Raw genomic sequence first — 57,671 nt, 5'->3', positions numbered from 1 at the left:
GGGAAACCGTTGCCGATACCTTTGGCTACGGTGATGATGTCCGGGCAAATGCCCTGGTATTGGTGAGCGAAGAATTTGCCACTACGTCCGTAGCCGCTTTGTATCTCGTCGAGGATAAGCACGGTGTCCGTCTCCGTACAAGCCCGGCGGAGGGCGTGCATGAACTTGTCAGTGGGGAGCTGGATGCCGCCTACGCCTTGGATGCCTTCGAGAATGACGGCGCAGACATCACCCTTAACCAGCTCAGCCTGCATGGCAGCCGTGTCGTTAAGCGGCAGGTAGGTGACGTGTCCGTTATCGTTGATGGGGGCGATGATCTTGGAGTTGTTAGTCACCTCGACGGCCAGCGATGTGCGGCCGTGAAAGGCTTTGACGAAGGACACCACCCGTGTGCGTCCGTTATGAAAGGAGGCCAGCTTTAGGGCGTTCTCGTTGGCTTCGGCACCGCTGTTGATGAGGAAGAGTGAGTAATCTTCGTAACTGCTGGCCTTGCCTAAGCGTTCGGCTAACTGTTGCTGGAGCTTGTTGATAACAGAGTTGGAGTAGAATCCCAGGGTAGCTACCTGCTGGCTGATCATCTCCACATAGTGCGGGTGGGCATGGCCGATGGAGATGACGGCATGGCCTCCGTAGAGGTCGAGGTACTCTGTACCGTTCTCGTCCCACACGTGACAGCCTTTCCCTTTGACAATGTTGATGTCAAAGAGGGGATATACGTCGAAAAGTTTCATAATCGTTCTCTTTCTTAGTTGCACTCATTCTGTCATTCCTCAACTATGCTTGGGAATGACAGAATGTATTCTTCATTAAAAAGCACTCGGTTTCAGCCTTAATCCTATCGTCTCCTCAAGGTTGAACATCAGGTTCATGTTGTGGACGGCCTGACCGCTGGCACCTTTCAACAAGTTGTCGATACATGAAATGATGAGCAGTTTGTCACCGTGCTTCTCCAGGTGGATGAGACACTTGTTGGTGTTGACTACCTGCTTCAGGTCGATGTTCTTGTCAACGATGTGCGTGAAGGAGTCTTTGGCATAGTATTCTTCGTACATGCGGCGGATTTCCTCAAAGGGTACCTTGGTTTTTATGACAATAGTGGCGAAGATGCCGCGGGCGAAGTCGCCACGATAAGGGATGAAGTCGATTTCCGAGTTGAAGCTGTTCTGGAGCTGGCGGAGCGACTGCTTGATTTCGGGCACGTGCTGGTGTTCGAAAGCCTTGTAGACACTCAGGTTGTTGTTGCGCCAGCTGAAGTGGCTCGTGGCGCCAGGCTTGACGCCCGCACCGGTACTGCCCGTGATGGCGTTCACCATAATGTCTTCGTTCAACATTAGGTTTTTGGCCAGCGGAAGCAGGCCCAGCTGGATGCAAGTGGCAAAGCAGCCGGGGTTGGCTACATGCTTGGCTTTGCAGGTGGCTCGTCGGTTCAATTCGGGCAGGCCGTAGATGAAATCGTGATCATCGCTCTTGATGCGGTAATCCATCGAGAGGTCAATAATCTTCAGGTCTTCGGGCACGTTATGGCTCTCCATAAACCTACGTGTGTCGCCGTGGGCAGTGCAGAAGAAAAGCACATCAATTTCGTCCAACGGAAGCTGGTCGGTGAAGGTCAGTTCGGTTTCGCCATAGAGACCTTCGTGCACGTCGGTTATCTTGTTGCCGGCATTGCTCGAACTGTTGACAAAGACGATTTCCGCCTCTGGATGGTTCAGGAGCAAGCGGATGAGTTCGCCTGCCGTATAGCCTGCTCCGCCGATAATTCCTACTTTAATCATATTCGTGTTTGTCTAATTTCATTTCTGCGAGCAACGGTTCTCCTCTTCGGGGATAATCAGCATCAGCAGAAGGTAGATGATGACTCCCGAGAAGGCCGTAAATATGGTTACAAGCGTGTAAACAATACGGATGACGGTGGGATCGAGCACAAAATAGTTTGCAATACCGGCACATACACCGGCCAGCATGCGTCCGGTACGCGGGCGTCTGAGTCTCTTTTTTTCTTCCATAACGTAAAAATTATATATTATTCAGTTCGTTCTTGTGTGTAGCATAGTAGGCGCGGAGCGGAGTGGACGATACCTTGATGAAACCCTTGGCGTCTTCGGCTGTCCAACCCTTCTGCATCTCACCATATTCGCCGAATTTGTTCTCCACCAGATCGTCTTGGCTCTCTACGCCCACGGTGTGGAAGCCCAGCGGGCGGAGTTCGAGGATAGCGGTACCGTTCACGTTGCGCTGGCTTTCGGTCAGCATGGCTTCGATGTCGCGCATTACGGGTTCCAGATATTGGCTTTCATGGAGGAACATGCCATACCAGTTGGCTACCTGGTCCTTCCAATACTGCTGCCATTTGCTCAGGGTGTATTTCTCAAGGAAGCGGTGGGCACCGATGATCAGCATGGGAGCAGCGGCTTCGAAACCTACGCGCCCCTTGATACCGATGATGGTATCGCCCACGTGCATGTCGCGTCCGATGCCGTAGGCCGCACCGATTTCTTCTACCTTCTGGATGGCCTTGATGGGGTCGCCGAAGCGTTCGCCGTTCACGGCTTTCAGTTCACCTTTCTCGAAAGTGAGGCGAAGCTGTTCGGAGCCTTTCTTGGTGCAGTGCTTCAGGTAGGCGCTTTCCGGAAGACCCTGTGCCGAGTCGAGGATTTCGCCTCCGCAAATGCTCGTGCCCCAGATTCCTACATTATAGGAATATTTTAGTTTGGCAAAGTCGGCGGCAAAGCCGTGCTTGTTCAGGTAGGAGATTTCCTCCTGGCGGCTTAGAGCCATGTCGCGGGTTAGGGTGATGATTTCCACACTCGGAGCCATGACGAGGAAGGTCATGTCGAAGCGTACTTGGTCGTTGCCGGCACCTGTCGAACCGTGGGCGATGGCATCTGCGCCGATTTCGTTGGCGTAGCGGGCAATGGCCAGTGCCTGGAAAATACGCTCGGAGCTGACGGAGATGGGGTATGTACCGTTGCGCAACACGTTGCCGTAGACCATGTACTTCAGGCTCTTTTCGTAATATTCCTGTGTTACGTCGAGGGTGACGTACTTCACGGCTCCCAGCTTGTAAGCATTTTCTTCGTTGGCTTTCAACTGCCCAGCGCTGAAGCCGCCCGTGTTGGCACACGCTGCATATACTTCATAACCTTTCTCCCTGGTCAGATACATCACAGTGAACGATGTATCCAATCCGCCGCTGAAAGCGACCACTACTTTTTTCTTCTTTGCTTCCATTGTTCAATATGTGTTTATTTATTCATTTTCCCTTAGATGTTGTCATCCTCGTGCAGGGCGGGGTCGTAGAGCATGGCCGTGCAGATGCAGAACTTACGGCCCTTAGCCACCAGGATGTCGTGGTTAATACAACCTTCGCATCCTTTCCAGAAGGCCTCGTCGTCGGTCAGCTCGTTGAAGGTGACGGGCACATAGCCCAGTTCGGTATTCATCTTCATCACCGCCGCACCGCTGGTAAGGCTGAATATCTTGGCCCATGGCCACCGAAGACGTGCCAGGCGGAAAGAGGCCTGTTTGATACGCTTGGCCAGTCCGATGCCCTGGTATTTGGGGTGTACAATCAGACCTGAAGTGGCTACGTACTGCTTGTTGCCCCAGCTTTCGATATAGGTGAAACCTGCAAACTCGTTGCCACAGAGGGCGATAATGGCTTTCCCCTCTTTCATTTTGGTGGCTACATATTCGTGTGTGCGCTCGGCAATTCCTGTACCGCGTTTCTTGGCGGCTTCCCTTATGGTATCGAGAATTGTATCCACGTAAACTTCATGTGAGGCATCTGCCACCATCACATCAATTTGTTTGGAATCCATTTCTATATTATTTTTATTTAAATATTCGGTATGATTTCGGAGAGGAAAGTGCGTACATCGTTTTGTGAGGCCCGTTCGGCCAGTACCAGCATAATGGTATCGTCACCGGCGATGGTACCGAGAATGTGGGAACATTTACGGTTGTCGATGTCGTAAGCGATGCTGCTGGCATAGCCGGGGCGGGTACGGATAACGGCAACGTTGTGCGAGAATTGCAATGACACGAAGCCGCTGAACATAAGCATCTCGCTGGCGCTTTGATGATTGTGCCGCTTATACATGATGTCATTGGGGAGTACGTATATATATTTCCCGTTTGTGCTGGCCGCTTTGGCCACTTTCAGCTGCTTCAAGTCGCGCGAAAGGGTGGCCTGTGTCAGTTCAAATCCTTCCTGCCCCAAAGCCTGGAGCAGTTCTTCTTGAGAACCGATCTCCTTACTCGAAATAATCATCTTGATGGCATCTAACCGATTGGCTTTCTTCTTCATTTTTGCATGTTTATTCTAACCGACTGCAAAATTAGCGAATATATTTGGAAGAATATGCAAAAACAGGTATTTTTTAGGTTTTTATTCTTCATAGATACTTTAAAAGATTGCTTGGCATTGTTAAGTGACAAAATCAATAAGATTACAGCCAAAATATAAAGGATAGTTTTGAAAAAAGTGCGTAATTTTGCCATACAGAAATTATTTACCAATACAAAACCTGTGAATATTATGAATAAACGATTGATGACATGTGTACTGGCTTTGGGTGCATGTGGATTGTTGGGTGCTCAAGACATCGCATGGCCGGAAATTTCGGTCGAGGCTAAGCCGGGTGCTCGTTGGTGGTGGATGGGAAGTGCCGTCGATAAGGTAAATCTTACCCGCAATCTGGAGGAATATGCTGCCGCCGGTATGGGCACAATGGAAATAACCCCCATTTATGGTGTCAAAGGGAACGAGGCACGCGACATTTCTTTTCTTTCTCCTCAGTGGATGGAAATGTTGGGACACGCAGAAAGTGAAGCCGTTAGATTGGGCATGCAGATAGATATGAATACGGGTACGGGTTGGCCGTTTGGAGGGCCGGAAGTGACTATTGAGGATGCCGCCTGCCTCTTGCTAATTGAAGAATATCATTTAAAGAAAGGCGAACGCCTAAGGCAGAAGGTGGAAATTACGGATGCTAAGCAGAAGCCCTATGCGGTTCTGGAGAGGCTGATGGCCTTTTCAGAAGATGGAAAATGTCTGGATCTGACCAATAAAGTGCATGAAGGCCGGTTGGATTGGAAAGCTCCTAAGGGAAACTGGCGGCTGATTGCCGCATTTTGTGGCAAAACATTCCAAAAGGTGAAACGGGCTGCTCCTGGCGGGGAGGGATATGTGATGAATCATTTTTCGCATGAAGCCGTTGAACGATATTTAGACCGTTTTGAGAAAGCTTTTGGAAATATGCAGGGGAGAACTCTTTATCCTCATACTTTCTTTAATGATTCTTATGAAGTTTATGGAGCTGATTGGACGAAAGGATTATTCGGCGAATTTTTGTCGCGGCGTGGCTATAAATTGGAAGAACATCTGCCAGAATTTCTGTCGGAGGAAGACCGAACGGATGTGGCACGTCGTATCGTCTCCGACTATCGTGAAACATTGGGTGAAATGCTCCAGGAAAACTTTACGCACCAATGGACGGAGTGGGCTCATCGGCATGGAGCCAAGACGCGCAACCAGGCACATGGCTCTCCTGGCAACTTGATTGATCTGTATGCGACGGTTGATATTCCTGAGTGTGAAGGTTTTGGTCTTTCTGATTTTGGCATTAAAGGTCTGCGTAAGGACTCGCTGACCCGTCCGAACGACTCGGATTTGTCCATGCTGAAATATGCTTCTTCGGCGGCCCATATTGCGGGAAAGCCTTATACTTCTTCTGAAACATTTACGTGGTTGACGGAACATTTTCGTACCTCTTTATCCCAGTGTAAACCGGATATTGACCTGATGTTTGTTTCGGGTGTCAATCATGCTTATTTTCATGGCACCACATATTCTCCTGCCGATGCCGCCTGGCCGGGATGGAAATTCTATGCGACGGTCGACATGAGTCCGACGAATAGTATCTGGCGTGATGCTCCTGCTTTTTTTCAATACATTACACGTTGCCAGAGTTTCTTGCAGATGGGTAAACCGGACAACGATTTCTTAGTATATCTACCTGTATATGACATGTGGCAGGAACAGAACGGACGTCTCTTGATGTTCGATATTCATAAAATGGCCGAAAGAGCTCCTTGGTTTATCGAAGCAGTGCACCGCATCAATGATGCCGGCTACGATATGGACTATATATCGGACGCATTTGTGCGAACCTTGTGTGTCCGTGATGGCAAATTGGAAACGTCGGGAGGTGCTAAGTACAAGGCTTTAGTAGTACCTGGCGTTCGCCTGATGCCGGCGGATGTGCTTGAGAAACTTTGCCGGCTGGCTGGCGAAGGAGCTACTATCGTTTTCTTGGATCAATATCCTGAGGATGTGCCTGGATTTGGAGATTTGGAAACTCGCAGAGATGAATTTAAAGCCGTTTGGGCGAAAATGCAATCAATGCAAGCGGGTAGTGCCCATATATTGTTTGGCAAGGATTATGCACAGACTTTGGCGCAGACCTCTGCTGTTCCTGAACTGATGAAAACCCAATATGGATTGAGCTGTATTCGCAGGAGTCATGCCGAGGGCTATCATTATTTTATCGCTGCCTTGACAGATCGGGATACGGAAGCCTGGATGCCTTTGGCAGTAGAGGCTCGGTCGGCGATTATCTATAATCCGATGGATGGTACTTCGGGAAAGGCTCGCTTGCGTCAAAAGGATGGAAGAACGGAAGTGTTCATGCAGATACGGTCGGGTGAGTCGCTGATATTGAAGACATTTACGAAAGATGATGTACAAGTGGAGGCATGGAAGTATGCTACTCCGATGCAGGATGAAGTCCGTTTGGATGGTGAATGGAAATTCCGTTTTGTGCAGAGCACGCCGGCGGTAACGGATGTGCCCGATGCTGTGGCGTTAGGTTCTTGGACAGACTTGGCTTTTGAAGGTGCATGTACAACGATGGGCACTGCCTGCTATACTAAAAGCTTCAAGCTGGATGCACCTGAGAAAGCTGCTGGCTGGATACTTTCGTTGGGAGATGTCCGCGAGAGTGCCCGTATTCGTATCAATGGCGTCGAAGTGGCGGTGTTATGGGCTGTGCCCTACCGTTGTGAGGTGGGCAAATACCTGCGTGCAGGTGAGAATGTGCTGGAAATTGAAGTGACGAACTTGCCTGCCAACCGTATAGCCGATATGGATAAACGGGGAGTGGAATGGCGCATCTTCAAGGATATCAACATTGCAGCATTGGGCTATAAGGAAGGCAATTATGCTGGTTGGGATCCTATGTCGAGCGGTTTGTTGGGGCCTGTCTCATTGGTACCGATGAAAGATCTGGAAGAGTGAATTGAGTAGATGTTTTGTTTATCCTTCATTCGAAATAAAGACGGTGCTTGTCAAATATGACAGATTTAGTGTCAAAATAGATATCATTTGTTGAAGGATAAATGGCTATTTTTGTATCATCAATAAAAAATATATAACTAATAACCATGAAACAATGCTTTTTCGCGGTTGATTTGGGAGCAACCAGCGGTCGTACTATTTTGGGAAGTTTCACTTCGAAAGGTTTGGAAATGGAAGACGTTAATCGTTTCCCTAACCATCTGATTGAAGTAAACGGACATTTCTATTGGGATATTTATGAACTCTATCGCAATATCATTGAGGGCCTGAAATTGGCTTCTCGCAAGGAAGATGTGGAAATCGTTTCTATCGGTATTGATACGTGGGGAGTTGATTTTGTGTGTGTAGGTAAGGACGGGCATCTTTTGCGCCAACCTTATTCCTATCGCGACCCGCATACGGAAGGCGCACCGGAAGCTTTCTTCTCGTGCGTACCTCGGAAGCATGTCTATAAATTGACGGGCATTCAGGTGATGAACTTCAATTCACTTTTCCAACTGGATGCGATGCGTCGTGCGAATGACAGTGCATTGGCCGCTGCCGACAAGATACTTTTTATTCCCGATGCCTTAAGTTATTTATTGACGGGTGAGATGGTGACTGAATATACTATTGCTACTACCGCTCAACTGGTCAATGCCTCCACACGCAAACTTGAAAGCGAATTGTTGCAGGCCGTAGGTCTTACGGAGTCTCATTTTGGGCGCTTTGTCTATCCGGGCGAAAAGGTGGGCGAACTTTCGGCTGAAGTACAGCGCATGACAGGTTTGGGTGCCGTTCCAGTGATTGCCGTAGCCGGACATGACACGGCTTCTGCTGTTGCCGCTGTCCCCGCACAGAGCCGTCACTTCGCTTATTTGAGTAGCGGTACCTGGTCTTTGATGGGTATAGAGGCCGATACTCCAATCATAACTCCTGAAACTGAAACATTGAATTATACCAACGAAGGCGGTGTGGAAGGTACCATCCGTTTCCTGAAGAATATTTGCGGCATGTGGCTGCTCGAACGTTGCCGCCTGCAATGGGGCGAGACTTCCTATCCCGAACTGATAGCGGAAGCGAATGCTTGCGAAGCTTTCCGCAGCTTGATCTATCCAGACGATGCTTCGTTTGCCAATCCATCGGATATGGAACAGGCGATTAAGGATTATTGTAAGGCTACAGGCCAGCCGGTACCTGAGGCACGCGGACAAATTGTACGTTGTATTTTCGAGAGTCTTTCATTGCGTTATCGTCAGGTTCTCGATGATTTACGCGCCTTATTCCCCCACCCGATAGACACGTTGCATGTGATAGGCGGAGGAAGCCGCAACGATTTGTTGAACCAATGGACGGCCAATGCCGTAGGTATTCCTGTGGTAGCAGGCCCGTCGGAGGCTACCGCCATCGGGAATATCATGTTGCAGGCCATTTCGGCAGGCAAGGCTCAGGATATTCCTTCCATGCGCAAGCTGGTAGCGGCGTCCATTCCTTTAAGGACTTTCCAGCCTCAAGACGCTGCCGTGTGGAGTGAAGCTTATGCCCAATTCAAACGTATTGTACGATAATCATTATCATAACCATAACATAATAAATGAAGAAAAACCATGAAAGAAGAACTGATTGTAAAAGCGTATGAAGTGGCCAAAGAACGTTATGCGGCCATCGGTATGGATACAGACAAGGCAATGGAAGCCTTGCAAAAGGTACAACTCTCCCTGCACTGCTGGCAGGCTGACGATGTAACGGGTTTCGAGTCGACGGGCGAATTGACAGGCGGTATTCAGGCTACAGGCAACTATCCAGGCAAAGCACGCAACATTGAAGAACTGCGTCAGGATGTATTGAAGGCCGCCAGCTATATTCCTGGTAACCATCGTTTGAATTTGCATGAAATCTATGGCGACTTTGGCGGCCAGTTTGTAGATCGTAATCAGGTAGAGCCCAAACATTTTGAAAGCTGGATGCAATGGGCCGCTGAGCATAATATGAAGCTCGATTTCAATTCGACTTCCTTCTCACACCCGAAAAGCGGCAGTTTGACTCTCTCAAACCCGGACAAGTCTATCCGTGACTTCTGGATTGAGCACACCAAGCGTTGCCGTGCCATTGCCGAAGAGATGGGTAAGCGTCAGGGCGATCCTTGTATCATGAACCTGTGGGTACACGATGGCAGCAAGGACATCACCGTCAACCGCATGAAATATCGTGAAATCCTGAAGAATGCCTTGGATGAAATTTTTGCCACTGAGTACAAGAATATGAAGGATTGTGTAGAATCTAAAGTATTTGGTATTGGTTTGGAAAGCTATACAGTGGGTTCAAGCGACTTCTATACGGCCTATGGAGCAAGCCACAACAAGATTGTGACATTGGATACCGGCCACTTCCATCCGACGGAAAGTGTAGCCGACAAGCTGTCTTCTTTGCTTCTGTTCACCCCCGAAGTGATGCTCCACGTCAGCCGTCCTGTACGTTGGGACAGCGACCACGTAACCATTATGAACGATGATACGCTGGACTTGTGCAAAGAAATCGTGCGCTGCAATGCTTTGAATCGTGTACACATCGGTCTGGATTACTTCGATGCAAGCATCAACCGCATCGGTGCTTATGTCATCGGTAGCCGTGCCACGCAAAAGTGCATGCTTCAAGCACTGTTGGAACCGCTGGATACGTTGCGCAAGTATGAAGCGAACGACCAGGGATTTGAACGTCTGGCTTTGTTGGAAGAAGCCAAATCGTTGCCTTGGAATGCCGTTTGGGATATGTTCTGCTTGAAGAACAATGTGCCTGTGGGCGAGGAGTTCATCGCAGAAGTTGAGAAATATGAAGCGGAGGTTACTTCCAAACGTAATTAATATACATCGTAGGACGGGACAAGTGTCGGAAGGCGCTTGTCCCTTTCTGCTGTGTATGCAAAAGAAAAAATAGCATGAATACACTGATAGGATTGTTGGTTATAGCGATTGGCAGCTTCGGACAGAGCAGTTCGTATGTGCCCATCAATAAAGTGAAGAAGTGGTCTTGGGAAAGCTTCTGGCTGGTTCAGGGCGTTTTTGCCTGGTTGGTTTTCCCCTTGTTAGGGGCTTTCTTGGGCATACCCGACGGAGGAAACTTGTTCGAATTGTGGAGTTCGGGTGGTGCACTCCCGGCCATTGTCTATGGAATACTTTGGGGCGTGGGCGGATTGACGTTTGGATTGAGCATGCGTTACTTAGGTGTCGCTTTGGGACAAAGCATTTCATTGGGCACCTGTGCGGCTTTTGGCACATTGTTTCCTGCCCTGTTTGCCGGGAAAGACTTTCTGCATGGCGATGGTCTGATGCTGCTTATTGGGGTGTGCATCACGCTGGCAGGCATTGCCACTATCGGCTATGCAGGCAGCCTCCGTTCGAAAAACATGACGGAAGAAGAGAAGAAGGCTGCGGTCAAGGATTTTGCATTGACTAAAGGCCTGCTGGTAGCCTTGCTGGCCGGCGTGATGAGCGCTTGTTTTGCCTTGGGCCTCGATGCTGGTACGCCTATCAAAGAAGCGGCTTTGGCTGGTGGAGTAGAGCCTTTGTATGCAGGCTTGCCTGTCATTTTCCTGGTGACTTTGGGAGGCTTCTGCACCAATGCTGCTTATTGTATTCAGCAAAATAGAAAGAACAAGACCGGCAAGGACTATTTTTCAGTGGGGAGCAGTACCTTTGTAAACAACCTGTTGTTCTGCGCCTTGGCAGGTGTTTTGTGGTATTCGCAATTCTTCGGCTTGGAGATGGGAAAGAGTTTCCTGACCGAAAGTCCTGTCCTGCTTGCTTTCTCATGGAGTATCCTGATGTCGTTGAACGTCACATTCAGTAACGTATGGGGTATCTTGTTGAAAGAATGGAAAGGATGCGGGGCGCGTACCATATCGGTGCTCGTCATAGGCTTGGTCGTATTGGTCGCTTCCATTATAGTAGTGGCTATGGCGCAGTCTTGATTTAGTGTAAAATGTAATTTAGAAAAAGTATTTATGAAATCAATTTTAAACAATCGTCCGGCTCTGGCAGCCGAAGTAGACAAGGTCGCCGAAGTGGCTGGCTATTTGTGGCAAAAAGGTTGGGCCGAACGTAATGGCGGTAACATTACAGTGAATGTGACCGAACATGTGGACGACGCCATCAAGGCGATGCCTGCCATTAGCGAAGTAAAACAGATTGGAACCGTGCTCCCTCACCTGAAAGGATGCTATTTCTATTGCAAGGGTACCCAGAAGCGTATGCGTGATTTGGCCCGTCGACCGATGGAAAACGGATCCATCATCCGCATCCTCGATGATTGCGCCAGCTATGTAATCATTGCGGACAACCCCGTGATGCCCACTTCCGAACTGCCCTCTCATTTGAGCGTGCACAATTATCTGATTTCAAAAGGGGTTCCCTATAAGGCATCTGTCCATACACATCCCATTGAGCTGGTGGCCATGTCGCACAACAAGAAGTTCTTGGAGAAAGACGTTGCCAGCAATTTGTTGTGGAGCATGATCCCTGAAACAAAGGCTTTCTGTCCGCGTGGTTTGGGCATCATCCCTTACAAATTGCCCAGCTCGGTAGAATTGGCCGAAGCAACGATCCGCGAATTGGATGACTACGACGTGGTTATGTGGGAGAAACACGGCGTGTTTGCGGTCGATGTCGACGTCATGGCCGCTTTCGACCAAGTCGATGTGCTGAACAAATCCGCCCTGATATACATCGCCGCCAAGAACATGGGCTTCGAGCCCGACGGCATGAGCCGGGAGCAGATGAAGGAGATGTCTGTAGCGTTTAACTTACCTAAATAAATTACGTGTATGTATAGAATGATATTGAACGAGACATCTTATTTCGGTGCAGGATGTCGTGAGAACATTGCCGTTGAGGCTTCCCGCAGAGGTTTCAAGAAAGCCTTCTTCGTAACCGATAAGGATCTGATCCGTTTCCATGTAGCCGACAAGGTGATCGAAGTGTTCGAAAAGAATAAAATCCCTTATGAATTGTTCAGCGACGTGAAGGCTAACCCGACCATTGCCAACGTACAGCATGGCGTAGAGGCTTTCAAAGTATCGGGAGCCGATTTCATCGTGGCTTTGGGAGGCGGCTCTTCCATCGACACGGCCAAAGGAATCGGTATCGTGGTGAACAATCCTGATTTTGCCGATGTGAAGTCGTTGGAAGGCGTGGCCGACACCCGTCGGAAGGCAGTGCCTACCTTTGCCCTGCCTACCACCGCCGGTACGGCGGCCGAGGTGACTATCAACTACGTCATCATCGACGAAGATGCCAGGAAGAAGATGGTTTGTGTCGATCCGAACGACATTCCTTCAGTAGCCATCGTCGACCCCGAACTGATGTACTCCATGCCGAAAGGCCTGACCGCCGCTACGGGTATGGATGCCCTGACCCATGCGATTGAAAGTTTCATCACTCCGGGTGCTTGGGTAATGTCCGACATGTTCGAACTGAAAGCCATCGAAATGATTGCGGCCAACCTGAAGGCTGCCGTTGACAACGGAAACGATACCGTTGCCCGCGAGGCCATGTCGCAGGCCCAGTACATCGCCGGTATGGGCTTCAGCAACGTAGGATTGGGCATCGTACACTCGATGGCCCACCCGTTGGGTGCCCACTATGATACGCCGCACGGTGTGGCCAATGCCCTCCTGCTCCCCTATGTCATGGAGTATAACGCCAATTCTCCGGCAGCTCCCAAGTATTGTCAGATAGCCAAGGCCATGGGGGTCGATACGGAAGGTATGAGCGAGGCTGAAGGGGTGCGTGCGGCTGTGGATGCCGTTCGCCGGTTGTCGTTGAGCATCGGCATTCCTCAGAAGTTGCACGAGATTGGAGTTCGCGAGGAAGACCTTCATCAGCTGGCTATCGACGCCTTCAACGATGTTTGTACGGGCGGCAATCCTCGTCCTACTTCCGTCGAAGATATTGAAGCTCTTTATCATCAGGCTTATTAATAATTAGCATGCGTTGCCTCCATTTCAGGGGTATTGGAGCGATGCAATGGCTGTACTTCCTTCTTGGCAATGTTGTAGAGATAGGGAGTACGGCCTTTTCTTTTTCAGGGAAAAGGATGTTTTCCTGTCCGTATCTCTATGCTTTAAAGGTGTTATAAGTATCATTTATTATTCAGATTTATACAATGAAAAAGTTTTTTTATTCAATTCTAATATGCGCATTGGCGGCTTGCGGTGTCGAAAAGCAGGAGCCTATCGACCGCGAGGCCTTGGTGACACGAAACAATCCGCAGGTCTCTGCATTCGATTCATTGGCCTCATTGTCCGTAGGAAATGGGGAGTTTGCTTTTACGGTAGACGTGACGGGGTTGCAGACTTTTCCTGAACGTTATTCCGAAGGTGTGCCTTTGGGGACGCAAAGCCAGTGGGGATGGCATCGCTTTCCCAATCCCCAAAACTATCGGCCGGAAGATGTGTGGAAAGAGTTTGATTTCGGTCGGGGGCACAAGGAGCTGTATGCCTGCCAGTTCAAGGAACCCGGCCGCCGGCAGGATGCCTCCGACTGGCTGCGGATAAATCCGCATCGTCTGCATTTAGGCGTCGTAGGCTTAGAGTTGGGCGATAGTGTGAAGGTGGAAGATTTGGCCAATGTGCAGCAAAGCCTCGACATGTGGAAGGGGACGATAAGCAGCCGTTTTACCCTGAACTGCATCGACTACGAGGTACAGACCGTGTGCCATCCCACTTTGGATATGATTTCGGCAAGGATTGCAGACACCGCTCATTCGGGTGTCAATCTTCGTTTTCCGTATCCCACCGGACGGCATTCGGACGATGCCTGCGATTGGACGGCTGACGTCAAACATACAACGGAAGTCGTAAGCCGGAATGCCCAATGTGCGGTTTTGAAGCGAACGCTGGACGAAACGTCTTACTACGTGGCCCTTTCGTGGGAGGGAAAAGCCCGCTTGTCGGAGAAGGCAAGGAACTATTTCGTATTGATACCCGAAGCCGACACGCTGGCTTTCTCCTGCCGTTTTACCTCCGTGTTTCCTGCAACTATGCTCAAAGAAGACTCCGAGAGGCCTGTGTTGGAAGCGTTGCCGACTTTTGAAGAGACGTCTCTCGCAAGTGCCGCCCATTGGAAGAAGTTTTGGACAGACGGTGCCGCCGTCGATTTTTCCCGGTGTACCGCTCCGGGAGCCAAGGAATTGGAGCGTCGTGTGGTGCTGTCCCAATACCTTTTGGCCATTCAGTCGGCCGGCAGCTTTCCGCCGCAGGAAACGGGTTTGACCTATAATTCGTGGTTCGGGAAATTCCATCTGGAGATGATCTGGTGGCATCAGTCCTGGCTTGCTTTGTGGGGGCATGCGGATTTGTTGGAGCGCACGTTGGATTGGTATGAAACTGTAGAGCCCGTTGCCCGTGAGATTGCCCGTCGTCAGGGTTTCGAAGGTGTGCGTTGGATGAAGATGACGGATCCCGACGGAATGGAAGCCCCTTCGAATGTAGGTTCTTTCCTGATATGGCAGCAACCTCATTTCATTTATTTGGCCGAATTGGTTTATCGGGCCCATCCTTCTGAAGAAGTCATCCGCCGCTATAATCGGTTGGTGCAGGAGACGGCAGCTTTTATGTATTCGTTTGCTACGTATGACGAAATGGGGGTCCGTTTCCTTTTGAAAGGATGCATTCCTGCCCAGGAAACCCTTCGTGCCGCTACGACCGTCAACCCGCCTTTCGAGCTTTCCTACTGGCACTATGCCATGCAGGTGGCGCAGACGTGGCGCGAACGGGCCGGCATGCAGCGCAATCTGGCATGGGACGAACTGATAGATAAACTCTCTCCGCTGGCCTACAATGAAGAAGGCTTGTATCTGGCTTCGGAGGATGCGGTGGATACCTATAAGGATATACGTTTCACGAGCGACCACATGGCCGTGTTGGGAGCCGTAGGAATCCTGCCGATGAATGCTTTGATTCGGGAAGACTACATGAAAAACACGCTCCATTGGGTGTGGGACAACTGGAATTGGGGAAAGACCTGGGGATGGGATTATCCGATGACCGCCATGAATGCCGCCCGCATGGGCGAACCTGAGAAGGCTGTAGGCGCCTTGCTGATGGAGAAACGCACCAATACCTACTTGCCGAACGGACACAACTATCAGGATGGACGTCTGCGTTGCTACCTGCCCGGTAACGGCGGCCTCTTGACGGCCATAGCCATGATGTGTGCCGGATGGGACGGATGCGGGGTGGCTAATCCCGGTTTCCCTAAAGACGGAGCGTGGGATGTGCGTTGGGAAGGATTGAAACCCATGCCTTGAAGGAAGCGATATAAAAAAGAGTAAGGCTCTTTTGTAGTTAAATAGTGTTAATGTTGTAAAGATAAGCATGCGTAATTGACGAAATATTTGTTTATTTGCATGCCAATAGATTTAAAAAGGGACAAAAGTATATTAAATTAAAGAAATTCACAACATCGTTTTTAAAGTTTTCCATCTTGTGGGGAGAGAATTTTAGGAACAGGCTGAAGGACGACAAGCGGATTTCTTTTATGAAATAGATGGATGCCCCTGCTTTAAATTGAAATAAAGTTGGCAAGCGATAGTTAATTAACCTTTGTTTAATCAATGCAACATTTTAACATGAAACTAAGGAATGTTTGTACACAATGTCGTTTTACGTGCAAAGCACTGGCGGCATTCTTGTCTTTCACCCTCGTTGCTCCCCTCACGGTTCCTGTGCAGGTAAGGGCGGAAGACTCAACGCAGGAAGTCCAGCAAAAAGTCAAGACTCTTACCGGTACGGTTGTGGATAGCGCAGGCGAACCCATTATCGGTGCCACTGTACAGCAGAAAGGCTCTACGCTGGGAACCATTACCGATGTTGACGGAAAGTTCTCCATCAATGTAGGAAGTAATAAGGGAATTCTGAGCATTTCCTATATCGGAATGAAAACGCAGGAAATTCCCTTTGATAACTCCACGAAAGCCTTGAAGGTGACTATGGAGGAAGACAGCGAGACGCTGGAAGAAGTCGTTGTGGTAGGTGCAGGTACCCAGAAAAAAGTGAGTGTGACGGGTGCTATCACCAGCGTGAAGGGCGCCGCCTTGAAGGTTCCTTCCACCGCACTCTCCAACTCGTTTGCCGGACGTATCGCCGGTGTGGTTGCCAAGCAGACCAGTGGTGAGCCCGGTTCAGGATCCGAATTCTACATTCGTGGTATCGGTACGTTTGGAGGACGTGCCACGCCTCTTATCCTTTTGGACGAAGTGGAGATTTCGGCTTCCGACCTTAACTTTGTGCCGGCCGAAAACATCGAGAGCTTCTCCATTCTGAAAGATGCTTCCGCTACGGCCATCTACGGTAGCCGAGGTGCCAACGGTGTAATGATTGTGACCACCAAGACAGGTGAATACAACAGCAAGGCAAAGATCAATGTGACGGCGGAGAACTCCTTCAATTACCTTAACAACTTCCCCGAATTTGTAGACGGCCCCCGCTATATGCAGTTATATAACGAGGCTTCTGTTGCTCGTGGAGGCAGTCCCCGCTATACGCAGGAAGACATTGAGCGCACGGCGAGCGGTTTCAATCCGCTGCTTTATCCCAATGTGGACTGGAGCGAGGTGATCTTCAAGGACATGGCCATGCGCCAGCGTGCCAACATCAATGTGTCCGGCGGTGGTACCAAAGCCAAGTACTACATGAGTTTGGAAGCGTCGCACGAAGACGGTTTGCTCAATACCAAGAAGGTATATTCCTGGAACAACAACATCAATGTCATGAACTACACGTTCCAGAACAACATTACCTACAAGCTGACGCCCACCACCACCATCCAGTTGAACATGAACGCTCAGATCAGGAAGACAAAAAGCCCGAATGTATCTTCTACCAGCCTGTTCCAGAATATCCTGACCACGACGCCCATCCTGTTCCCCGTGACCTATCCGCAGCAGGAAGGCGTAGAACATATCATGTTCGGTAATGCCTACATATCGGGAACAACCCTGTATCCGAACCCCTATTCACAGATGTTGACTTCCTTCTTTGAACAAAATCAGAATACCCTGAATACGGTATTGAAGATTGATCAGGATCTGGACTTCATCGTCAAGGGGCTGAAGTTCAACGGATGGATTAACTTCAAGAACTGGGCATCGTCGTATTTTAGCCGCAGTATCAATCCGCATTTTTACGGCATGGTGGCAGGAAGCTATGATCCTGACGACCCCAACACGACTTACGAGTTGGAGCTGCTGAACACCAACGGTACCGAATTCATCAGTCAGAGTGATGTGGCGAAGTCCATGGACCAAACGTTTGAATTGCAAGGTGCGTTGAACTACTCGACCCAGATTGATTTGCACAATATCACCGCCATGCTGCTCTACAAACAAAGAGAGTATCGAGGCGACGGTGCGGCTTTGCCCAATCGTAACCAGGGTGTGTCGGGACGTGTCACATGGGACTATGATCATAAATATCTGGCTGAATTCAACTTTGGTTACAACGGTACCGAACGTTTGGCCAAGTCAGACCGATTTGGCTTCTTCCCCGCCGTTTCATTAGGCTGGGTGGTAAGCAATGAGAAATTCTTCGAGCCTATGACGCGCGTCATCAGCCACTTTAAGCTGAGAGGATCCTACGGATTGGTTGGTAGCGACGATTTGGCGGCACCGGGCGGCAGCCACTACCTTTACATCGACAAGATCGCGAACAACCAATTGAATTATCTGCAATATACTTTCGGTGAAACCGGTGGTACCAGTACTAAGGGAGGCCCGATGTTGACCTACTATGCCCAGAAAGGCTTGGGATGGGAGAAGGTGAAGAAGTTGGACATCGGATTCGATATGACCTTGTTTGACGACTGGACTCTGACCTTTGACTATTTCAAGGACAAACGCTTCGATATCTTCCTGCATCGTGAGGCATGGCCGCAGTCCTTGGCTTACCACGAAGCCAAGCCATGGAGTAACGTGGGAAAGATGAACAATGAAGGTGTGGAGTTCAGCCTGAACTATAACAAGAACATCAACAAGGATCTCAACGTCAGTGTGATGGCTAACTTCACCTACAATGCGAACAAGATTATCTATCAGGACGAGCCTAACTATCCTTCCGTATGGCAGATGGCAGTAGGCAAGCCTTACGGATATACCAAAGGCTACATTGCCGACGGCCTGTTCAGAAGCCAGGAGGAAATTGACAACAGCCCGCAGCAGAATTTGGGTTCCACACCGCGTGTGGGTGACATCAAATACCGCGATATCAACGGTGACGGTATCATCAGCGATACGGACCAGTGTATGATTTCCAAATACAATACCACTCCCCGCATTCAGTATGGCTTCGGTGCGACCGTAAATTACAAGAAGTTCGATTTCGGTATCTTCTTCAATGGTTCAGGAATGCGTACCATCATGACGCAAGGCATGGATCCCTTCTGCCAAGGTATCGGAGTCGGAAACCGCAATGTGATCGACTACATAGCCGAAAACTACTTTTCCGAAGAGAAACAAAACTTCGATGCCGCCTATCCGAGGTTAGGTCTGCTCACTACCGACATCGCGAACAACCGTGTAGCCAGCACCTACTGGATGAGAAACGGCTCTTTCATGAGGTTGAAAAATCTGGAGGTGGGATACCGTTTCCCCTACGGACGTGTTTATGTAAGCGCAGCCAATCTGCTTACATTCAGCCCGTTTGACCAGTGGGATCCTGAACTTAGCGGCTGGAACAGCTACCCGTTGCAGCGTACATTCAATGTCGGATTCCAATTGAACTTTTAACCAATCTAAAAACAGAAATAAGATCATGAAATATTTAGATTATATTAAAAAATGGGGAACAGCGGCCGTTGTTGCCGTATGTCTCTGCACATCTTGTGACTATCTGGATGTAGTTCCTCCCGAGCAGGCCAACCTGCAACACGCTACTTCTACGGAGGATCGTGCATTGGGCTTTCTGTACTCATGCTATAGGGGCATAACCGCCACCGATCCCACATGGACCAACTATCTGAATGAAGTAATATCTTCTACGGACGAAACAGTGTTGCCCTATTCATGGAGTGCCGACGGAATGTGGGACGAGTATGCTTTCAATACCGCCACCGCGATGAACCAGAACTGGATTTGGGGTACTACGTATCAGTATGTCGGTCAGTGCCTGCTATTCCTGCAGGAGATTGAGAAAATGGATCCGAACTTAGTAGCCCCTGAGACTGTAACAATATGGAAGGCGGAGGCCAAGGCGCTGATTGCCTACTACCATTTCTGCACCTTGCGCCGTTACGGCCCCATCCCCATTACGGACTATTACATAGCGATGGATGCTCCTCAGTCGGAATACAGAGGACGCTACCACTTTGATTATTGTGTAGACTGGATTGCAAACCAGCTGGACGAGGCCGAGCAAGACCTGCCCACCGTCCGTGAGAAGTCCGATGAATGGGGACGCATGACCAAGGTGATTACCAAATGTATCAAAGCCCGGTTGTTACTGTATGCAGCCTCGCCGTTGTGGAACGGAGAGTTCCCTTATCCGCAGTGGACGAACAAGAATTTCGAGACTCCGGGCTATGGCTACGAATTGGTGAGCCATACCTACGATGCCTCCAAATGGGACCGTGCATTGAAGGCATGCCAGGAAGCCATTTCCTTGGCGGAAAGCGCAGGATACGAACTCTATGACAATGAAGATTTCTATGCGACCAAACAGCTTCCCCTTCCCTACGTTCCGGGCGTGACCGACGGTGACATCACGGACGAAGCAGCGAAGGAAAAATTCCTGAAGACCGTGATGAAGATGCGTTACGTCGTGGCAACCCGTTCTGTAGACGGAAACAAGGAAATCATCTGGGGCAACTGGAATCATGACATGAATGGCTCTTACGCCCGTTTGCCGTTGCGTATAATCCGGTACACGGGAGGCAGTTGGTGGAGCGGTTACAGCGGTGTAGCCCCGACACTGAACTCCGTGGAGGCTTTCTATACCAAGAACGGCAAGCTGCCTGCCCGCGACCCTGAGTACACGCCGCAAGCCGACTGGCTGAAAGAGTCAGGAATAAGACATACATTTACAAACGCTGAAAATCAATCCGTAACGGTTAACATCGCAAATCTGCACGTGGGCCGCGAACCCCGTTTTTACGCATGGATAGCCTTTGACGGAGGAGAATTTGCTCCCAAGCTTATGGACGGAAAACCGCTTAATCTGGATATGCGTAATGGAGCCATTCACGGCTATGACCCTACGAGCTTCAACCGTGACCATTCTGTTACCGGTTACCTGACCCAGAAGTTCATCAGCCCGTCCATAGAGTTCAACACTTCGGGTTCGGGCACGTGGGGCGATGATGCTCCGAGCATCCAGATCCGTTTGGCCGAACTTTACCTGAATATTGCAGAATGTTATGCCGCCAAAGGGGATGTGGCGAACGCGTTGAATTACCTGAACCGTATCCGCCGGCGTGCTGACGTGCCTGAGTTGACGACCGGAGACGTGACTTCGGACATGCCGATTATGGAGTGGGTTCGCAACGAGCGCTTTATCGAATTGTGGGGTGAAGGACACCGTTTCTACGATGTACGACGCTGGGCTTTAGGAGCCAAGTACTTCGGTGAAGGCGTGCGTCGCGGACTGAATGCCGCTTCTGTCACGAATCCGCCTCGCGACACCTTCTACCAGGATATACCAGTTCCTTCTCCATACGTATGGAGCAACCGAATGTATTTGAATCCGGTATTTTACAACGAAGTGTATAAGAATCCTCAGATGGTACAAGCCCCTGAATATTAATAGTAGAATTTTATATGAAAAAGTCAATTTATATCTTAGGAATTTGCGCATTCTCTCTGATGCAGACAGGATGCGATAACTATGACGATCTTATTCCGCAAGAGTACAACACGATTCTTTCCCTTAAAGAAGAAGGGGAACAGGAAGTGGTGTTGTACCGCACGGGAAGCGATACGGAATTTGATGTGACCGCCATGAAGACCGGAAGCGTACCCACCAGCGAAGCGCATGCAACGTTGGCCGCCATGAGCGAGGCTTATTTTGAAAGGTACATACAGCTGACCGGAAAGAGATACAAACGCTTGCCGGACGATTGCTTCACCATTACGGGTGGCACGATGGACTATGGCAGCACCGACGGTTGGAAGACTGCCAAGGTGATTGTCAACTTTGAAAAGGCTGCCAGCCTGGTAGAAGCCGAGCCGGGGAACTATGTAATTCCCATTTTGCTGTCCAGCGAGACGGATTCCGTGCTCTCCACGAAATGCGAACTGCTGTACAAAATGACCGGTGTGGTAACTCCCAAGGTCTCATTTGCAGGAAGTACATCCTTTGAATTGCCCAGGGAAGGCGGAACGATAGACATTCCCCTGAACCTTCAGATCGAAAACCAATGGGATTTCACTGTTAAAGTGGCGTTAGACGCGGAGGAAACCACCCTTCCGGGAGTCACATTAGCCAACGATGGCAACGTCACATTCACTTCGGGCGACAATGGTACGTTGACGGTGAATGTTCCTCCGTTCTCCAGTGAGGCAATAGGAGATATTGCCTTGAGATTAGAGGGTATAGAAGGAATTGAGTTCGAAATGCAGGAAGACGGACATACGGTTTCCGCGGCTCTGGAAAGATACCCGCTGGCGGTGAGCATGTTATCTACTAATGCGCAGGAGCCGAGCGAAGGTTCGCTTGCGAACTTATTGGACAACGACCCCAATTCATACTTCCATTCTGCCTGGTCCGTGGATATATCGGATATGCACTATGTACAAGTGACCCTGCCCGAGGCCGTGCAAACCTTCAGTTTCGGATACCAGAACCGAGTTCCCAATGCCAATGCGGCTATTTGTGAGTTGATGCTCTATGGCGGAAGCAGCGAGAACGACCTGGAACAGATCCGCTTCTTCCCATACGAGGAGCTGCCTTGGAATATTCCGGCCGGCATCTTCGAGTCTCCTACATTGAAATTGGAAAAACCTGTCAAGGTACTCCGTTTCGAGAATTACGATCAACGATATGCAAATTCACACTTCTTTGTATGGAGCGAATTCTGGATGCGTGTAGTGAACTAAATGCGTATGACGACACGATCCTTTGAACCTTAAATTAAAATCTCTGATACCAAGGGGAAAGTTTCACCGTCCGTTCGACGTGCGGTGGGCTTTCCCCCTTTTTTTGTCCGTTTGTTCATTTCCTTTTCCCTGCCAGCGGTTTTGCGCGGAAGCCTCTTCTTTCGGTCTTCACACAAAAAAAGAAGACGGCTAAGAATGGCTTCTTAACCGTCTTCTCTTCTGTCGGAATGAGGCGACTCGAACGCCCGACCCCTACGTCCCGAACGTAGTGCGCTACCAACTGCGCTACATTCCGATGCGTGCATCTATACATTTCAGCGGTGCAAAGGTAAGCATAAATAGGCTTGCCCGCAAGTATCGCAGGCTTTTTAATGTTATTAATAAAGAGAAATTAACGCTTTGATTAATACATCATAAAAATTGGTTTCTGATACTTTGTTTTATTTCTTCCATTTTTCTTCACGGGCAAGTCCTTCCGGCCTGACGCCGTACTGGCTGACCCTCTGACGAAGTGCTTCGTCACCTCCCCATACAGCACGGCGTGACACCCTCACGCAGCACTGCGTCGGGACTTCAGGAAGTGCTGCATGGCAGCGGAAGGGAATAGACATTCCATTGCCGATTCATTGCCAGCTATCGCTGCCTGTTGTTGTTTTGAAAAGAACCCCGCCCGATTTGAAAATCAATGAGTTTGCCTGTTTTGCATAGTTGAAACGAAAAGAAAGCCTCTGAAATTCAACGAATTCAGAGGCTTTCATCTTGTTTAATTCTTCGTGGTGTCACCAGGAATCGAACCGGGGACACAAGGATTTTCAGTCCTTTGCTCTACCAACTGAGCTATGACACCATGTGCTTTTGCTTGATTGCGCGTGCAAAGGTAATCCTTTTTTCTGATAATGCAAACCTTTTCCCGGAAAAATAAATAAAAAAAGAGGCTGCATCAAAAAGAAGAGCCTATCTTCTTTATTCTGATACAACCTCGTGGAAAAGAAGGGAATGTCAATCAATGTTCGGGTTGATGCTGTGCCAGTCTTTGATGGCGGGCAGGACTCCCATTTCGATTACCTCGTCGCGCAGGGTGCATAGGTGTTTGTAGCTTTCCTGCAACGCGGCCTCTTCTTCGGGCGCACCGTTCAGCTCTTTGTAGTGGACGCCGTTTCCGGTGATTTCGGTTTCCATAGCCATCATAATATGGTCGAAGCCATGACTATATACATAGGTACCTGCCGGCCAGCGGAACGGTTTCCCACCCATGGCGGCGGCAATCATTTCAATAGAAACGTATGCCGGACTCTGGAAAGAGGAACGGCCGCGTAGGGCGATGATATTGGCACCTCCCTTGATTACTTTCGACCGGATTTCGTCCCATTGTTCCTTCGTGAGTTCGGGCGTACCGATGAGTTCGGGTAACGGTTTGCCATCCACTGTAGCGGTAGAAGCGTAGACGGCCATCTGTTCGCCGTGACCGCCATACGTGCGGCAGTTTTCAATCTTGTCCGGGGACAGGTGGAAGTGCTTGGCCAGTTCGCTGCGCAGGCGGGTACTGTCCAAGGCGGCCAATGTGGTAACCTGCGAGGGCTTCAGGCCGGAGTAAAGCAGAGTAATCAGCCCGGTGATGTCAGCGGGGTTAAAGATTATCACTACATGCTTTACGTCGGGGCAGTATGCCTTTATGTTCTTGCCGAATTCCTCGGCAATGGCGGCATTTCCTTTCAGCAAGTCTTCACGGGTCATGCCGGCTTTACGGGCAGCTCCTCCTGAAGATACTACATATTTGGCGCCTGTCAGCGCTTCCTTGATGTCAGAAGTGAAGGTCAGGTTCAGGCCTTCGAAACCGCAATGGAACATTTCTTCTGCCACTCCTTCCAAACCGGAGGCATACGGATCGTACAGACAGATGTTGGGAGTAAGACGCATCATGATGGCTGTCTGGGCCATGTTAGAACCAATCATACCGGCTGCGCCGACGATTGTCAATTTCTCATTGGTAAGAAATTCCATAATTTTGTTCATAAAAGGTGAATAAGTGGATAAATTAAGTACTCTTTTTAATTCCAGTTGCAAATATAACGCTTTTCTCCTAAGTTGTTCATATAAAAAGTTATCTTTTGGACGGAAATGTTACAGCTTATCCTTACCTTTGTCACAAAAGGCATTTTATGGAAATTAATTTAGGGAAATACAATACGTTGCGCGTAGTGAAAGAAGTGGATTTCGGCATGTATCTCGATGGAGGCATCGAGGGCGAAATTCTGCTTCCTGCACGCTATGTCCCTTTAGGTTGCAAGCCCGGGGACGATTTGGAGGTCTTCATTTATCTGGATCAGGATGAGCGGTTGGTGGCGACGACCCGGAAACCTTATGCACAGGTGGGTGACTTTGCTTGTCTGGAGGTGTCGTGGGTCAATCAATATGGCGCTTTCCTCGACTGGGGCTTGATGAAGGATTTGTTCGTACCCTTCCGGGAACAGAAGATAAAGATGGAGGTGGGCAGGAGGTATATCGTCCACGTGCATATAGACGACGAGAGCTTCCGTATCGTAGCTTCGGCCAAAGTAGACCGCTACCTGTCGAAGGAAAAGGCGGACTATCAGCCCGGTCGGGAAGTGGAGGTGCTGGTGTGGCAGAAGACTGACTTGGGCTTCAAGGCCATTATAGATAATAAGTATGGCGGCCTGCTCTATGAAAGCGAAATCTTCCGGCCCTTGCAGGCGGGGATGAAGCTGAAGGCTTATGTGAAGCAGGTGCGCGAGGACGGCAAGATAGATCTCACATTGCAAAAGACGGGCCGGGCGGGCGTGGAAGACTTCGCTTCCGTCCTGCTGGAACACATTCGCCGTAACGGCGGGCATACGGCGCTCAATGACAAGAGTCCGGCCGAAGAAATCTATGCTCTCTTCGGCGTAAGCAAGAAAGTGTTCAAGAAAGCCGTAGGCGACCTGTATAAGAAACGCTTAGTAGTACCGGACGACAAGGGCATCACACTGGTTCGGTAAATGGGTTCAGTGGAGTGACGGGCTCTTTTGGCGGGTGCCTGTTTTCTTATTCGATAGGAACTCCTTTGTAGAAATCCAGTATCTTGGTGCGGAACAGGTAGTCGTACTTGGCCTGCAATTCGTCGCTTTGCGCCTTCATCAGGTTCTGCTTGGCTTCGTTGAACTCTACGGCATTGGCTTTTCCGTTTTCGTACTTTTGTGTCATCAGGCGGAAAGACTCTTCGCTGGCAAGGGCGGCCGTGTGGCTGCTGGCGTATTTACTCTCGGCAGCGGTAGCGTTATACCAGGCCTGCTGGATTTCCTTGTAGAGCGTCTTCTTGGCGTTGTCCAACTGGAGGGCATAGCTTTCTTGTTGGAGGCGGGCGGTACGCACGCGGTTGCGGGTGGCCAAGCGGTTGAAGAGAGGTATGTTAAGGCTTAATCCCAAGTATTTGCTGAAATTGTCTCCCATCTGCTGGTGGAAGGTACGGTTGATGGTGGAGTAGTAGTTTGTACCCAGACTTCCGTTGAGACTCAGTTGGGGATAGAAACCGCTCTGGGCGATACGCACACTGTGTCTGCTGCCTTCCAGGCGATATTGGGCGGCGCGGATGGAGGCCTTGCCGGTGAGGGCTGTCTGGTAGATGTCGTCGGGTGATGGGATGGGCGACGGCGTGATGGCCGTAGAGGGCGACTCCAGCACGAAGTCCTCGGGCGAGTCGAGCTCAATAAGCTGGCTTAGGGTGAGCAGGGCGAGGCGATAGTCGTTTTCGGTCTGTACGGCAGTCATCCGGTCTTGTGCCACACGGGCTTTGGCATCGGCCACTTCGGCATTGGACGCTTTGCCCACGCCGGCCAGGCCTTCGATGCGCTTGCATTGCTGGAGGCTCAATTCCACCTGGCCCAAGGCTACCTCATGAAGTTCCTGGTTGAAGAGAACCTGTAGGTAGGCCGAAGCAATGTTGATGGAAATGTCTTCCTTAGCCTTTTCGAGGTCGGCGGTGGCGGCTTTCAAGTTCAGCTTGGCTAAGGCATATTGGTTGGGCAGTTCGAGGCCGGTAAAGAGGGGAATGCTGGTGGAGAGCTGCATGTTAGTCCCGTTGCTGGCCGTGTTGACGTAGACGGTGGAGTAGTCGCCCGTAGTTTCGTCGGGCACGGCGGTCTGGGTACGTCCCCAGTTCCAGCTCTGGCCGGCTCCTCCATTTAGGTTGGGCAGGCGGGCCCACTTGGCAGTATTCACTTCGACGGCGCTCTGTTCGGCCGTATTGGCGGCCTGGCGGATGTCGATGTTGTGTTCGATGGCATAGTCGATGCACCGGCGCAACGACCACGTTTCTTGTGCCTGAAGGCTTGCGGCGAGGCAGGCCAGTGCGGCTATGGCGGATAGTCTGTTCATATTTGTGCAAATAGAGGTTAGGGGTTAGTTTTCTTCTTTCTGGTTCTTGGCGTTGTTGCGTATCAGGTCTTTGTCGGTGATGCCGCTCTTTACGGCTATCTGGATGCCGTCGCTCATACCCACTTGGATGGGCTGACGGCGGAAAGTCTGCCGGGGTATGCTATCGGTAAGCACATAGACAAAGGTGCTATCGTCCTTGAACTCCACACATCCTTCGGGGATGGCGAGGGCCTGAAGGGTTCGTTCGAGCACGATTTCGCCGTTGGCCGAGTACCCCGAGCGGATAACCACCGTATTGGGAACACTGACAGCCGCCTTGATTTCGAATTGATTGGCTCCATTGTCTTCGGTCGATTTCGGTGCAATGTATTCCAGTGTGGCTCGGAAGGTGAGATCCTGCAAGGCACCGATGGTGATTTTGAGAGGCATGCCTTCGCTTACGCGGCCCACTTCGGTCTCGTCGATGTTGCCACGGAAGATGAGATCGTTCATGTCGGCCACGGTGGCGATGGTGGTACCGTCGTTGAAAGTGTTGCTCATGATGACCGAATTACCCACCTTGACGGGCACGTCCAGGATGAGGCCTTCGATGGTGGAACGTATCAGGGTGCTTGAGAACGAGGCACTGTTCTGCGTGATGCCTTCCTTCACGATCTGGAGATTGTCCTTGGCAGCCTGAAGTTCTTCGCGGGCCTGCTTCACGGCCACTTCGCCCTTTTCGTATTCTTCGGAGCTGATAAGCTTGTCGGCGTAGAGCTTCTCCAAGCGGGCGAAGTCGGTTTCGGCCTGGCGTCCGTTGATTTCGGCTAAGCGCACGCGGCTCTCGGCAGCGTTGAGCGTACCCAATTCGGGGATAACCTTTACCTTGGCTATCACTTCGCCCTTCTTCACCTTCTGGCCGGCTTCCTTATAGACTTCCTCGATGATGCCCGATATTTGGGGCTTGATGAGAACTTCGTCCCTCGGCTCTATCTTGCCGGTGACGACGGTTGTCTTCTCCAAGTCTGCCAGAACAGGGCGGACGGTGTCGTAGAGGGTTACTTCGGGTTGGGATTTCTGGTACAGGAACACGAAGGTCCAGATGAAGATGCCGGCCACGATGACCAGCAACGCGATTTTTAGGATTTTTCTTGCTTTCATGTCGGATATGTTTTTTATTTCTTTCGTTTATTATGATGGATTGCGTATTTTCCAAATGCAGGGCGAAGAAGATTATTCGTCACGTATCGCTTCTATCGGCTTGATGGCCATGGCGCGATAGGCCGGTGCCAGCCCTGCCATCACACCGAGTACGATAAGCAGGGCACAGGTGCCTACGGCCATGCCGAAGCTGACCTGATAGTGCGTTTCGACGATGCCTTGCGGATTGGCCGCTGCTTCGAGAACCTGGAGTACCAGCACAGCTAATGAAATGCCGGTCATACCCGCTACGGTGGTCAGCACCATGCTTTCGGAGAGGATCTGCTGGAGAATGTCGCGCGGACGGGCTCCGATAGCACGGCGGATGCCTATCTCGGTGGTGCGCTCGCGCACGGTGACCATCATGATGTTCGACACGCCGATGGCTCCTGCAAAGAGCGTGCCCAGCCCCACCATCCAGATAAGAACGTGTATTCCTGTCATCAGGGCATCCATCATGGAGAACATGGCTTCGACGTTGAGCATCATCACTGCCTGCTGGTCGTCGGGCGAGATGTAGTGGGCTGCCTTGACGGTTTGCTTCACCTGTTCTTCCACGTCGGCCACTTTCACGCCGGACTTCATGGTGAAGCATACCAAGTCGACGGTATTGCCCAGGTTGTACATCTTCTGCATCGTGGTATAGGGCAGGGTAACGGCTTCGGAAGCCTGTCCCTGTATATTGACATTGCCCTCGGACGAGCACATGCCCACCACGCGGTAGTAGATGCTATCCACCTGTATGTACATGCCGCAGGGGTCGCCTCCTTTGGGGAAAAGGCTCTCGTAGACACGCTTGCCGATGACGCACACCTTGCGTGCCTCGCGGATGTCCACGTCGTTGATGAAGCGTCCGTAGGTCATCTCCTGGTGTTCGATCTGTTCATAGTCCGGGAAGAGTCCCTTAACACTACAATCGTATTTGTTTCCCTCGTAGATGGCCTTTTTGTTCCATTGGACTACTGATGAAGTGGAGATTTCTATCTTGTCCAGTTTGCCGATGCGTTCCACGTCGGCCATTTCGAGATCCCAGCTCCGTCCTTTGCGGAAACCTTTGTAAGCTTCGCCCGTCCTTTGGGCGAAGATGAAGCCCGAATTGGTGGCAAAGCCTTCAAATTCTTTACGCACCTCCTGTTCCATGCCCTGTCCGCCTCCCATAAGGGCCACGAGCATGAATATTCCCCAGAATACGCCGAAGGCTGTGAGCAGGCTTCGCGTCTTGTTTCGGGTGATGGTAACGAGGATTTCCTCGCAGGTATCTTTATCTATTTTCATACGCCTAATTCTCTATTTTTATCATCGTCAATCTGCTCTCAACGCCTCAATCGGTTTAATTCTCGTGGCCTTGCGGGCGGGGAAGAACCCGGCCAGCGTGCCGGCTATGATAAGGGTCAGCGTAGCCTGTACGGCAATGTGCAGATCCACTGTGGGGTCGCTGAACATCTTGGCCTGGAACATGCCCGCATCCATCGTCTGGCTTCCGAAGAGATTGTCCATCCATTCCGTTACGCCGATGCCCGCCACCATGCCGATGTAGCCGAAAAGGGTCGTGATGGTGACACTCTCCACGATGATGAGCCACAGGATGGAGGCCGGTTTGGCGCCTAAGGCTTTGCGGATGCCGAATTCGTGGGTTCGTTCGCGTACAGTGATGAGCATGATGTTCGACACGCCCACGATGCCGCTCAGCAGGGTAAAGATGCCGATGACCCAGATGCTCGTGCGCAGGATGCTCATGGCGTTCATAGCGCGCAGGTAGTCGGTGAAACGGTTCCATATCCAGATGGCACTCGTGTCGTCAGGCGAGAAGCGGTGGTTGGCACCGATAACGCGACGGTATTCTTTCTCGAAAGCGTCGTTATTCTCGATGGAAGTCAGCCCTTCGGTGGTCAGGAGAATATTGTTCAGCTTGTTGCCCTTGTTGTAGATAGTCTGCAAAGTGCTGAAAGGGATGTAGGCTTCGCTCGGTTCGCTGTTGCCCTGGTCGTTGTAGATGCCCACTACCTGATAGGCTACGTCTCCGGCATTGACAAACTGTCCGATGGGCCGTGTGTGCGTCTTGCCGAAGAGGATGTCCGCCGACTTCCGATGGAGTACGATGACCTTGCGCCGTTCTTTCAGGTCGATGTCGTTGATGAAGCGCCCCTCGGCCGTCTTCACGGCTTCGATTTCCGGGTAGTTGGGATGTACGCCCAGCAGAGAGAGGTTGACATACTCCTTGCCGAAGCCGATGTTAAGGCCGTTTTGACGCACGGTGGCGCCCACGCTGGACACGTTTTCAGGGAATTGGGTTTCGGTGTCCGTCAGGTCGCGGTTATCCAGTTCGATGCGCCGCCCTTCTTTCAGTCCGTCGTAAGACAGGGTAGTCCAGCCGGGGAAGATGCGGATGGAGTTAAGTGCCCGTTCGGACGAATTCTGCTCGAAGGCGTGGATGACTCCGTTGCCCGCTCCCAAAAGCACGATGAGCATGAAGATACCCCATGCTACGGCGAAGCCTGTCAGAAAGGTGCGTAGCTTGTTGCGCTTCAAGGTTCCGTATATTTCTTGCCAGAGGTCAATCATATTTGTTTTTTTTAGCGATTATAAGAAATGAAAGGAAGTTATCGTCCTTTTTAGTTCTTCTGATAAAACTATTTCATGAACCCGTCCTTGCCGAAGGGCGAAGCGTCGTGGTTCTGGTTCTCTTCGATGGTACCTATTATGCCGTCCTTGATGTGGATAATCTTATCCGTCTGGTTGGCTACGCCGCTTTCATGGGTCACGACGACAATGGTCATGCCCGTCCGGTGGAGATCTTTCAGGATCTGCATCACTTCGACCGAAGTCTTGCTATCGAGAGCACCCGTAGGCTCATCAGCCAAGATGATTTGCGGACGGGTGATGAGGGCGCGGGCGATGGCCACACGCTGCTTCTGTCCGCCGGACATCTCGTTGGGCATGTGATGCCCCCATTCCTTCAGGCCCAGACGGTCTAAGTATTCCAGCGCCAGGGCGTTGCGTTTCTTACGGCTCACGCCTTGGTAAAAGAGGGGCAGAGCTACGTTTTCTATCGCATTCTTGAACGAGATGAGGTTGAACGACTGGAAGATAAAGCCTATCATGCGGTTGCGGTATTCGGCGGCGTGCGTTTCGCTCAGGTTCTTGATAAGGGTGCCGTTCAGGTAGTACTCGCCCGTGTCGTAGTTGTCCAGGATGCCTAATATATTAAGTAAGGTGGACTTGCCCGACCCCGATGCGCCCATGATGGATACGAATTCTCCCTTTGCGATATCCAGATTGATGCCCTTCAGGACGTGAAGCGGAGCTCCGTTGTAGTAGGTCTTGTTGATGTCTTTTAGTTGTATCACGACTTTCTTCGAATTATGCTTGTTTTCGTTATTAGACGCATGTGTACGATAAAAGTTGCAAAAGAGACGGACTTTTTTTCATTTTTTCTGCTAACGCGTGTATGTCGGGTATCTTTTTTTAGGGAAAAGATTTTGTTGTTTCGTTTTTCTTTGTCAATTTTGTAACTAACATTAATATTAACCCTTTAATCAAAGAGAATATCATGAATTCAAACATGGAGAAACCCTATGTAGTGGGTATTGACATAGGCGGTACGAATACTGTGTTCGGCATTGTGGATGCACGCGGAACGGTGATTGCAAGCAGCTCGATCAAGACGGGCGCTTATACGGAAGTGGAAACCTATGTGGACGAAGTTTGCAAGAACCTGCTTCCCCTGCTCGAAGCCAATGGCGGAAAAGATAAAATCAAGGGTATCGGTGTGGGTGCTCCTAACGGCAACTATTATACGGGTACCATCGAGTTTGCTCCCAACCTCCCGTGGAAGGGTGTCATTCCTCTGGCCGCTTTGTTCGAAGAACGCTTGGGCATACCGACCGCTCTGACCAACGACGCCAACGCAGCCGCCATCGGCGAAATGACTTATGGCGCGGCTCGTGGTATGAAGGACTTTATTATGATCACACTGGGCACAGGTGTGGGTAGCGGCATTGTGATCAATGGCCAGCTGGTTTATGGCCACGACGGATTTGCCGGCGAACTGGGTCATGTCATCGCGCGCCGCGAGAACGGACGTGCATGTGGCTGCGGTCGCAAGGGATGCCTCGAAACCTATTGCTCGGCTACGGGAGTGGCACGCACGGCACGTGAGTTCCTGACAGCCCGCACCGAGCCGAGTCTGCTCCGTTCTATTCCGGCCGAGGACATCACGTCGAAGGACGTGTACGATGCTGCCGTGAAGGGTGACAAGCTGGCTCAGGATATTTTTAACTTTACGGGCGAGATCTTGGGTGAAGCTTTGGCCGATGCCATCGCTTTCTCCAGCCCCGAAGCTATCGTGCTTTTCGGCGGCTTAGCCAAATCCGGCGAATACATCTTCAAGCCTATCCAGGAGTCCATCGACAAAAATGTGCTCAACATATACAAGGGCAAAACCAAGTTGCTGATGTCCGAGCTTAAGGATGCCGATGCCGCTGTACTGGGTGCCAGTGCACTGGGCTGGGAGTTGAAATAACTGCTTTTTGAATAATAAAAGGGGAAGCCTCCACGTGTGAAGTGACCCCAAAAAAGTTGGCAGGATAAATATTATCCCGTAATAGAAAGAGGGTGACCCAAAAGCCATTCGAAATGGCCCAAGGGGTTATCCTCTTTTCATTGCATCCTGAAACTTCTTCAGGATATATAAATTAACGGTTATCCTCTTGATGATAAAGAAGATAACCGTTGTTTTTTATGGTAAATGTTTATTATATTTAAGGTGCAAAACAAAAAGACAATCAATCATTTACCATGAGTGCAAAGATAATATGTAAATCCTACAATCAAAACGACAGTCTTCTTTTTCCTCCGTCACTGGGCGAACTCATTCCTGAGAATCATCCCGTAAGGACGGTCAGCGTGATAATAGACAAACTGGACATCTCCGGCATAGAGTCGGTGGCGAACAAGTACACCTTCGTGTGGAAGGGCAGCGTCGAGAAGAACAAGGCGAGGCTGGAGGCGAAAGTTGACGCGGTACTGAAGAGGGCGGAGGCCGCCCACCGCAAGGGACGCTGTGTGGATGTGAACAATGCCCTCGACGGCGAAGGCCCTTTTTCGTCCGAGCGGGCCGGTACCTTGCCGGCGGGCGATCTTATCGACCTCTGCTTCTCCGGCAAATGGTCGCAGAGCGAACTGAAGAAGCGCATTTCGGGCCGTGCGGGCTTGGCGGCGCACTTGGGCACTACGGACGTACAGGCTGTGGTGAAGCGCATTGAGGAAGGTGACGAGCATGCCCGGTTGGTGTTAGACGCCATGATTTATCAGATAGCCAAGAGTGTGGGCGCAGCGGCAGTCGTACTCTATGGGCAGGTGGATGCGATCCTGCTGACGGGCGGTATCGCCCATTCGGACTACATTATCTCCCGCCTGAGAGAGCGCATCTCTTTCCTGGCGCCCGTCCGCGTCTACCCCGGCGAAGATGAACTGGAAGCCCTGGCGCTGAATGCGTTGGGTGCGTTGCGGGGCGAACTGACGGTGCAGGTGTATAGGTAGGGTAAAATTGATGTCAGCTTGTATGTTTTACGTTTTGTGTATATATGATTATGATATACAGAATATGAATCATCCTTCATTGATGATTGCTGCCGTTTGCACCAAACCCTCTTTCGCTCGGTTGTACGGGAGTATACCTTATTGCGGATAATCATTAAAAATGATGAGCTGATAGGTACAAATACAACCAAATGTATAAAATACCATCAGCTCATTAATGGATTAAATATTCTATTTTTTCGTAAGTCTCATATATGTACTACCACTGGAAAGAGTTAAAATATTTCCAGTTCTTTGTACAGAATATTGCACTCCTTTACTAGTGCCATTAAACATTAATAATAGAGTTTCCTTACTTTCAGAATAAGTGTAAGTAAAATAATCAGACCCATTTTCATCAGATAATGATCCAGTCCCATCATTTCTAAAAACAAAGGTTTCTCCGTCGTCAGATATCCAAGTCCCTACTATACCAATTGACGGCTCATCATCATCATCACTACCGCAGCTTACCATACATACACTCATTGCTAGTACAACTAGCATCATTGATAAATACTTCATTGTTCTCATCTTTTTATATTTTAATTATTTTGCTGCAAAGATATGTTCTGCAATAATATTGTGTTAGTGAATGATGTAACCAAAAAGTTTACATGTAAACCTTTTGGTTACATTTTGTTGTTTGGAAATCTTTTTTATTGTAGTTTTTCTTTGTCTTTTTGTATTTCTTCTGAGTATAATGAGAAAAAGTCGAAATCTAATAACTTTGATATTTTGGCTAATATTTCAGTGTCCAGCGAGTATTTGTTTAATAGCTTATATACGTTCGTTCTGCTACATGATAGATGTTTAGCTAACCAAACAATACTGATTTGTTGTTCTTCCATTCTTTTTCGTATAAGTTCGCCTATGTGTAGCATGTCAATATTTGTATAAATAGCTTATAGGCTCTCATATTCAGCTAACAGTAATCAAAAACAAAAGACGTGGGAGCCTGTTTCTTGCTTACCCCGTCTTTTAGGCTCTCGCATTGCCTGCTCAAAGGATAAGCAACGCCAGTCAGCCCACGTCTGTATGAAGTACATAACCATCATTATTTGACTTATTAAAGTCAAATAAATAGATGTATGCATACAATCATACTACGCAGACGCTTTTGTTGCCGTTATCTTCTTTGAGCTTTGGAATTTGCGAGATTCAAAAGACGGAAGTTAACGCATGAAAACGTCTTCTATAATATATAAATCTTCATGTCACATTATTCGATAATGTTTCCATAAAGTATTGCAAAAATAAGAATATTTCTCTTATTATTCATTGAATCCATTTCCTTTCTTTTGTTTGAGGGATTTTTTTTGTTTTTATCCTTATGCAAACTTTCCAGGTTTCAACTTTACAAGATAAGCATAACGCTTCTTTCTTTTCTAATATGTCTTGGAGAGAGTCGCCTCAATCCAGTTACAAAAGTAGAGATTTTCTGTGATAATCTCTTTTATTTTAATGTTTTTCTTTTCATTTAGGTCTAAATTCATATGATTGTTTCAATCAACAACTTAACATCAAGGCGCACTTTAATAAATAACGTGAGTTAGGAACATAGCGGTAAAAACATTCGATTTTAAACGATTACCGCTATGTCCTTAAAGTTCAAAGTTACAGAGGCTTGCTGAAAGTAGGATTGTTCTTATCCTTTTTCACTCCGGTGGTTTCCGCTGCTTCAAGCACGATTACAAGGAGTATCCTGTCCCTTGTGCCTTGTCTGCGGTTTATTCCCACTCGATAGTCGAAGGCGGCTTCGAGGAGATGTCGTAGGTGACACGGTTCACCCCCTTCACCTTGTTGATGATGTCGTTTGAAACCTGGGCCAGAAACTCGTAGGGCAGGTGTGCCCAGTCGGCAGTCATGGCATCAGTCGACGTCACAGCACGCAGGGCAACAGCACGCTCGTAGGTACGTTCGTCGCCCATCACCCCTACGGACTGGACAGGAAGCAGAATAACGCCTGCCTGCCACACCTGATGGTAGAGCGTGGTTTCGTTCCCTTTTTCATCGGTCACCTTCCAGTCGCGCAATCCCCGAATGAAAATATCGTCGGCGTCCTGCAGGATGCGTACCTTTTCGCGGGTAATGTCACCCAGAATGCGCACGGCCAAACCCGGACCGGGGAAAGGATGGCGGCTGATAAGGTGGTCGGGGATGCCCAGCTGGCGACCCACACGGCGCACTTCGTCCTTGAACAGCCACTTCAACGGTTCACAGAGCTGCAAGTGCATCTCTTCGGGCAGACCGCCCACGTTGTGGTGACTCTTGATGGTCTTTCCGGTGATGTTCAGGCTCTCGATACGGTCAGGATAGATGGTACCCTGAGCCAGCCATTTGGCATCGGTTATCTTATGCGCCTCGGCGTTAAACACTTCCACGAAGTCGCGGCCGATGATCTTGCGTTTCTGTTCGGGGTCGGTCACGCCTTCCAAGTCCTTGAAGAACTTCTCGCTGGCGTCCACACCGATGACGTTCAGTCCCAAGCACTCGTAGTCGTGCATCACGTCCTTAAACTCGTTCTTACGCAGCAGGCCATGATCTACAAAGATACATGTCAGGTTCTTGCCGATGGCACGGTGGAGCAGCACAGCAGCTACCGACGAGTCCACACCGCCGCTCAGGCCCAGAATAACGCGGTCGCTGCCCACCTGTGCTTTCAGTTCGGCTACGGTGGTGTCGACAAACGAAGCGGCACTCCAGCTTTGGCTGCATCCGCAGACGTCGACCACGAAATTCTTCAGCATCTGCGTTCCGTCCTCACTATGGAATACTTCGGGGTGGAACTGCACGCCCCACATCTTTTCGCCCTCGGCCTGGTAGGCGGCAATCTTCACCTTGTCGGTCGAAGCGATGACGCGGAAGTTGTCGGGAATGGCCGTGATGGTGTCGCCGTGACTCATCCACACCTGCGTATTCTCGCGCACGTCCTTAAAGAGCACGTTGCCCTTGTCGAAAGTGCTGAGATGGGCACGCCCGTATTCGCGCGTACCGGTCGGTTCTACCTTACCGCCGTTGCTGTACGAGATGAACTGTGCGCCGTAGCAGATGCCCAGAATGGGATACTTGCCGCGCAGCCGGCTCAAGTCTACTTTGAAAGCACTCCCGTCGTAAACGGAGAACGGACTGCCCGAAAGGATGACTCCCTTCACACTGCCGTCGCCATACGGAAACTTGTTGTAGGGTACAATCTCACAGTAAACATTCAGTTCGCGGATACGGCGGCCGATGAGCTGCGTGGTCTGCGAGCCGAAATCGAGAATGATGATTTTTTCCTGCATATAGGTGTCTATTGATAAAATGATTGTTACAAGTCTGAATTAGTTATGCAAAAATAGTGAAAGGCAAGCGCATAGGCAAATGAAAACAACAGATTTTATAGGTCTGTACCGTAACCGTCTTCTCTATTCCATCGCTTCACGCCGTTTGAACCGACAGTACAAAGGCGTTGAACCACCAGTACAAACGGAGTGAACTGCCGGTTTAAACGGGTTGAACCGGCAGTTTAAAGGCTTTGAACTGAGAGTTTATTTTTGATAAACTGGAATAAACTAACACTCGCCTAATTACCAGCACTTTGCGTTTGCCGGGTCGGCAGGCGGACGGGCATAAAAAAGATTGCAAGAACAGGCTTACCGCCACGCTCCTGCAATCTCTCGCTTCTATCTTATTCCATTATTTGCCTCGCTCCAGCTGCAAGGTCTTGGTAGGCTGGTCGCATACTTCCGCAGGGCCGAAGTACTGGATAGGCCCCGGATATACGTAAGCTGTTTCCCTCGCCCATTGCTCGCGCTGTGCGGCGAAAGTCTTGAAGGGTGCACCGTCCAACTTCACCAAAGCCTTCTGGATAACGGGCTTCATTTCGCCGTGACGACGTTCCATGTTCATCATCATTGTGATGGGCACACCGCCTGCAATCCATTCTTCGGCAGGAGCCGTCGTGTTGCGCACGGACGACATATAGCCGGTCTTGCCCTCACCAATCAGAGCGGCAGCCGTATAACCCAACGAGTAGCAGTAGTCGGCATCGAAGTTCGACGGAGCGGCGCACCGTCCTTCGTACCCGAAGAAGTGATGCTGGGCGGCGAATTTGCCCACATACTTGCCCTCTTTCTTCCAGGCGGCCAGCTTGGCGGCAACCATTTCGGAGAGCAGTTTCTCGGTCTCGATCAACGATACCTGTACGTTGCCGTGCGGGTCGCGGTCGAGTGTCAGCTGACGGGCTACGCCTTCGGGCAGGCTGGCATAAACAGCCGAGTTGGCGGGCGACAGCTTGTCGATGATATAGTCGCGCTGGTGAGATTTCTGGATGTGCGAGAACTCTTCGGCGTTGGCAGCCAGGAAGTCATTCAGTTCGGCGATGAGCCGCTTCATGGCCGGAATAAACTCAATCAGACCTTCAGGAATGAGAACCGTACCAAAGTTATTGCCCTGAGCGGCACGGTCGGCTACTACCTGGGCAATGTAAGTCACGATGTCGTCTAATGACATGTCTTTGGCCTCTACTTCTTCGGAAATGATACAGATGTTGGGCTGTACCTGAAGGGCGCATTCCAATGCGATGTGCGAAGCCGAGCGGCCCATTAGCTTGATGAAGTGCCAGTATTTGCGTGCCGAGTTGCAGTCGCGCTGAATATTGCCGATCACTTCAGAGTAGGTTTTGCAGGCCGTGTCGAAACCGAAACTGGTCTCGATCATGTCGTTCTTCAAATCGCCGTCGATGGTCTTGGGGCAACCGATAACCTGTACGCCATAGTGCTTGGCAGCGTAGTATTCAGCCAGTACGCAAGCATTCGTGTTGGAGTCGTCACCCCCGATGATAACCAGCGCCTTGATGCCCAGTTCCTTCAGGATTTCATAGCCCTTTTCGAACTGATCTTCCTTTTCTAACTTCGTGCGGCCCGAACCGATAATATCGAAACCGCCGGTGTTGCGGTACTCGTCGATAATGTCAGCCGTCAGCTCCATGTAGTTATGGTCTACCAAGCCGCCGGGGCCCAGGATGAAACCGTAGAGTTTGTTTTCGGGGTTCAGCTTCTTGATGCCGTCGAAGAGACCGGAGATGACGTTGTGTCCGCCGGGAGCCTGACCACCGGAGAGGATAACGCCTACGTTCATTACCGGGGACGAAGCAACCCCGTCGGAGGTTTCGAACTTGATAAGCGGCATGCCGTAGGTGTTGGGGAACAGCTTGCGGATAGCTTCCTGGTCGGCAACCGACTGAGTAGCCTCGCCGGCTACAGCTTTCACATGTCCTTTCAACGCCTTGGGCAACTTGGGCTGATAGGCAGCCCTTGCGATTTGCAGTGCACTTTTAGCCATATTGTACTATTGTTTAAAGGTGAATATACTTTGTTGTTTAAAGGTGGTGCAAATTTCGCTTTTTCCCTGTAGACTACATAACTTTTTAAAGTAAAACCTAAGCAACTATCACATTTTTTATATTTTTGCCATCGAATAACAAACACATGCCTTATGCTACAAGACTGGAAAGAACACTGGGAAGCCCGTTCCCGACGCATGCGCCGCAAGATAGAGCGGCTCCGCCTGAAGCGGGTACGCCAGAAAAAAACGCCTAAATATTCCTGCTGCAAGAACTGCGGCACTCCGCTCGAAGGTATGTACTGCTACCGCTGCGGCCAATATGCGCTCGATGCAGAACAGCCTTTCTGGAAATACGTGCTCCAATATTTTGAAAACGTCTATCAGTTCGACACCAAGATATGGCGCACCTTGTGGTATCTTTTTACCCGCCCCGGTTTCCTGACTGCCGAATTCAACGCGGGCAAAATCAACTCCTACGTCCATCCCTTCCGCCTGTACATGTGCATCTCGGTGGTGTTCTTCGCCGTGTTCTTCATGTTAGTGGGCGAACGGGCAGGCGACTTCGACACACTGGACGACGGACAGCTGCGCCGCAGCGTCGTAGAGCAGCTCGGAACGCCTGCTTCCGCGACTGACACTACTGTCTACCTCTATCAGGCACCACGTCTGGTGAAGACCCTGTCGTTGCGCTTCGGCGTGAAGGAGGCCGACAAAATAGTGCGATACCAACCGGTAGACAATCCCTACGGACTGTCGCGTACCACCTTGCCCCGCCTGCTGGTGGACTCTTGCTTCCTCCTGACCGACATCACCCTGCATGATTGGGAGTTCATCCGAAAGTCGCGTGCCCTAGCAAACCTGGACATTCAGAACTGGATAGACGGACGTGACTACGGCCCGGACAACATGGCCGCTATCCGCGCCTTCCACGTGGACAGCACCCGCATACAGATGGCCGACGGTGCAGACAGCCTTGTGCTGCACCCGCAAAAAGTCTACATCTGGACGGACAACGCAGAAAAGGATGCCGAGGCGGACGAGTTGCAGAAGCAACAGCTTATCAACGGCTTTGTGAGCGGTCTGTCCAAGTGGACTCCCTTCTACATGATGTTCCTCCTGCCGCTGTTCGCCGCCCTGCTGAAGCTGTTCTACGCCGGCAAACGGATGCCCTACATGTGGCACTTCGTCCACGCCATCCACGTAAACACCGTCTTCCTCATCCTGATATGCATCCCGCTGGTGCCGCTCTTCGCCTATGGCATTGACAACATGTTAGCCACCCAACAGACACTCAATGCCGTACAGCAAAACTTCTTGAGAATTACCTTCATCGGTTTCCCCTTAGCGATGATCTTCTACCTGCTCGTGTCCTTCCACACGGTCTATGGTCAGGGCTGGGGTAAAACGACCTTGAAGGCAGTACTGTTCTATATCGTGTTTACCGCCATCGCTGTCCTGCTGGCCATATTGCTGCTACTATGGGTGCTGGCAATGGAGGCGGACATGATTTAATTGAAGAATGAAGAATGAAAAAAACGAAGAATGAAGCATAGACAATGAAACTCACTGAAATATTCCAACAACGCCGGCAACGCATCCGACGGGACATCGAGGCCATGCGCCTGCGCCGCATCCGAAGCCATACCCGCCCCGGCTACACCCACTGCATGAACTGCGGCACCCTTCTGAAGGGCATGTACTGCCATCAGTGCGGCCAATACGCCCTCGATATTCACCAGCCTATCTGGAAATACATCCGCCAGTACTTTGAGAACGTGTACCAGTTCGACGGCAAGATATGGATGACCCTGCGTCTGTTGTTCACCCGACCGGGTTTCCTGACGAACGAGTTCAACGATGGCAAGATCAACTCCTATGTGCACCCCTTCCGGCTGTACATGTGCATCTCCGTCGTCTTCTTCACCCTGTTTTTCATGGCTGCCGAACGCGCCACAGAACGCGCATTGCTGACAACGGTCGGCCAGCAGATACCGGATACGGTGATGAACGCCCTGCGCCGCACCGACTCAGCTGTCCTACCGGATACGACGGTCTATGCCTATAACACAAAGACTTTGCGCCGCGTGCTCGAAGTCCGAGGAGCCTGGCATGCCGACCACCTCGTCCGTTCGCACTACGAGAACCGAGGCGACGAGCTGAACCGCGTCACCCTGCCCTGTCTGCTCTTCGACTCTTGCCTGACGCGCACCGCCGTTCGCGAAGAGACGCAGGCTAAAGTCAACGTCCTGCGCCGCGACTCGCAGCCGGATATGTCTGATGAAGAAGTACGGTTCTATCTCAGCCTGCCCACCGACACGGCAACAGGCCGTATCACTGCCGACACCTACGACTGGATGACACGCCTCAACCAGACCGACCAACTGCAACAGCAGGCTACGGCCTCGTTCGTTCTGGGGAAGCTGTCCAAGTGGACGCCTTTGTTCCTGATGTTCCTCCTGCCTGTACAGGCTCTGTTATTCAAGATCTTCTACCCTAAGCGCCGTTATATGGAGCACTTTGCCCACGCCACACATCTCGGTAGCCTCTTGCTCGTACTGTTGGTGGTGCCTGCCGCCATCCTGCTGTGGCATTTCAATGTGGGGCGTGACAATCACATCTTCACCAACAGTGTGGAAGATGCTTTCATCTTTCTCACGCCCTTCGCCCTGCTGGCCTATCAGCTCGTGTCGATGCACACCACCTACCGCGAGAGCTGGGGCAAGACCACAGCCAAGTGCCTGCTTACATTCTTTCTTTTCAACCTGCTGACACTCGGCTCTGCAACCACACTTATCCTTTGGCTGGCACTTAAGGCGACGGGAAGGATTTAGTAAATGGGTTACCAGCCTCCGCCAAGCGCCTTGTAGAGGTTGACCATCGTGATGCACTTGTCGCGAACAGCGTTGTTCAGGCTGAGCTGTGCATCGAAATAGGTACGTTGCGCATCGAGCAAGTCCATGTAGGCAATGGCACCGTTGACATATTGCAGCTGCGCCAGTTTGAGCGTCGTCTTGGCAGACTGCTCCAACTTGAGGCGTGCGTTGTATATATCCTTTATTTTATTGAACTCCGTAATAGCATTGTAAGCATCCTTGAAAGCACTGAGCACAGCCTTCTCGTAGGCATGGGTGGCACGTTCGAAGGCCGCCTTTCGGGCCTTGAGACGGGCACGGTTCTTGCCCATCGCAAAGATGGGTTCCAGAAGCGTGGCTGAAAAAAGATGATAAGGTGATTTCAGAATGTCACCCAATTCACCGCTCTCGGTACCCGCCACAGCAGTCAGAGTAATACGGGGGAAGAGGGCCGTGAAGGCCATACCTACCTGTGCGTTGGCGGCAATGACTTCCTGTTCAGCCTGGCGTATGTCGGGACGGCGCTCCAGTAAGGTGCTGGGCATACCTACGGGCAAAGCGTCAGGAAGCTGCACATCGGCCGTCTGACCGGCACGTGTGATGGTGTGAGGATATTCGCCCGTTAAGAAGGCCAGTTCGTTCTCCTTGAGTGTAATCTTGCGCTCGAGGTCGGGCACGAGGGTCACGGTCTTGGCCAATTCCACTTGTGCTTGGCGGAAAGGAATCTCGGAAATGAGTCCGCCTTCATAACGCAAACGAACAAGGTGAAGGCTCTCACGGCGTGCTTCGACAGTCTGCCGCACGATGGCCAGCTCGTTGTCTAACGCCACCAGCTCAAAATAAGCCTGCGCAACCTGTGCGATGAGGCTCATTTGCAAAGCATGTCGGTTCTCGATGGAACCCACAAAATCGGCCAGGCTCTTGTCTCGTACCCAGCGCAGATTTCCCCACAGGTCGAGCTCCCATGTGGCCGATGCCTTAATACCGAATTCATCGCTGTTCTTAGCATCATTGCCCCCATAGTTTTCGCGCTCAGGTTCGAGGTAAACTTTAGCGTCCACTTGTGGAAATAGATTGGCCACATCTATACGCTTCAGCGCGGCCAGTTCCTTGACACGGGCGGCAGCCATCTGCATATCTTTGTTATATTCCAATGTCTTGCGGATAAGGCCTTGCAGCAGAGTGTCGGTATAGAGTTCCTCCCATGTCATGTCGGCCAAAGAAATCGAATCGTCCGCAGGCTGACCGGACAGTGTTTCAGGCAAAGCCAATTCCGGCCGCGTATAGTGTTTGCCCAGCTGGCAACCAGCGAATAGCATCAGTGCGGCCAATAGGCAGATCGGATATATTGTACGTTTCATCATCATTTTTTCTTTTTAAAGGTTTGCAGGTTCAGTTTGGGAGCACGCACCTTGTGCTTCATCTTGTAAATCATCACAAAGAAGAAGGGCACCAGCAGGATGCCGATGGTGACAGCCACAATCATACCAAAGAACACACCCGTGCCGATGGCCTGACGGCTGGCCGAACCTGGCCCGGTAGCGATAACCATCGGAAGCATACCGAGGATGAAGGCCAGTGATGTCATCAGGATGGGGCGGAAGCGCAAGTGGGCGGCATGGAGAGCCGCCTCAACAATATCGCTGCCGCGATCCACCTCGTCCTTAGCGAACTCCACAATAAGAATAGCATTCTTGGCGGCCAAGCCGATGAGCATTACCAGACCAATCTGGAAATAGGTGTCGTTCTCCAGCCCACAGATAGAAATACCGGCATAGGCACCCAACACGGCAATAGGCAGAGAAATCAGCACGGCGATAGGCACGCTCCAACTCTCATACAATGCTGCCAAAAAGAGGAAAACGAAGAGGAATACTAATCCCAGGATAAGTCCGGTCTGTCCCCCAGCCTGTTTTTCCTGATAAGACAAACCACTCCATTCTACCCCGATATCGTCTGGAAGGTGATTGCGGGCAATACGTTCCAACAATTCCATCACCTGCCCAGAGCTGGCACCATTGGCAGCTGTACCACGAATGACGGAAGCGTTGAACATATTAAATCGCTTGATGCTTCCCGGACCGGTCGTGTACGCTGTTGTTCCGAGCGATGTGAGCGGTATCATGTCGCCGTCGCTACCGCGCACGAAATAAAGGCCTATATTGTCACGATGCTCACGATAAGGTGCCTCAGCCTGCAGATAGACGCGGTAGACACGGTTGAACATATTGAAATCATTCACATAAACCGAACCCGTATAGGCTTTCATCGTCGAAAAGACGTCAGCCATCGGTACCCCTGAGAGTTTCACCTTGTCGCGATCCACATCAAAATAAAGTTGGGGGATCTCAGCCTGGAGCGAGGACGACAGTCCTTCAATCTCCTTACATTGTAAGGCATAATACATCAGTGTGTCCGCAGCTTGTACCAAATCATCAAAGGTAGCCTCACCACGTGCCTCCAGTTGCATCTCAAAACCGCCCGACGTACCCAAACCGGGGATAACCGGTGGCGTAGACAAATAAACTTTGCACTCTGGATATTCACTGATCTCACGACGCACAGTTTCCATCACCTCGTCAATGGTAATATTATCGCGTTCGTCCCAAGGCTTTAAGATAACAGTCAGTTGACTGCGTGCCTGGCTGGTACCCACACGGGGACTAGATCCTGTAACATTTTGTACGTATTCTACAGCAGGCTGCTTCATCAAGAAATCAATGGTCCGGTCGGTTACCTTGCGGGTGCGTTCCAACGTAGTACTTTCGGGCAATTCCAGCTCGACGGTGAAGTAGCCCTGGTCTTCAACCGGCAAAAAGCTGGTGGGCATAAAGCGATGCAGGATGAAGATACACAGCAGGCCTAGGCAGAAATACATAGCGATGCGGCGCGGATGTTTCACGGTGCGACCTATCAGCTTGACGTATTTCGTATTGCCGATGGCCAACCATTTGTTGATGAAAACGAACACACGGTTCTTCGGCTTGTTGGGGTCTTCGGGACGCAGGATGAGTGAACACATCACAGGGCTCAGTGTGAGAGCTACTACCGTAGAAAGCAGTACAGACACCACAATGGTCACCGTAAATTGGCGGTAGAGCTGGCCCGTAATGCCCGGCAGGAAGCTGACCGGCACGAACACAGCCGCCAGCACGAGCGACGTGGCAATGATGGCGCCCACCAGTCCGTTCATAGCCTTCTTCGTGGCATTATAGGGACTAAGGTGTTCTTCTTCCATGATGCGCTCCACGTTCTCCACCACCACAATAGCATCGTCCACCACGATACCGATGGCCAACACAAGACCGAGCAAAGTCAGCATGTTGAGCGAGAACCCGAAGATAAGCATGAATCCGAAGGTACCGATGAGTGAGATGGGTACCGCTACCACAGGGATAATGGTAGCACGCCAGCTCTGCAACGACAGGTAAACCACGATGATAACCAATAGCAGTGCCTCAAACAACGTCTTATACACTTCATGAATGGACTCGCTGATGTAGGTTGTCATGTCGAACGGTATCTCATACTCTAATCCTTCGGGGAAATTGGCGCTGATTTCCTTCATGGTCTTCTTGACGTTCTCGGCCACTTCCATGGCATTGGCTCCGGGCAGCATATAGAGGCCCAGTACAGCAGCGTTGCCGGCATTGATACCACTCTCGGTGTTATAGGACTGTGCTTCGAGTGAAACGCGGGCCACATCACGCATCCGTATCAGTGAGCCGTCGGCATTGGCGCGAAGTACAATCTCCTCGAACTGTGCGGCCGAGGACAAACGTCCCTGCGCGGTAATGGGAATGGTAATGTCAAGTCCTTCGACGGGCTGCTGGCCCAAGACACCGGCTGCCGACTCACGGTTTTGATCCTTCAAAGCATCCTGCACGTCCTTCACCGTCAGTCCGTAGTTGGCCAGACGGGCGGGATCCACCCAAATCTGCATGGCATAGTAACGGCTTCCGATGTTGGACACACGACCCACGCCGGGAATGCGTCGCAGAAGATCCACCACATTCAACGTGGCAAAGTTACTCAGATAGATTTCATCGAATTTGGGGTCGTCCGACGTAAGGCAGAGGGTCATCAGCCGACTGGGAGCCTGTTTATCCACTTCAATGCCATTCTGCACCACCTCGGCAGGCAGACGCGACTCAGCCAGTTTGATACGATTCTGTATTTCGACAGCAGCCAAGTCCGGGTCAGCCGAGATATCGAAAGTAACGGTGGCCGAAAAACTACCCGCATTGGAGCTGCTGGACTCCATGTATAGCATACTAGGAGTACCATTCAGTTCTTGTTCGATAGGAGTAGCCACAGCCTGCGACACAGTGACGGCACTAGCCCCAGGATAAGATGCTGATATTTTCACTACGGGCGGCGTAATTTGGGGGTACTGGTCGATAGGAAGCATCATCAGGCCGATGATGCCTACAATGACGATCAATATAGAGATAACAGCCGAGAATACCGGCCTGTCAATAAAGAAATTCACTTTCATAAGCGGGATAGGTTTCTGATTTTAGAATTCTGAGTGCAATGCGGACAGTCTTCCTGTCCCTTACTTATTCTTCTTCCTCCATTGGTTTGCCTGTGCGTACCTTTATGCCAGGGGTCAGTTTGTGATACCCTTCAGTCACAATATTTTCGCCAGGCACAATACCACGTTCTACCACGACATTGTTGCCGAATTCAGGCCCCAACTCAATGAAACGACGTTCAACCGTAGAATCTCGACGCATAACGAAAACATGTGCTCCACCTTTCTCAATCATTAAAGCCTTCTGAGGAACAACGGTGGCATGCTCGCGTACATCAAGCAGCACACGCACTTTAGTAAATTGACCTGGGAGCAATACACGATCTGGATTGGGCATCTCGGCACGAACAGAGAATGTACCTGTCTTGGGATTGACTTGCGGTTCAGCAAAATCTACAATACCTTTATATATATAGGTGCTATTATCGGGCAGGGTAATGGTAACAGTCGGCTGCCAAGAACGGCTCAAATCTTTCTGTCCAATGACTACATTACGTTCTTTACTTTTCAGATAATCCAATGCTGTCATACTGAAATCTACCAATACGGTGTCACTCTTTACAATCGTAGCCAGCAAAGACTTCCCGCTAGTACCTACCAGGGTACCAAGATCTACATGCCGCTCGCTGATGTGACCGGATATCGGAGAACGTACCCACGTATAACCCAGTTCCTGTTCCGCCTGATCGAGATCGGCCTGACTCATACCCATGCTGGCTACAGCCGTTTCATAAGCTGCAATGGCATTGTCCAAGTCCAGCTGACTGGCTGCATTCTGTTCAAACAGCGGACGGATACGTTCCAAATCACGCTTGGTCTTGCGCACCAACGCTGAATCTTTACGCAACTGGGCACGTGCCTTATCAGCTTTGGCGCGATATTGCTTCTGGTCGATGACGAACAAGACTTGATTTTTCGTCACATACGTACCTTCCTCAAAAGCCATACTCTCTAAAAAACCTTCAACACGTGCACGTACTTCCACAAATTGTTGTGCACGGATACGTCCTACATAGTCTCCGTAGATTTCCACATCTTCTTGTTCTACAGGCTGTACAATTACAACAGGTGGTACTGGAGCCACCGCTTTCGGCCAAGTCAATACGATATACGCTGCCAGCAGCACTGCCATGCAAACCAGCATCGTCACAAATCTTCTTTTTCTCAACCTTAATTCTTTTATTGTAAAAAATAGTCTCATATCTGTTTGTTAGATAATTAAAACTCAATTCTTCACCTTTAGTCAGTGCAAAGATAATACCATTTTCCAATAAGTAAATGTTGAAACTTAGTTTATATCATTTTTTTTACGTCTCCTTGGGCAAATCCATAAAGAAACATGGCTATTACAACTGAAGCCAAAGTGTATTGGAGACATTATCAAACAGTTTTCACGACATCATTCCGAGCCATATTTCAAGATGTTTTAACGATATACGCTCCAATCCTAACCCCTTAATATAAAAAAAGGATAAATTAAACCCACTGACACACCAATATAAGAAACAATTTTGTATTTTTGCAGCGCATTTGGAAAACAAGCGCAAACTAATTATCAAATACATATTTATTGAACCTTTAAAAGTTTAAACAAAATGATTAAAGTAGGTATTAATGGATTCGGACGTATCGGACGTTTCGTATTCCGCGCAGCTCAGACAAGAAACGATATCCAAATCGTTGGTATTAATGACCTTTGCCCGGTTGACTACTTGGCATACATGCTGAAGTACGATACTATGCACGGCCAATTCAACGGCACTATCGAAGCTGACGTTGAGAACAACAAACTGATCGTTAATGGTAAAGAAATCCGTGTAACAGCTGAGAAGAATCCTGCTGACCTGAAATGGGACGCTGTAGGTGCTGAATATGTAGTTGAGTCTACCGGTCTGTTCCTGACTAAGGAAAAAGCTCAGGCTCATATCCAGGCAGGCGCAAAATATGTAGTAATGTCTGCTCCTTCTAAGGACGACACCCCGATGTTCGTTTGCGGTGTTAACGAAAAGACTTACGTTAAGGGTACTCAGTTTGTATCTAACGCATCTTGTACTACTAACTGCTTGGCTCCTATCGCTAAGGTTTTGAACGACAAATGGGGTATCACAGACGGTTTGATGACTACCGTTCACTCTACAACTGCTACTCAGAAGACTGTTGACGGTCCTTCCATGAAAGACTGGCGTGGTGGTCGTGCCGCTTCTGGCAACATTATTCCTTCATCTACTGGTGCTGCCAAGGCCGTAGGTAAAGTTATTCCCGCTCTGAATGGCAAACTGACGGGTATGTCTATGCGTGTTCCGACTCTGGATGTTTCTGTAGTTGACCTGACTGTAAACTTGGCTAAGCCTGCTACTTACGCTGAGATTTGCGCTGCTATGAAGGAAGCTTCTGAAGGCGAACTGAAGGGTATCTTGGGTTACACTGAAGATGCCGTTGTTTCTTCTGACTTCTTGGGTGACACTCACACTTCCATTTTCGATGCGAAAGCAGGAATTGCTTTGACTGATACCTTCGTTAAAGTTGTATCTTGGTACGACAATGAAATCGGTTACTCTAACAAAGTTCTCGACCTGATTGCCCACATGGCATCTGTTAACTGCTAATTTACAGTTAGAAAATATTAAAGTATAGGCGGCTTCTGCGGAAGTCGTCTATTTTTTTTGCATTTTTGCGTGAAGTTTCCTAAAGAGTCTCTGTACAAAGAGCCCGACAATGGGAACCTGACTAAAACGGTTGTTTTTTATTAACTTAGCGAATATGACAGATATTCAAAATCCTTTTTTTGAAAATATTCATACGCCTCACGGCGCCATCCCCTTCGATCGCATTGCCGTTGAGCACTATGCTCCTGCCATCCGTCGGGGCATCGAATGCCAAAACGAGGAGATAGATGCCATCGTCAACAATCCCGAACCCGCAGACTTCCACAATACCATCCTGGCACTGGAACTGTCGGGCCAATTTCTACATCGCGTTGAAGTCGTATTCGACAATCTGCTCAGTGCCGAAACCAACGACAAAATGCAGGAACTGGCCAAGGAACTGATGCCCCTGCTGAGCGAACATGCTAACAACATCACGCTGAACGAACGTCTCTTCGAACGTGTCAAGACTGCCTACGAGCAGCACAGCGACGAGCCTTTGACAGCCGAACAACGAAAACTAACAGAAGACACCTACAAAGGATTTGTGCGCAGTGGAGCCAATCTGCAGGGAGCCGACAAGGAGAAATACCGCGAGCTGTCGCGCCAACTGAGCCTGCTGACCCTGCAATTCAGCGAAAACAACCTGAAGGAGACCAACGATTATCAACTGATACTGACTAACAAGGCCCAACTAAAAGGTTTACCGCAAAGTGCTATCGACGCTGCTGCCGAAACGGCACGCGAGAAACAAAAGGAAGGCTGGGTCTTCACCCTGCATGCTCCCAGCTACATACCTTTCCTAACCTACGCCGATGACCGCGACCTGCGTAAGGAAATCTACATGGCCTACAACACCAAGTGTACGCATGCCAACGCCTGCAACAACCTCGACATCGTGAAACAACTGGCTAACACTCGCTTAGCACTTGCCCAACTATTGGGATACAAAGACTATGCCTCCTATAAACTGGAGCGACGCATGGCGCAGAACAGTGCCAACGTCTATCACCTGCTCGACCAGCTGCTGGAAGCCTACCGCCCCACTGCTCTTAAGGAATATGCCGAAGTGCAGGCACTGGCCCGCGAAGAGCTGGGAGCCGACTTCACACTGATGCCCTGGGACTGGAGCTACTATTCGCAGAAGCTCAAAGATCGCAAGTTCAATCTCAACGACGAGATACTCCGACCCTACTTTGAACTGGAGAATGTCAAAAAGGGCGTGTTCGGCCTGGCCACTCGTTTCTATGGCATCACCTTCAAGAAGAATCCCGATATCCCCGTCTATCACAAAGATGTGGAGGCCTTTGATGTCTTTGATAAAGGCGGCAGTTTCCTCGCCGTACTCTATACCGACTTCCATCCGCGCGAAGGAAAGCGTTCGGGCGCTTGGATGACCAGCTACAAGGAACAATGGATCGACGAAAAAACAGGCGAGAACAGCCGGCCGCACGTGTCGTTGGTGATGAACTTCACCAAGCCTATGCAGGACAAACCTGCCCTGCTCACCTTCGGAGAAGTGGAGACTTTCCTCCACGAGTTCGGCCATAGTCTGCACGGCATGTTTGCCAACACAACCTACGCCAGTCTGAGTGGCACCAACGTCTACTGGGACTTTGTGGAGCTTCCCTCCCAGTTCATGGAGAACTTTGCCGTCGAAAAGGAATTCCTGCATACCTTTGCCCGCCATTATCAGACGGGCGAACTGATACCTGACGAACTGGTACAGCGCATTGTGGATTCTCGCAACTTCAACGCGGGCTATGCCTGCCTTCGTCAGGTCAGTTTCGGTCTGCTGGATATGGCGTGGTACACCCGCACTTCCCCCTTTGAAGGCGACGTGATGGAATACGAGAAACAAGCCTGGGCGCGTGCCCAAGTGTTGCCATCCGTCAAGGGTACCTGCATGAGCACCCAGTTCTCGCACATCTTTGCCGGAGGCTATTCAGCCGGCTACTACAGCTACAAGTGGGCCGAGGTGCTGGATGCTGACGCCTTCTCGCTTTTTAAAAAGCAGGGCATTTTCGATCAGAAAACAGCCTTTTCCTTCCGGGAAAACATACTTTCACGCGGAGGAACTGAACACCCCATGACGCTCTACAAACGCTTTCGTGGGCAAGAACCAACAATTAACGCATTATTAACCAGAAATGGAATTAAAAAATGATGAAATATAGATTATTTACTTTATTGACTGTCATCCTACTACTTAATAGTTGCAACACGGAAGACGATGTATTGGAAATCTTTATAGGTAAAACTTGGAAGTTGACTTACATCTCTACAGAAAACTTACACAAGCAATACGACTTCTGGAACAACGACCAAGAATCAGAGCTAAGTTTCAATGCATTAAGGCAATCTGACACCTTTATCGTAGTTTTTGAAGGGACAGACTTGAATGGTATGACAAGCGGGACTTTCAATGCCAAAGGTATCAGGGCCACCATCAGCGGACAATGGAATGCAAACGGTGAAAGCCACGAAATGCAAACCGGCAACACCCAAATAAATAATTCGGAGACAGACAAACTGGCACAGGCCTTTATCACTGGATTTCAAAATGTTATCCGCTATGATGGAGATGCCGGCAATCTCTATATCTATTACGAAGATAATAACAAAAGTATCAAAAGAATGAATTTTAAAGCACAATAAAAATATAAAAAACTATGGACCACGAAGCCAAACAAGAAGCATTGGACAAACGATACATACGAATGGCCGCTATTTGGGCCGAGAATTCTTATTGCCAACGCAGACAGGTCGGTGCTCTCATTGTGAAAGACAAGATGATTATTTCTGATGGTTACAACGGTACTCCTTCTGGATTTGAAAATGTATGCGAAGACGAAAACAACATCACCAAGCCCTACGTGCTACATGCCGAGGCTAATGCCATTACCAAAATAGCCCGATCCAACAATAGCAGTGACGGGGCTACCATGTACGTTACCGCCTCCCCCTGCATCGAATGTGCCAAACTCATTATTCAAGCAGGTATAAAGCGGGTTGTCTATTCAGAGAAATATCGACTGGAAGATGGCATCAACCTGCTCAGACGAGCTGGGATTGAAGTGGTATATCTATCACTATCGGCAAACGAATAAAATAAAAAAACGAATAAAGAAAAGATATTATGGGTACAAAAGGTTCTTCCCGCTTCATGCCTGTCATCATTGCTATCAGTGTAGTGGCAGGTATTCTGATAGGAACATTCTATGCCAAACATTATGGAGGAAACAAATTGGGCATCATCAACGGATCATCCAACAAGCTGAATGCCCTTCTACATGTCATCGACGACCAATATGTGGATACAGTTGATATGAGCCAACTGGTAGAGAACGCCATGCCGCAAATTTTAGCAGAACTGGATCCGCATTCCACTTATATCCCTGCCCAAAATCTGGAAGAAGTAAATTCAGAATTGGAAGGAAGTTTCAGCGGTGTAGGCATCCAATTTACCATTCAAGAAGATACCATACATGTTAATAGCGTTGTATCGGGAGGCCCGGCTGAAAAAGTGGGTCTTATAGCCGGTGACCGCATTGTGACGGTAGACGACAGCCTTTTTGTTGGAAAAGGCTTGACCAATGAAAAAGCCATGCGCACCTTGAAAGGACCCAAAGGAAGCCAGGTAAAACTGGGCGTGAAACGCATTACGGAAAAAGAGTTGCTTGACTTTGTTGTCACACGAGGTGACATTCCACAAAACACCATTGATGCCGCTTATATGATAAACAATGATTTCGGTTATGTACAAATCAGCAAATTCGGACGTACTACCCATGTTGAACTCCTGAACGCTATCGCCCAGCTAAGCCATCAAAACTGCAAAGGTATGATTATCGACCTGCGCGAAAACACAGGCGGCTATATGGAGGCAGCAATCCGCATGGTCAATGAGTTTTTGCCTGAAGGTAAACTGATCGTTTATACACAAGGACGCAAATATCCTCGCATGGAAGAATATGCTAATGGAACAGGAAGTTGCCAAAATATTCCCTTAGTCGTATTGATAGATCAAGGATCTGCCTCGGCCAGTGAAATTTTCGCAGGTGCCATTCAGGACAATGACCGAGGAACTATCGTAGGACTTCGTTCATTTGGCAAAGGTCTTGTACAACAACCTATCGACTTTAGCGACGGATCAGCCATCCGCCTGACCATTGCACGCTATTACACTCCGTCGGGCCGTTGTATCCAACGTCCTTACGAAAACGGGAAAGACAGCAAATACGAAATGGACTGGTTAGACCGCTATGAACACGGAGAATTCTTCTCGGCCGATAGTGTGAAGTTGGATAAAAAACTACGCTATTCCACATCCTTAGGACGACCTGTTTACGGAGGAGGCGGCATCATGCCCGATGTCTTTGTTCCGCGTGATACGACAGGAGTTACATCTTACCTGATGGAAGTCAGCAACAAAGGCTTACTCATCCAGTTCTCTTTCCAATATACAGATCGTAATCGTGCCAGACTCGATCACTTCAACGATGAAGCAGAATTGCAGAAATATCTGGATAAGCAGAATATTGTAGAACAATTCGTACAGTTTGCAGCTCAAAAAGGAGTTAAAAGGCGTAATCTTCTGATTAACAAATCACGAAAGCTATTGGAAAGAAATCTATACGGGAATATTATTTATAACATACAAGGTAGAGAAGCATACATTCGCTACATCAACCGTGATGATGCAACCGTGTTGAAAGCCTTAGAAATACTGGAGCGAGGAGAAGCATTTCCCAAAGCTCCAGCAACCATTAAAGAAGAAGAAAATGATAATCGGGAAAAAAGAACTGCGCAAGTATATAGCAGAATTGAAGACCCTGCACACAGCTTCCGCTACGCTTTTATCGGATGAAATATTAGGCCGGGTGGAGAAACATCCTGTATTTCAGAAAGCTCAAACGATACTGTTGTACTATTCCTTACCCGATGAAGTCCATACGCACGACTTTATCCAGAAATGGTACAACCGTAAACGCATCCTGCTTCCAGTTGTTGTAGGAGATACACTTGAACTATATACATATACAGGACCAAACAAAATGAAGACAGGTGCATATAGTATCGAGGAGCCGACAGAAGGAAAATTCAATGATTTAAAAGAGATTGATTTAGCTATCATCCCAGGAGTAGCCTTCGATCGCCGAGGCAATCGGTTAGGACGTGGTAAAGGATATTATGACCGACTGCTTCCATTTCTGGCAGGCACCTATAAACTCGGAATCTGTTTCCCTTATCAATTACTGGAAAGTGTGCCAACAGAAAACTTTGATATACGCATGAATGAAGTGATTTATTAATTGCGTCAACGAAAAATAATATGGGTAATGACCTGAGCTCCCACATGGCGGTTCAGGTTACGCACCAACAATTCACGCCCCATCATCAATTCCTGCCGAAGGGTCGCTGAATTTAAATGTACATACAATACCTGATTCTTGATGAAAAGTCCTTGAGTATAAGAAGCTATAACGGGGCCCAAAACCTCCGGCCAGGCATTAATCAGCCGCCGTTCATTCAAAGGAGATTCCAAGCTCTCCTGGCGTAGGTAATTTCGGATAAGGACACCAATCTGTTCTGCATTACTACGCCTCATACCTCATCCTCCTGCATTTCAGAGACCATGCCTTGATCGACACGAAACATTCGATAGTCGCCGCCCACTTTATGCAAAATATTGTTCAAATGTTCACGGTTCGTATCAGTAATAAATATCTGACCAAAACGGTCACCCGCCACAAGTTTGACAATCTGTTCCACCCTCGAAGCGTCCAACTTGTCAAAAATATCATCAAGCAATAACAACGGAACCGTATTTCCCGCACGATGCAGAAAATCAAATTGGGCCAACTTTAATGCCACCAGGTAAGTTTTATTCTGCCCTTGCGACCCTTCACGCTTGATTGGGAAATCTCCAAGCAACATCTCCAAATCATCCTTATGAATTCCTTTTAATGAAAAGCCCATGATCCGGTCACGTTCCCGACTCTCTCTCAGAACCTCCAACAAAGACGTATCACGAGCATGCGAGCGATAACTCAATCCAACCTGCTCACGATCTTGAGAAATGAAAGAGTAGAACGATTGAAAAATCGGAATAAATTCATTGACGAACGCCTCTCGTTTACGATAAACCACTTCGCCGGCTTTTGCCATCATCTCCTCCCAGGCTACAAACAATTCATCCTCTACTGGTTGCTCGCTCTTCAGTAAAGTATTACGCTGTACCAACGCTTTATTATACCGAATCAACGCATCCAAATATTCCTTATCATATTGAGAAATGACCACATCCATAAAACGACGCCGACCGTCACTTCCACCGGCTATCAGCTCCGTATCGGCCGGTGAAATCATAACTAACGGCAAGAAACCAATGTGATCAGACAATCGCGTATATTCTTTTTTATTGCGTTTGAATTGTTTCTTCTGACGACGTTTCATCCCACAATACACTTCTTCCAGCGTTTCATCCGCTGCTGCATAAAAGCCTTGAATAACAAAAAAATCTGCATCATGACGTATATTCTGCGAATCAATGGGATTACCGGCACTTTTGCAGAAAGAAAGGAAATAGACTGCATCCAACAAATTGGTCTTTCCCATTCCATTCTGTCCAAGAAAACAATTCAGTTTCGATGAAAACGTCAGTTCCACCTGTTCTAAGTTCTTATAATTGAGTATCGAAATTCGCTTCAGTATCATAATTGCATCTACATTCTTGTGCAAAAATAGAAAGTTTTTTCATGCTTTTCAGACACAAAACAAAAAAAGATGCCGCTAAATTTCGTTGAAAGCTATAAAAAACTTACTTTTGCCAGTCGAAATTTCAAAGAGTGAATAATAACAGAAAGGATCTATAAAAATGGCAGAACAAAAGAAAACAAACGAAACCCTCAACATGGAAGAGGCTCTGACACAGTCGGAGGACTTTCTCATCAAAAATAAGAAAGCAATTATCGGTGCCATAGTGGCAATTATCGTCATCGTTGCCGGTGTAGTCATGTACAAATACCTCTATGTGGAGCCCCGCGAAGAGAAGGCACAGGCCGCCTTGTTCAAAGGTGAGGAATATCTGGGAGCCGATGCCTACGAACAGGCTCTGAACGGCGACAGCATAGGTTATGTCGGTTTCTTGAAAGTAGCCGACGAATTCAGCGGGACAGATGCTGCCAACCTAGCCCACGCCTACGCAGGTATCTGCTATGCACATCTGGGCAAATACGAAGAAGCTATCAAAGCTATTGAACGTTTCGACGGCGATGATCAAATGGTTTCTCCGGGTATGAAAAGCATGATGGGCAACTGTTATGCATCATTGGGACAGCTGGACAAAGCAGCAGATATGCTTCTTAAAGCAGCCAAAGAAGCCGACAACAATACCCTGAGCCCCATCTATCTGCAACAAGCAGGCGAAATTCTCGTGAAGCAAGGCAAGTACGACCAGGCTATCGAAGCCTACACGACCATCAAAAAAAAGTATTTCTCTTCTTACCAGGCCATGCAGATCGACAAGTTCATCGAACGAGCCAAACTGATGAAGAAATAAACCGCTACACCTCTTATTATCATAAGAAACACCAGTCACGGATTAAACGGAAAACACGGTCAAACTGCAAAGACGCCGTGAGGTTCGTGTAATCCGTGATTTTTTATCTATCCACTCCTAACATTCCAAATCTAAAAAATAAGATATGGCAACAATTTACCACAACCTGTCCGAATACGATTTCAACTCCGTGCCTGATGCCTCAAACATGAAGTTCGGCATCGTTGTATCCGAGTGGAACTATAACATCACTGGTGCCCTCCTGCAAGGAGCCGTAGCTACCCTGAAGAAACACGGTGTCAAGGAAGAAAATATCTTGATCAAGACCGTTCCCGGCAGCTTTGAGCTGACATTCGGTTCCAACCAGTTCATATCCCATACCGATGTAGATGCCGTCATTGCCTTGGGTTGCGTAGTTCGCGGTGATACCCCGCACTTTGACTACGTTTGCATGGGAACCACCCAAGGCATTGCCCAGCTGAATGCAAAAGGCGATGTACCAGTGATATACGGACTGATAACCACTAACACTATGGAGCAGGCCGAAGAACGTGCAGGCGGCCGATTGGGCAATAAGGGTGACGAATGCGCAATTTGTGCAATAAAAATGATCGACTTTGCTTGGAGTTTAAAAAAATAGTCGTATCTTCGCACCACAATCGAGAAACAAAGGTGCATTGCACCAAGTGGATTAAAAAATAATTGGGCAAATACCAGAGTGGCCAAATGGGGCAGACTGTAAATCTGCTGGCTTACGCCTTCGGTGGTTCGAATCCATCTTTGCCCACTAAATTTGCGGAAGTAGCTCAGTTGATAGAGCATTAGCCTTCCAAGCTGAGGGTCGCGGGTTTGAGTCCCGTCTTCCGCTCTTAATGAAGACCTTGATAGTTAAAATCGACTATCGAGGCCTTCTGTTTTTAGCAAGATACAAGATGTCCATTAGGGGTCAACGTGGCACATAGTAAAAAAGGGCCTAATATGCAAATGGAAAGATAAAAATCGTGTAAATTCCTTTTAGGTTCAATGGACATTTTGAGTGATAAAACCTTTGTAATGTATTGAATTTTACATCTTTGCAAAGGTTTTCATTGGTATGGTAAAAAATGCTTTTTCTGTGGCTCCTCCAATGTGGTTCGTAACGGTGTTCGGGGCCGAAAACAATTGTACAAGTGCAAGGTGTGCGGCCGTCGTTTCT

45 protein-coding genes, 4 tRNA genes and 2 pseudogenes (1 of these 51 running past the window's edge) are annotated in these 57,671 nt (G+C 49.5%); 26 read left to right on the top strand and 25 right to left on the bottom strand.

Translation table 11 applies throughout. The annotated features are described in order from the left end of the window. The 6 genes from Q0Z70_RS03165 to argR all read right to left on the bottom strand — a co-directional run. Nucleotides 1–731, bottom strand: the 5' portion of a protein-coding gene (locus tag Q0Z70_RS03165; RefSeq protein ID WP_298072578.1) for an aminotransferase class III-fold pyridoxal phosphate-dependent enzyme. It extends 391 nt beyond the left edge of the window; the window shows 731 of its 1,122 coding nt (coding positions 1–731); it begins with the start codon at nucleotides 729–731; its stop codon lies beyond the left edge, outside the window. Nucleotides 732–806: 75 nt separating this feature from the next. Next, nucleotides 807–1,775 carry an N-acetyl-gamma-glutamyl-phosphate reductase gene (gene argC / locus Q0Z70_RS03160; RefSeq protein WP_298072576.1) on the bottom strand — a complete coding sequence of 323 codons (969 nt, stop codon included), beginning with the start codon at nucleotides 1,773–1,775 and terminating at the stop codon, nucleotides 807–809. Nucleotides 1,776–1,793: 18 nt separating this feature from the next. Further along, nucleotides 1,794–2,006 carry a PspC domain-containing protein gene (locus tag Q0Z70_RS03155; RefSeq protein WP_298072574.1) on the bottom strand — a complete coding sequence of 71 codons (213 nt, stop codon included), beginning with the start codon at nucleotides 2,004–2,006 and terminating at the stop codon, nucleotides 1,794–1,796. A 10-nt stretch (nucleotides 2,007–2,016) separates the two neighbouring features. Then, nucleotides 2,017–3,231: an argininosuccinate synthase domain-containing protein gene (locus Q0Z70_RS03150; RefSeq protein ID WP_298072571.1), complete on the bottom strand. Its 1,215-nt coding sequence runs from the start codon at nucleotides 3,229–3,231 to the stop codon at nucleotides 2,017–2,019. Nucleotides 3,232–3,263: 32 nt separating this feature from the next. Further along, nucleotides 3,264–3,821, bottom strand: a complete 558-nt coding sequence (locus Q0Z70_RS03145; protein WP_298072570.1) for a GNAT family N-acetyltransferase — start codon at nucleotides 3,819–3,821, stop codon at nucleotides 3,264–3,266. Nucleotides 3,822–3,838: 17 nt separating this feature from the next. Further along, nucleotides 3,839–4,309 (bottom strand): arginine repressor, encoded by a 471-nt coding sequence (argR, locus tag Q0Z70_RS03140; protein WP_298072568.1) that lies wholly within the window; start codon nucleotides 4,307–4,309, stop codon nucleotides 3,839–3,841. A 231-nt stretch (nucleotides 4,310–4,540) separates the two neighbouring features. On the opposite strand from argR, the gene Q0Z70_RS03135 reads away from it, so the two are divergent. From Q0Z70_RS03135 to Q0Z70_RS03090, 10 genes are all read left to right on the top strand, one after another. Beyond that, entirely contained in the window at nucleotides 4,541–7,300 is a 2,760-nt protein-coding gene (locus tag Q0Z70_RS03135) for a glycosyl hydrolase (protein ID WP_298072566.1), read from the top strand. Between the two features lie 146 nt (nucleotides 7,301–7,446). After that, nucleotides 7,447–8,907 (top strand): rhamnulokinase, encoded by a 1,461-nt coding sequence (gene rhaB / locus Q0Z70_RS03130; protein WP_298072564.1) that lies wholly within the window; start codon nucleotides 7,447–7,449, stop codon nucleotides 8,905–8,907. Between the two features lie 39 nt (nucleotides 8,908–8,946). Then, nucleotides 8,947–10,200 (top strand): L-rhamnose isomerase, encoded by a 1,254-nt coding sequence (locus Q0Z70_RS03125; RefSeq protein WP_298072562.1) that lies wholly within the window; start codon nucleotides 8,947–8,949, stop codon nucleotides 10,198–10,200. Nucleotides 10,201–10,274: 74 nt separating this feature from the next. Further along, complete coding sequence (gene rhaT, locus Q0Z70_RS03120; protein WP_298072560.1) at nucleotides 10,275–11,306, top strand: L-rhamnose/proton symporter RhaT; 1,032 nt, start codon at nucleotides 10,275–10,277, stop codon at nucleotides 11,304–11,306. 33 nt (nucleotides 11,307–11,339) lie between these two features. Beyond that, entirely contained in the window at nucleotides 11,340–12,149 is an 810-nt protein-coding gene (gene rhaD, locus Q0Z70_RS03115) for a rhamnulose-1-phosphate aldolase (protein ID WP_298072558.1), read from the top strand. A 9-nt stretch (nucleotides 12,150–12,158) separates the two neighbouring features. Next, entirely contained in the window at nucleotides 12,159–13,313 is a 1,155-nt protein-coding gene (gene fucO, locus Q0Z70_RS03110; RefSeq protein ID WP_298072556.1) for a lactaldehyde reductase, read from the top strand. 185 nt (nucleotides 13,314–13,498) lie between these two features. After that, nucleotides 13,499–15,643, top strand: a complete 2,145-nt coding sequence (locus tag Q0Z70_RS03105; RefSeq protein WP_298072554.1) for a hypothetical protein — start codon at nucleotides 13,499–13,501, stop codon at nucleotides 15,641–15,643. A gap of 321 nt (nucleotides 15,644–15,964) precedes the next feature. Further along, nucleotides 15,965–19,117 carry a TonB-dependent receptor gene (locus tag Q0Z70_RS03100; protein ID WP_298072552.1) on the top strand — a complete coding sequence of 1,051 codons (3,153 nt, stop codon included), beginning with the start codon at nucleotides 15,965–15,967 and terminating at the stop codon, nucleotides 19,115–19,117. A gap of 25 nt (nucleotides 19,118–19,142) precedes the next feature. After that, nucleotides 19,143–21,128 (top strand): RagB/SusD family nutrient uptake outer membrane protein, encoded by a 1,986-nt coding sequence (locus Q0Z70_RS03095; protein ID WP_298072550.1) that lies wholly within the window; start codon nucleotides 19,143–19,145, stop codon nucleotides 21,126–21,128. 14 nt (nucleotides 21,129–21,142) lie between these two features. Beyond that, on the top strand, nucleotides 21,143–22,420 hold the full coding sequence (locus Q0Z70_RS03090; RefSeq protein WP_298072548.1) for a DUF1735 domain-containing protein: 1,278 nt from the start codon (nucleotides 21,143–21,145) through the stop codon (nucleotides 22,418–22,420). Nucleotides 22,421–22,642: 222 nt separating this feature from the next. Here Q0Z70_RS03090 and Q0Z70_RS03085 read toward each other — a convergent pair. The 5 genes from Q0Z70_RS03085 to Q0Z70_RS03065 all read right to left on the bottom strand — a co-directional run bounded on the left by Q0Z70_RS03085 (nucleotide 22,643) and on the right by Q0Z70_RS03065 (nucleotide 24,421). Next, nucleotides 22,643–22,715: transfer RNA gene (locus Q0Z70_RS03085), tRNA-Pro, on the bottom strand. A gap of 145 nt (nucleotides 22,716–22,860) precedes the next feature. After that, nucleotides 22,861–23,031, bottom strand: coding sequence for a hypothetical protein (locus Q0Z70_RS03080; protein WP_298072546.1), 171 nt, complete (start codon nucleotides 23,029–23,031; stop codon nucleotides 22,861–22,863). A 12-nt stretch (nucleotides 23,032–23,043) separates the two neighbouring features. Then, nucleotides 23,044–23,178 carry a hypothetical protein gene (locus Q0Z70_RS03075; RefSeq protein WP_298072544.1) on the bottom strand — a complete coding sequence of 45 codons (135 nt, stop codon included), beginning with the start codon at nucleotides 23,176–23,178 and terminating at the stop codon, nucleotides 23,044–23,046. Nucleotides 23,179–23,194: 16 nt separating this feature from the next. Next, nucleotides 23,195–23,267: transfer RNA gene (locus Q0Z70_RS03070), tRNA-Phe, on the bottom strand. 152 nt (nucleotides 23,268–23,419) lie between these two features. Continuing rightward, nucleotides 23,420–24,421, bottom strand: coding sequence for a malate dehydrogenase (locus tag Q0Z70_RS03065; protein WP_298072542.1), 1,002 nt, complete (start codon nucleotides 24,419–24,421; stop codon nucleotides 23,420–23,422). Between the two features lie 158 nt (nucleotides 24,422–24,579). Between Q0Z70_RS03065 and Q0Z70_RS03060 the strand changes: the two genes are divergently transcribed. After that, on the top strand, nucleotides 24,580–25,416 hold the full coding sequence (locus Q0Z70_RS03060; RefSeq protein WP_298072540.1) for a S1-like domain-containing RNA-binding protein: 837 nt from the start codon (nucleotides 24,580–24,582) through the stop codon (nucleotides 25,414–25,416). A 46-nt stretch (nucleotides 25,417–25,462) separates the two neighbouring features. On the opposite strand, the gene Q0Z70_RS03055 is transcribed toward Q0Z70_RS03060, so the two are convergent. The 5 genes from Q0Z70_RS03055 to Q0Z70_RS03035 all read right to left on the bottom strand — a co-directional run bounded on the left by Q0Z70_RS03055 (nucleotide 25,463) and on the right by Q0Z70_RS03035 (nucleotide 31,317). Then, nucleotides 25,463–26,791 carry a TolC family protein gene (locus tag Q0Z70_RS03055; protein ID WP_298072538.1) on the bottom strand — a complete coding sequence of 443 codons (1,329 nt, stop codon included), beginning with the start codon at nucleotides 26,789–26,791 and terminating at the stop codon, nucleotides 25,463–25,465. Nucleotides 26,792–26,815: 24 nt separating this feature from the next. Beyond that, nucleotides 26,816–27,931 (bottom strand): efflux RND transporter periplasmic adaptor subunit, encoded by a 1,116-nt coding sequence (locus Q0Z70_RS03050; protein WP_298072536.1) that lies wholly within the window; start codon nucleotides 27,929–27,931, stop codon nucleotides 26,816–26,818. 72 nt (nucleotides 27,932–28,003) lie between these two features. Beyond that, nucleotides 28,004–29,245, bottom strand: a complete 1,242-nt coding sequence (locus Q0Z70_RS03045) for an ABC transporter permease (protein WP_298072534.1) — start codon at nucleotides 29,243–29,245, stop codon at nucleotides 28,004–28,006. Between the two features lie 27 nt (nucleotides 29,246–29,272). Further along, the gene (locus Q0Z70_RS03040; protein ID WP_298072532.1) at nucleotides 29,273–30,532 is read right to left on the bottom strand and encodes an ABC transporter permease; all 1,260 of its coding nucleotides are present in this window, start codon (nucleotides 30,530–30,532) and stop codon (nucleotides 29,273–29,275) included. 68 nt (nucleotides 30,533–30,600) lie between these two features. Beyond that, nucleotides 30,601–31,317: an ABC transporter ATP-binding protein gene (locus tag Q0Z70_RS03035; protein ID WP_298072531.1), complete on the bottom strand. Its 717-nt coding sequence runs from the start codon at nucleotides 31,315–31,317 to the stop codon at nucleotides 30,601–30,603. Between the two features lie 203 nt (nucleotides 31,318–31,520). Here Q0Z70_RS03035 and Q0Z70_RS03030 point away from each other — a divergent pair, with 203 nt between their 5' ends. Further along, nucleotides 31,521–32,492, top strand: coding sequence for an ROK family protein (locus tag Q0Z70_RS03030; protein WP_298072529.1), 972 nt, complete (start codon nucleotides 31,521–31,523; stop codon nucleotides 32,490–32,492). 512 nt (nucleotides 32,493–33,004) lie between these two features. Next, nucleotides 33,005–33,511: pseudogene (locus tag Q0Z70_RS03025) on the top strand (butyrate kinase); the annotation flags it as partial. Between the two features lie 231 nt (nucleotides 33,512–33,742). On the opposite strand, the gene Q0Z70_RS03020 reads toward Q0Z70_RS03025, so the two are convergent. Then, nucleotides 33,743–34,084: a DUF5640 domain-containing protein gene (locus Q0Z70_RS03020; protein ID WP_298072527.1), complete on the bottom strand. Its 342-nt coding sequence runs from the start codon at nucleotides 34,082–34,084 to the stop codon at nucleotides 33,743–33,745. Between the two features lie 125 nt (nucleotides 34,085–34,209). After that, nucleotides 34,210–34,401 carry a helix-turn-helix domain-containing protein gene (locus tag Q0Z70_RS03015; RefSeq protein WP_298072524.1) on the bottom strand — a complete coding sequence of 64 codons (192 nt, stop codon included), beginning with the start codon at nucleotides 34,399–34,401 and terminating at the stop codon, nucleotides 34,210–34,212. Between the two features lie 760 nt (nucleotides 34,402–35,161). Here Q0Z70_RS03015 and Q0Z70_RS13540 point away from each other — a divergent pair. After that, nucleotides 35,162–35,254: pseudogene (locus Q0Z70_RS13540) on the top strand (IS982 family transposase); the annotation flags it as partial. A gap of 26 nt (nucleotides 35,255–35,280) precedes the next feature. Here Q0Z70_RS13540 and guaA read toward each other — a convergent pair. Together guaA and Q0Z70_RS03005 are read right to left on the bottom strand one after the other, a co-directional pair. Then, the gene (gene guaA, locus Q0Z70_RS03010) at nucleotides 35,281–36,834 is read right to left on the bottom strand and encodes a glutamine-hydrolyzing GMP synthase (RefSeq protein WP_298072522.1); all 1,554 of its coding nucleotides are present in this window, start codon (nucleotides 36,832–36,834) and stop codon (nucleotides 35,281–35,283) included. A gap of 394 nt (nucleotides 36,835–37,228) precedes the next feature. Next, nucleotides 37,229–38,875, bottom strand: a complete 1,647-nt coding sequence (locus tag Q0Z70_RS03005; protein WP_298072520.1) for a diphosphate--fructose-6-phosphate 1-phosphotransferase — start codon at nucleotides 38,873–38,875, stop codon at nucleotides 37,229–37,231. 153 nt (nucleotides 38,876–39,028) lie between these two features. Here Q0Z70_RS03005 and Q0Z70_RS03000 point away from each other — a divergent pair, with 153 nt between their 5' ends. Beyond that, nucleotides 39,029–40,390: a DUF3667 domain-containing protein gene (locus tag Q0Z70_RS03000; protein WP_298072518.1), complete on the top strand. Its 1,362-nt coding sequence runs from the start codon at nucleotides 39,029–39,031 to the stop codon at nucleotides 40,388–40,390. A 44-nt stretch (nucleotides 40,391–40,434) separates the two neighbouring features. After that, nucleotides 40,435–41,709: a DUF3667 domain-containing protein gene (locus Q0Z70_RS02995; RefSeq protein WP_298072516.1), complete on the top strand. Its 1,275-nt coding sequence runs from the start codon at nucleotides 40,435–40,437 to the stop codon at nucleotides 41,707–41,709. A gap of 8 nt (nucleotides 41,710–41,717) precedes the next feature. On the opposite strand, the gene Q0Z70_RS02990 is transcribed toward Q0Z70_RS02995, so the two are convergent. The 3 genes from Q0Z70_RS02990 to Q0Z70_RS02980 all read right to left on the bottom strand — a co-directional run bounded on the left by Q0Z70_RS02990 (nucleotide 41,718) and on the right by Q0Z70_RS02980 (nucleotide 47,468). Beyond that, entirely contained in the window at nucleotides 41,718–43,097 is a 1,380-nt protein-coding gene (locus tag Q0Z70_RS02990; protein WP_298072514.1) for an efflux transporter outer membrane subunit, read from the bottom strand. Further along, on the bottom strand, nucleotides 43,094–46,228 hold the full coding sequence (locus Q0Z70_RS02985; protein ID WP_298072512.1) for a multidrug efflux RND transporter permease subunit: 3,135 nt from the start codon (nucleotides 46,226–46,228) through the stop codon (nucleotides 43,094–43,096). Before Q0Z70_RS02985 ends, Q0Z70_RS02990 begins: the two co-directional genes overlap by 4 nt. Nucleotides 46,229–46,292: 64 nt before the next feature. Beyond that, complete coding sequence (locus Q0Z70_RS02980) at nucleotides 46,293–47,468, bottom strand: efflux RND transporter periplasmic adaptor subunit (RefSeq protein WP_298072511.1); 1,176 nt, start codon at nucleotides 47,466–47,468, stop codon at nucleotides 46,293–46,295. 394 nt (nucleotides 47,469–47,862) lie between these two features. Here Q0Z70_RS02980 and gap point away from each other — a divergent pair, with 394 nt between their 5' ends. The 6 genes from gap to Q0Z70_RS02950 all read left to right on the top strand — a co-directional run bounded on the left by gap (nucleotide 47,863) and on the right by Q0Z70_RS02950 (nucleotide 54,227). After that, nucleotides 47,863–48,873 (top strand): type I glyceraldehyde-3-phosphate dehydrogenase, encoded by a 1,011-nt coding sequence (gene gap, locus Q0Z70_RS02975; protein WP_298072509.1) that lies wholly within the window; start codon nucleotides 47,863–47,865, stop codon nucleotides 48,871–48,873. A 154-nt stretch (nucleotides 48,874–49,027) separates the two neighbouring features. Further along, the gene (locus tag Q0Z70_RS02970; protein ID WP_298072507.1) at nucleotides 49,028–51,079 is read left to right on the top strand and encodes a M3 family metallopeptidase; all 2,052 of its coding nucleotides are present in this window, start codon (nucleotides 49,028–49,030) and stop codon (nucleotides 51,077–51,079) included. Then, the gene (locus tag Q0Z70_RS02965) at nucleotides 51,076–51,570 is read left to right on the top strand and encodes a DUF4847 family protein (protein ID WP_298072505.1); all 495 of its coding nucleotides are present in this window, start codon (nucleotides 51,076–51,078) and stop codon (nucleotides 51,568–51,570) included. The genes Q0Z70_RS02970 and Q0Z70_RS02965 overlap by 4 nt, the downstream gene beginning before the upstream one ends. 14 nt (nucleotides 51,571–51,584) lie before the next feature. After that, entirely contained in the window at nucleotides 51,585–52,022 is a 438-nt protein-coding gene (locus tag Q0Z70_RS02960) for a dCMP deaminase family protein (protein WP_298072503.1), read from the top strand. A 29-nt stretch (nucleotides 52,023–52,051) separates the two neighbouring features. Then, a complete protein-coding gene (locus Q0Z70_RS02955; protein WP_298072501.1) occupies nucleotides 52,052–53,782 on the top strand; it encodes a S41 family peptidase in 1,731 nt (576 codons plus the stop codon). Continuing rightward, nucleotides 53,697–54,227 (top strand): 5-formyltetrahydrofolate cyclo-ligase, encoded by a 531-nt coding sequence (locus Q0Z70_RS02950; protein WP_298072499.1) that lies wholly within the window; start codon nucleotides 53,697–53,699, stop codon nucleotides 54,225–54,227. Before Q0Z70_RS02955 ends, Q0Z70_RS02950 begins: the two co-directional genes overlap by 86 nt. A gap of 5 nt (nucleotides 54,228–54,232) precedes the next feature. On the opposite strand, the gene Q0Z70_RS02945 is transcribed toward Q0Z70_RS02950, so the two are convergent. Both Q0Z70_RS02945 and recF read right to left on the bottom strand, forming a co-directional pair. After that, nucleotides 54,233–54,523, bottom strand: a complete 291-nt coding sequence (locus Q0Z70_RS02945) for a DUF721 domain-containing protein (RefSeq protein ID WP_298072497.1) — start codon at nucleotides 54,521–54,523, stop codon at nucleotides 54,233–54,235. Next, a complete protein-coding gene (gene recF / locus Q0Z70_RS02940) occupies nucleotides 54,520–55,632 on the bottom strand; it encodes a DNA replication/repair protein RecF (protein ID WP_298072495.1) in 1,113 nt (370 codons plus the stop codon). The genes Q0Z70_RS02945 and recF overlap by 4 nt, the downstream gene beginning before the upstream one ends. Before the next feature lie 160 nt (nucleotides 55,633–55,792). On the opposite strand from recF, the gene Q0Z70_RS02935 reads away from it, so the two are divergent. The 4 genes from Q0Z70_RS02935 (at nucleotide 55,793) to Q0Z70_RS02920 (ending at nucleotide 57,344) form a co-directional block, all read left to right on the top strand. Next, entirely contained in the window at nucleotides 55,793–56,476 is a 684-nt protein-coding gene (locus Q0Z70_RS02935; RefSeq protein ID WP_298072493.1) for a tetratricopeptide repeat protein, read from the top strand. A gap of 145 nt (nucleotides 56,477–56,621) precedes the next feature. After that, a complete protein-coding gene (ribH, locus tag Q0Z70_RS02930; RefSeq protein ID WP_298072491.1) occupies nucleotides 56,622–57,116 on the top strand; it encodes a 6,7-dimethyl-8-ribityllumazine synthase in 495 nt (164 codons plus the stop codon). A gap of 64 nt (nucleotides 57,117–57,180) precedes the next feature. Further along, a tRNA-Tyr gene (locus Q0Z70_RS02925) sits at nucleotides 57,181–57,263 on the top strand. 8 nt (nucleotides 57,264–57,271) lie between these two features. Then, nucleotides 57,272–57,344: transfer RNA gene (locus Q0Z70_RS02920), tRNA-Gly, on the top strand. Nucleotides 57,345–57,671: the final 327 nt, after the last annotated feature.

It is taken from the genome of uncultured Bacteroides sp. (assembly GCF_947632445.1).
In the GTDB taxonomy this organism is placed as follows: Bacteria; Bacteroidota; Bacteroidia; order Bacteroidales; family Bacteroidaceae; genus Bacteroides.
This window is presented reverse-complemented; position numbering and strand designations above follow the sequence as displayed.

Excerpts from the sequence above, each read along its gene's own strand:
- Q0Z70_RS02985 (WP_298072512.1), bottom strand. The coding sequence starts at position 46,228 with ATGAAAGTGAATTTCTTTATTGACAGGCCGGTATTCTCGGCTGTTATC.
- Q0Z70_RS02965 (WP_298072505.1), top strand. The coding sequence starts at position 51,076 with ATGATGAAATATAGATTATTTACTTTATTGACTGTCATCCTACTACTT.
- argC (WP_298072576.1), bottom strand. The coding sequence starts at position 1,775 with ATGATTAAAGTAGGAATTATCGGCGGAGCAGGCTATACGGCAGGCGAA.
- Q0Z70_RS03015 (WP_298072524.1), bottom strand. The coding sequence starts at position 34,401 with ATGGAAGAACAACAAATCAGTATTGTTTGGTTAGCTAAACATCTATCA.
- Q0Z70_RS03135 (WP_298072566.1), top strand. The coding sequence starts at position 4,541 with ATGAATAAACGATTGATGACATGTGTACTGGCTTTGGGTGCATGTGGA.
- Q0Z70_RS02945 (WP_298072497.1), bottom strand. The coding sequence starts at position 54,523 with ATGAGGCGTAGTAATGCAGAACAGATTGGTGTCCTTATCCGAAATTAC.
- Q0Z70_RS03080 (WP_298072546.1), bottom strand. The coding sequence starts at position 23,031 with ATGTCTATTCCCTTCCGCTGCCATGCAGCACTTCCTGAAGTCCCGACG.
- Q0Z70_RS02980 (WP_298072511.1), bottom strand. The coding sequence starts at position 47,468 with ATGAGACTATTTTTTACAATAAAAGAATTAAGGTTGAGAAAAAGAAGA.
- Q0Z70_RS03155 (WP_298072574.1), bottom strand. The coding sequence starts at position 2,006 with ATGGAAGAAAAAAAGAGACTCAGACGCCCGCGTACCGGACGCATGCTG.
- guaA (WP_298072522.1), bottom strand. The coding sequence starts at position 36,834 with ATGCAGGAAAAAATCATCATTCTCGATTTCGGCTCGCAGACCACGCAG.
- Q0Z70_RS02970 (WP_298072507.1), top strand. The coding sequence starts at position 49,028 with ATGACAGATATTCAAAATCCTTTTTTTGAAAATATTCATACGCCTCAC.
- Q0Z70_RS03005 (WP_298072520.1), bottom strand. The coding sequence starts at position 38,875 with ATGGCTAAAAGTGCACTGCAAATCGCAAGGGCTGCCTATCAGCCCAAG.
- Q0Z70_RS03125 (WP_298072562.1), top strand. The coding sequence starts at position 8,947 with ATGAAAGAAGAACTGATTGTAAAAGCGTATGAAGTGGCCAAAGAACGT.
- Q0Z70_RS03055 (WP_298072538.1), bottom strand. The coding sequence starts at position 26,791 with ATGAACAGACTATCCGCCATAGCCGCACTGGCCTGCCTCGCCGCAAGC.
- fucO (WP_298072556.1), top strand. The coding sequence starts at position 12,159 with ATGTATAGAATGATATTGAACGAGACATCTTATTTCGGTGCAGGATGT.
- rhaB (WP_298072564.1), top strand. The coding sequence starts at position 7,447 with ATGAAACAATGCTTTTTCGCGGTTGATTTGGGAGCAACCAGCGGTCGT.
- Q0Z70_RS03075 (WP_298072544.1), bottom strand. The coding sequence starts at position 23,178 with ATGAAAGCCTCTGAATTCGTTGAATTTCAGAGGCTTTCTTTTCGTTTC.
- Q0Z70_RS03095 (WP_298072550.1), top strand. The coding sequence starts at position 19,143 with ATGAAATATTTAGATTATATTAAAAAATGGGGAACAGCGGCCGTTGTT.
- argR (WP_298072568.1), bottom strand. The coding sequence starts at position 4,309 with ATGAAGAAGAAAGCCAATCGGTTAGATGCCATCAAGATGATTATTTCG.
- Q0Z70_RS02955 (WP_298072501.1), top strand. The coding sequence starts at position 52,052 with ATGGGTACAAAAGGTTCTTCCCGCTTCATGCCTGTCATCATTGCTATC.
- Q0Z70_RS03150 (WP_298072571.1), bottom strand. The coding sequence starts at position 3,231 with ATGGAAGCAAAGAAGAAAAAAGTAGTGGTCGCTTTCAGCGGCGGATTG.
- Q0Z70_RS03000 (WP_298072518.1), top strand. The coding sequence starts at position 39,029 with ATGCTACAAGACTGGAAAGAACACTGGGAAGCCCGTTCCCGACGCATG.
- Q0Z70_RS03105 (WP_298072554.1), top strand. The coding sequence starts at position 13,499 with ATGAAAAAGTTTTTTTATTCAATTCTAATATGCGCATTGGCGGCTTGC.
- Q0Z70_RS03065 (WP_298072542.1), bottom strand. The coding sequence starts at position 24,421 with ATGGAATTTCTTACCAATGAGAAATTGACAATCGTCGGCGCAGCCGGT.
- Q0Z70_RS03145 (WP_298072570.1), bottom strand. The coding sequence starts at position 3,821 with ATGGATTCCAAACAAATTGATGTGATGGTGGCAGATGCCTCACATGAA.
- Q0Z70_RS02995 (WP_298072516.1), top strand. The coding sequence starts at position 40,435 with ATGAAACTCACTGAAATATTCCAACAACGCCGGCAACGCATCCGACGG.
- Q0Z70_RS03060 (WP_298072540.1), top strand. The coding sequence starts at position 24,580 with ATGGAAATTAATTTAGGGAAATACAATACGTTGCGCGTAGTGAAAGAA.
- Q0Z70_RS02990 (WP_298072514.1), bottom strand. The coding sequence starts at position 43,097 with ATGATGATGAAACGTACAATATATCCGATCTGCCTATTGGCCGCACTG.
- Q0Z70_RS03040 (WP_298072532.1), bottom strand. The coding sequence starts at position 30,532 with ATGATTGACCTCTGGCAAGAAATATACGGAACCTTGAAGCGCAACAAG.
- Q0Z70_RS03100 (WP_298072552.1), top strand. The coding sequence starts at position 15,965 with ATGAAACTAAGGAATGTTTGTACACAATGTCGTTTTACGTGCAAAGCA.
- Q0Z70_RS03045 (WP_298072534.1), bottom strand. The coding sequence starts at position 29,245 with ATGAAAATAGATAAAGATACCTGCGAGGAAATCCTCGTTACCATCACC.
- Q0Z70_RS03020 (WP_298072527.1), bottom strand. The coding sequence starts at position 34,084 with ATGAGAACAATGAAGTATTTATCAATGATGCTAGTTGTACTAGCAATG.
- Q0Z70_RS02960 (WP_298072503.1), top strand. The coding sequence starts at position 51,585 with ATGGACCACGAAGCCAAACAAGAAGCATTGGACAAACGATACATACGA.
- Q0Z70_RS02935 (WP_298072493.1), top strand. The coding sequence starts at position 55,793 with ATGGCAGAACAAAAGAAAACAAACGAAACCCTCAACATGGAAGAGGCT.
- Q0Z70_RS02950 (WP_298072499.1), top strand. The coding sequence starts at position 53,697 with ATGATAATCGGGAAAAAAGAACTGCGCAAGTATATAGCAGAATTGAAG.
- gap (WP_298072509.1), top strand. The coding sequence starts at position 47,863 with ATGATTAAAGTAGGTATTAATGGATTCGGACGTATCGGACGTTTCGTA.
- Q0Z70_RS03030 (WP_298072529.1), top strand. The coding sequence starts at position 31,521 with ATGAATTCAAACATGGAGAAACCCTATGTAGTGGGTATTGACATAGGC.
- rhaT (WP_298072560.1), top strand. The coding sequence starts at position 10,275 with ATGAATACACTGATAGGATTGTTGGTTATAGCGATTGGCAGCTTCGGA.
- Q0Z70_RS03050 (WP_298072536.1), bottom strand. The coding sequence starts at position 27,931 with ATGAAAGCAAGAAAAATCCTAAAAATCGCGTTGCTGGTCATCGTGGCC.
- rhaD (WP_298072558.1), top strand. The coding sequence starts at position 11,340 with ATGAAATCAATTTTAAACAATCGTCCGGCTCTGGCAGCCGAAGTAGAC.
- recF (WP_298072495.1), bottom strand. The coding sequence starts at position 55,632 with ATGATACTGAAGCGAATTTCGATACTCAATTATAAGAACTTAGAACAG.
- Q0Z70_RS03090 (WP_298072548.1), top strand. The coding sequence starts at position 21,143 with ATGAAAAAGTCAATTTATATCTTAGGAATTTGCGCATTCTCTCTGATG.
- ribH (WP_298072491.1), top strand. The coding sequence starts at position 56,622 with ATGGCAACAATTTACCACAACCTGTCCGAATACGATTTCAACTCCGTG.